50 protein-coding genes (2 of these 50 running past the window's edge) are annotated in these 57,671 nt (G+C 40.5%); 18 read left to right on the top strand and 32 right to left on the bottom strand.

The window, feature by feature from the left end:
• The 5 genes in view from LV85_RS11030 to LV85_RS11010 are tightly spaced (at most 51 nt apart) and all read left to right on the top strand, a layout consistent with a single transcriptional unit that may run on beyond the window.
• Positions 1–1,117 carry the 3' portion of a glycosyltransferase gene (locus LV85_RS11030; RefSeq protein ID WP_111319310.1) on the top strand. Its footprint begins 56 nt before the window's first position, so the window shows 1,117 of its 1,173 coding nt (coding positions 57–1,173); its start codon lies beyond the left edge, outside the window; its stop codon occupies positions 1,115–1,117.
• Complete coding sequence (locus LV85_RS11025; protein ID WP_111319308.1) at positions 1,114–2,322, top strand: glycosyltransferase; 1,209 nt, start codon at positions 1,114–1,116, stop codon at positions 2,320–2,322. The genes LV85_RS11030 and LV85_RS11025 overlap by 4 nt, the downstream gene beginning before the upstream one ends.
• 16 nt (positions 2,323–2,338) lie before the next feature.
• Positions 2,339–2,920, top strand: a complete 582-nt coding sequence (locus tag LV85_RS22395) for a DapH/DapD/GlmU-related protein (protein WP_111319306.1) — start codon at positions 2,339–2,341, stop codon at positions 2,918–2,920.
• Positions 2,921–2,932: 12 nt separating this feature from the next.
• Positions 2,933–3,766: a glycosyltransferase family 2 protein gene (locus LV85_RS11015; protein ID WP_111319304.1), complete on the top strand. Its 834-nt coding sequence runs from the start codon at positions 2,933–2,935 to the stop codon at positions 3,764–3,766.
• Between the two features lie 51 nt (positions 3,767–3,817).
• Positions 3,818–4,507 carry a sugar transferase gene (locus tag LV85_RS11010; RefSeq protein WP_111319302.1) on the top strand — a complete coding sequence of 230 codons (690 nt, stop codon included), beginning with the start codon at positions 3,818–3,820 and terminating at the stop codon, positions 4,505–4,507.
• A 344-nt stretch (positions 4,508–4,851) separates the two neighbouring features.
• Here LV85_RS11010 and LV85_RS11005 read toward each other — a convergent pair whose 3' ends face one another.
• The 5 genes from LV85_RS11005 to LV85_RS10985 form a co-directional block, all read right to left on the bottom strand.
• Positions 4,852–5,349, bottom strand: a complete 498-nt coding sequence (locus LV85_RS11005) for an aminotransferase (RefSeq protein ID WP_111319300.1) — start codon at positions 5,347–5,349, stop codon at positions 4,852–4,854.
• A gap of 76 nt (positions 5,350–5,425) precedes the next feature.
• The gene (locus LV85_RS11000) at positions 5,426–5,722 is read right to left on the bottom strand and encodes a cupin domain-containing protein (RefSeq protein WP_111319299.1); all 297 of its coding nucleotides are present in this window, start codon (positions 5,720–5,722) and stop codon (positions 5,426–5,428) included.
• Positions 5,723–5,828: 106 nt separating this feature from the next.
• On the bottom strand, positions 5,829–7,106 hold the full coding sequence (locus tag LV85_RS10995; protein ID WP_111319297.1) for a chloride channel protein: 1,278 nt from the start codon (positions 7,104–7,106) through the stop codon (positions 5,829–5,831).
• A 57-nt stretch (positions 7,107–7,163) separates the two neighbouring features.
• Positions 7,164–7,547: a SpoIIAA family protein gene (locus LV85_RS10990; protein WP_111319295.1), complete on the bottom strand. Its 384-nt coding sequence runs from the start codon at positions 7,545–7,547 to the stop codon at positions 7,164–7,166.
• An 84-nt stretch (positions 7,548–7,631) separates the two neighbouring features.
• The gene (locus LV85_RS10985; RefSeq protein WP_111319293.1) at positions 7,632–8,513 is read right to left on the bottom strand and encodes a cation diffusion facilitator family transporter; all 882 of its coding nucleotides are present in this window, start codon (positions 8,511–8,513) and stop codon (positions 7,632–7,634) included.
• A 183-nt stretch (positions 8,514–8,696) separates the two neighbouring features.
• On the opposite strand from LV85_RS10985, the gene LV85_RS10980 reads away from it, so the two are divergent.
• Complete coding sequence (locus LV85_RS10980; protein ID WP_111319362.1) at positions 8,697–10,115, top strand: cellulase family glycosylhydrolase; 1,419 nt, start codon at positions 8,697–8,699, stop codon at positions 10,113–10,115.
• Between the two features lie 251 nt (positions 10,116–10,366).
• Here LV85_RS10980 and LV85_RS10975 read toward each other — a convergent pair whose 3' ends face one another.
• From LV85_RS10975 to LV85_RS10960, 4 genes are all read right to left on the bottom strand, one after another.
• Positions 10,367–11,602 (bottom strand): multidrug effflux MFS transporter, encoded by a 1,236-nt coding sequence (locus LV85_RS10975; RefSeq protein WP_317046444.1) that lies wholly within the window; start codon positions 11,600–11,602, stop codon positions 10,367–10,369.
• 172 nt (positions 11,603–11,774) lie between these two features.
• Positions 11,775–11,930, bottom strand: coding sequence for a TMEM175 family protein (locus tag LV85_RS10970; protein WP_111319289.1), 156 nt, complete (start codon positions 11,928–11,930; stop codon positions 11,775–11,777).
• A 32-nt stretch (positions 11,931–11,962) separates the two neighbouring features.
• The gene (locus LV85_RS10965) at positions 11,963–13,723 is read right to left on the bottom strand and encodes an arylsulfatase (RefSeq protein ID WP_111319287.1); all 1,761 of its coding nucleotides are present in this window, start codon (positions 13,721–13,723) and stop codon (positions 11,963–11,965) included.
• Between the two features lie 222 nt (positions 13,724–13,945).
• Positions 13,946–15,079 carry a DEAD/DEAH box helicase gene (locus tag LV85_RS10960; RefSeq protein WP_111319285.1) on the bottom strand — a complete coding sequence of 378 codons (1,134 nt, stop codon included), beginning with the start codon at positions 15,077–15,079 and terminating at the stop codon, positions 13,946–13,948.
• A 226-nt stretch (positions 15,080–15,305) separates the two neighbouring features.
• On the opposite strand from LV85_RS10960, the gene LV85_RS10955 reads away from it, so the two are divergent.
• Genes LV85_RS10955 through LV85_RS10945 form a run of 3 tightly spaced genes read left to right on the top strand, consistent with a single transcriptional unit; the run spans position 15,306 to position 19,809 of the window.
• Entirely contained in the window at positions 15,306–17,852 is a 2,547-nt protein-coding gene (locus LV85_RS10955; RefSeq protein WP_111319283.1) for a DUF7133 domain-containing protein, read from the top strand.
• Between the two features lie 11 nt (positions 17,853–17,863).
• The gene (locus LV85_RS10950) at positions 17,864–18,970 is read left to right on the top strand and encodes a sugar phosphate isomerase/epimerase family protein (protein ID WP_111319281.1); all 1,107 of its coding nucleotides are present in this window, start codon (positions 17,864–17,866) and stop codon (positions 18,968–18,970) included.
• Between the two features lie 56 nt (positions 18,971–19,026).
• Positions 19,027–19,809 carry an SDR family NAD(P)-dependent oxidoreductase gene (locus LV85_RS10945; RefSeq protein ID WP_111319279.1) on the top strand — a complete coding sequence of 261 codons (783 nt, stop codon included), beginning with the start codon at positions 19,027–19,029 and terminating at the stop codon, positions 19,807–19,809.
• A 221-nt stretch (positions 19,810–20,030) separates the two neighbouring features.
• On the opposite strand, the gene LV85_RS10940 is transcribed toward LV85_RS10945, so the two are convergent.
• From LV85_RS10940 to LV85_RS10915, 6 genes are all read right to left on the bottom strand, one after another.
• The gene (locus tag LV85_RS10940; protein WP_111319277.1) at positions 20,031–20,564 is read right to left on the bottom strand and encodes a dihydrofolate reductase family protein; all 534 of its coding nucleotides are present in this window, start codon (positions 20,562–20,564) and stop codon (positions 20,031–20,033) included.
• Positions 20,565–20,627: 63 nt separating this feature from the next.
• Positions 20,628–21,332, bottom strand: coding sequence for a hypothetical protein (locus LV85_RS10935; RefSeq protein WP_111319275.1), 705 nt, complete (start codon positions 21,330–21,332; stop codon positions 20,628–20,630).
• A complete protein-coding gene (locus LV85_RS10930) occupies positions 21,325–21,843 on the bottom strand; it encodes a DUF1648 domain-containing protein (protein ID WP_111319273.1) in 519 nt (172 codons plus the stop codon). Before LV85_RS10930 ends, LV85_RS10935 begins: the two co-directional genes overlap by 8 nt.
• A 53-nt stretch (positions 21,844–21,896) precedes the next feature.
• A complete protein-coding gene (locus LV85_RS10925; RefSeq protein ID WP_111319271.1) occupies positions 21,897–22,427 on the bottom strand; it encodes a hypothetical protein in 531 nt (176 codons plus the stop codon).
• A 23-nt stretch (positions 22,428–22,450) separates the two neighbouring features.
• Positions 22,451–24,133, bottom strand: coding sequence for a DUF2207 domain-containing protein (locus LV85_RS10920; protein ID WP_111319269.1), 1,683 nt, complete (start codon positions 24,131–24,133; stop codon positions 22,451–22,453).
• 58 nt (positions 24,134–24,191) lie between these two features.
• Positions 24,192–24,752: a LemA family protein gene (locus tag LV85_RS10915; RefSeq protein WP_111319267.1), complete on the bottom strand. Its 561-nt coding sequence runs from the start codon at positions 24,750–24,752 to the stop codon at positions 24,192–24,194.
• A gap of 325 nt (positions 24,753–25,077) precedes the next feature.
• On the opposite strand from LV85_RS10915, the gene katG reads away from it, so the two are divergent.
• Positions 25,078–27,342, top strand: a complete 2,265-nt coding sequence (katG, locus tag LV85_RS10910; protein ID WP_111319265.1) for a catalase/peroxidase HPI — start codon at positions 25,078–25,080, stop codon at positions 27,340–27,342.
• A gap of 65 nt (positions 27,343–27,407) precedes the next feature.
• Here the strand turns inward: katG and LV85_RS10905 are convergent, their stop codons facing one another.
• From LV85_RS10905 to LV85_RS10870, 8 genes are all read right to left on the bottom strand, one after another.
• Positions 27,408–27,863: a phage tail protein gene (locus tag LV85_RS10905; RefSeq protein ID WP_111319263.1), complete on the bottom strand. Its 456-nt coding sequence runs from the start codon at positions 27,861–27,863 to the stop codon at positions 27,408–27,410.
• Between the two features lie 124 nt (positions 27,864–27,987).
• Entirely contained in the window at positions 27,988–28,611 is a 624-nt protein-coding gene (locus LV85_RS10900; protein WP_111319261.1) for a 2OG-Fe(II) oxygenase, read from the bottom strand.
• A gap of 191 nt (positions 28,612–28,802) precedes the next feature.
• Positions 28,803–29,591 carry a polysaccharide deacetylase family protein gene (locus LV85_RS10895; RefSeq protein ID WP_111319259.1) on the bottom strand — a complete coding sequence of 263 codons (789 nt, stop codon included), beginning with the start codon at positions 29,589–29,591 and terminating at the stop codon, positions 28,803–28,805.
• A 167-nt stretch (positions 29,592–29,758) separates the two neighbouring features.
• On the bottom strand, positions 29,759–31,285 hold the full coding sequence (locus LV85_RS10890) for a DUF1214 domain-containing protein (RefSeq protein ID WP_111319257.1): 1,527 nt from the start codon (positions 31,283–31,285) through the stop codon (positions 29,759–29,761).
• A gap of 13 nt (positions 31,286–31,298) precedes the next feature.
• Positions 31,299–32,720 carry a DUF1254 domain-containing protein gene (locus LV85_RS10885; protein ID WP_111319255.1) on the bottom strand — a complete coding sequence of 474 codons (1,422 nt, stop codon included), beginning with the start codon at positions 32,718–32,720 and terminating at the stop codon, positions 31,299–31,301.
• A gap of 436 nt (positions 32,721–33,156) precedes the next feature.
• Complete coding sequence (locus LV85_RS10880; protein WP_111319253.1) at positions 33,157–33,582, bottom strand: ACT domain-containing protein; 426 nt, start codon at positions 33,580–33,582, stop codon at positions 33,157–33,159.
• A gap of 9 nt (positions 33,583–33,591) precedes the next feature.
• A complete protein-coding gene (locus LV85_RS10875) occupies positions 33,592–34,203 on the bottom strand; it encodes a hypothetical protein (protein ID WP_146260466.1) in 612 nt (203 codons plus the stop codon).
• Positions 34,204–34,383: 180 nt separating this feature from the next.
• Positions 34,384–35,715: a GntP family permease gene (locus tag LV85_RS10870; RefSeq protein WP_111319249.1), complete on the bottom strand. Its 1,332-nt coding sequence runs from the start codon at positions 35,713–35,715 to the stop codon at positions 34,384–34,386.
• A gap of 201 nt (positions 35,716–35,916) precedes the next feature.
• Between LV85_RS10870 and LV85_RS10865 the strand changes: the two genes are divergently transcribed.
• Positions 35,917–37,995, top strand: coding sequence for a family 20 glycosylhydrolase (locus LV85_RS10865; RefSeq protein WP_111319247.1), 2,079 nt, complete (start codon positions 35,917–35,919; stop codon positions 37,993–37,995).
• Positions 37,996–38,328: 333 nt separating this feature from the next.
• Here the strand turns inward: LV85_RS10865 and LV85_RS10860 are convergent, their stop codons facing one another.
• The 6 genes from LV85_RS10860 to LV85_RS10830 all read right to left on the bottom strand — a co-directional run bounded on the left by LV85_RS10860 (position 38,329) and on the right by LV85_RS10830 (position 49,822).
• Positions 38,329–38,805: an acyl-CoA thioesterase gene (locus LV85_RS10860; protein ID WP_111319245.1), complete on the bottom strand. Its 477-nt coding sequence runs from the start codon at positions 38,803–38,805 to the stop codon at positions 38,329–38,331.
• Between the two features lie 135 nt (positions 38,806–38,940).
• A complete protein-coding gene (locus tag LV85_RS10855; RefSeq protein WP_111319243.1) occupies positions 38,941–41,238 on the bottom strand; it encodes a hypothetical protein in 2,298 nt (765 codons plus the stop codon).
• 781 nt (positions 41,239–42,019) lie between these two features.
• Complete coding sequence (locus LV85_RS10845) at positions 42,020–42,853, bottom strand: hypothetical protein (RefSeq protein ID WP_111319239.1); 834 nt, start codon at positions 42,851–42,853, stop codon at positions 42,020–42,022.
• 3 nt (positions 42,854–42,856) lie between these two features.
• Positions 42,857–43,807, bottom strand: coding sequence for a Smr/MutS family protein (locus tag LV85_RS10840; RefSeq protein WP_111319237.1), 951 nt, complete (start codon positions 43,805–43,807; stop codon positions 42,857–42,859).
• Positions 43,804–45,102 (bottom strand): cryptochrome/photolyase family protein, encoded by a 1,299-nt coding sequence (locus LV85_RS10835; protein WP_111319235.1) that lies wholly within the window; start codon positions 45,100–45,102, stop codon positions 43,804–43,806. Before LV85_RS10835 ends, LV85_RS10840 begins: the two co-directional genes overlap by 4 nt.
• Before the next feature lie 202 nt (positions 45,103–45,304).
• Positions 45,305–49,822: a translocation/assembly module TamB domain-containing protein gene (locus LV85_RS10830; RefSeq protein ID WP_245942261.1), complete on the bottom strand. Its 4,518-nt coding sequence runs from the start codon at positions 49,820–49,822 to the stop codon at positions 45,305–45,307.
• A gap of 89 nt (positions 49,823–49,911) precedes the next feature.
• Here LV85_RS10830 and tsaD point away from each other — a divergent pair, with 89 nt between their 5' ends.
• From tsaD to LV85_RS10795, 7 genes are all read left to right on the top strand, one after another.
• Entirely contained in the window at positions 49,912–50,925 is a 1,014-nt protein-coding gene (gene tsaD / locus LV85_RS10825) for a tRNA (adenosine(37)-N6)-threonylcarbamoyltransferase complex transferase subunit TsaD (RefSeq protein ID WP_111319233.1), read from the top strand.
• Positions 50,926–50,928: 3 nt separating this feature from the next.
• A complete protein-coding gene (smpB, locus tag LV85_RS10820) occupies positions 50,929–51,396 on the top strand; it encodes an SsrA-binding protein SmpB (RefSeq protein ID WP_111319231.1) in 468 nt (155 codons plus the stop codon).
• Positions 51,359–52,156 (top strand): hypothetical protein, encoded by a 798-nt coding sequence (locus tag LV85_RS10815; RefSeq protein WP_111319229.1) that lies wholly within the window; start codon positions 51,359–51,361, stop codon positions 52,154–52,156. Before smpB ends, LV85_RS10815 begins: the two co-directional genes overlap by 38 nt.
• A 3-nt stretch (positions 52,157–52,159) precedes the next feature.
• A complete protein-coding gene (locus tag LV85_RS10810; protein WP_111319227.1) occupies positions 52,160–52,669 on the top strand; it encodes an HNH endonuclease in 510 nt (169 codons plus the stop codon).
• A gap of 61 nt (positions 52,670–52,730) precedes the next feature.
• A complete protein-coding gene (locus LV85_RS10805) occupies positions 52,731–53,165 on the top strand; it encodes a hypothetical protein (RefSeq protein WP_111319225.1) in 435 nt (144 codons plus the stop codon).
• Between the two features lie 259 nt (positions 53,166–53,424).
• On the top strand, positions 53,425–53,589 hold the full coding sequence (locus LV85_RS10800) for a DUF1328 domain-containing protein (protein WP_111319223.1): 165 nt from the start codon (positions 53,425–53,427) through the stop codon (positions 53,587–53,589).
• Positions 53,590–53,692: 103 nt separating this feature from the next.
• Positions 53,693–54,406 (top strand): DUF502 domain-containing protein, encoded by a 714-nt coding sequence (locus LV85_RS10795; protein ID WP_158531169.1) that lies wholly within the window; start codon positions 53,693–53,695, stop codon positions 54,404–54,406.
• Between the two features lie 14 nt (positions 54,407–54,420).
• Here LV85_RS10795 and LV85_RS10790 read toward each other — a convergent pair whose 3' ends face one another.
• The 3 genes in view from LV85_RS10790 to LV85_RS10780 are tightly spaced (at most 38 nt apart) and all read right to left on the bottom strand, a layout consistent with a single transcriptional unit that may run on beyond the window.
• A complete protein-coding gene (locus LV85_RS10790; RefSeq protein ID WP_111319219.1) occupies positions 54,421–54,750 on the bottom strand; it encodes a DMT family transporter in 330 nt (109 codons plus the stop codon).
• A gap of 38 nt (positions 54,751–54,788) precedes the next feature.
• Positions 54,789–55,391, bottom strand: coding sequence for a ribonuclease HII (locus LV85_RS10785; RefSeq protein WP_211318401.1), 603 nt, complete (start codon positions 55,389–55,391; stop codon positions 54,789–54,791).
• Positions 55,363–57,671, bottom strand: the 3' portion of a protein-coding gene (locus LV85_RS10780) for an MGH1-like glycoside hydrolase domain-containing protein (RefSeq protein WP_111319217.1). 367 nt of this gene lie beyond the right edge of the window; the window shows 2,309 of its 2,676 coding nt (coding positions 368–2,676); its start codon lies off the right edge, out of view; it ends in the stop codon at positions 55,363–55,365. The genes LV85_RS10785 and LV85_RS10780 overlap by 29 nt, the downstream gene beginning before the upstream one ends.

Below are 57,671 nucleotides of genomic sequence, written 5' to 3'. Positions count from 1 at the left end.
GTTCGTTGAAATGCTCAATAATGGCTTAAATGGTAGAGGACATGTGGTGAAATTTTGGAAGCCAAAACCATATTTTTCCAAAATCAATCTTCCTAATAGTTTTAAGAAGTGGATGGGTTATATAGATTCCTTTTTAGTATTTCCGGTATGGGTACGATTTCAGCTTATTTTTAATAGGGAAGAAGCTTTATATGTATTTGCTGATCAAGCATTGGGGCCTTGGGTTCCATTGGTCAATAAATTCCCACATGTCATTCATTGCCATGATTTCTTAGCTCAAAAGTCCGCTTTAAACTTGATCCCAAATCAAAGAATTTCATTTTCAGGAAAATTGTATCAAAAATTAATAAGGAACGGGTTTAAGTCAGGAAAAAATTTTATTAGTGTTTCTAAGCTTACGCAAAATGATCTCAATTCCTTTATTAATGATAAAGATCTCTTCAGTAAGGTGATATACAATGGAGTAAATACATTGTTTTCTCCAGGAGATTCTAAAGAGTCTAGAGATGTTTTGAGTCATTTTTTGGGGCTTGAATTGAATAATGGATACCTGCTTCATGTGGGAGGAAATCAGTGGTATAAAAATAGAATTGGGATAGTTGGGCTATACACTACTTGGAGAGAGATTAGTGATAAATCCCTTCCATTAATTCTTATAGGTACTAAGCCATCTCCAGAGTTACAGGTGGTTATTGATTCTTCTAAATTTAGTCAAGACATTATCTCTATAGAAAATGCAGATGATTCGCTTGTTAAAAATGCTTATAGAGGTGCCGAATTATTTTTGTTTCCTTCTCTTGCGGAAGGATTTGGGTGGCCCATTGCTGAAGCAATGGCTAGTGGGACTTTAGTCATGACTACAGGCGAAAATCCAATGACCGAAGTTGGAGGAAGTGTTGCTTTCTATCATGAGAAGATGCCAGATTCCATAAATGAAATAATTAATTGGAAAGTAAAAGGGGCAGAATTGTTAGAATCAATAGTGTCCTTACCGATAGATACTAAAACTCAAATCATTAATACCGGAATAAGCTGGGTCAAGAAATTTGATCAAAATGAATGCATTGATAAAATAGAAATGGTATATCAAGAGATTATAAGCCGTAAATCTGCATGAGAATTCTTAATGTAATCTCCAGTATGAATCCATTAGCTGGTGGTACAAGTGAAGCAGTTCGCAACACGATTGTTCATTTAAATACTCTTGGTATAGAAAGTGAAGTTGTTTCATTAGATGATCCTACATGCCAATTTCTAAGCGAGGAGAAGTTTGTTGTCTATGCTCTTGGTCCGAGCAAAACATCATGGAACTACTCTGATAAGTTGAGACCGTGGCTAGAGAGAAACTTGCAGTTCTACGATAGAGTAGTTATTCATGGATTATGGCAATACTGTGGATTCGCAGTCCACAATGCATTTAAACAGATCTCAAAAGAGGCAAGTGGAAAAAGTCAGGCATTAAGATATTATATAATGCCTCATGGTATGCTTGATCCATATTTCCAGGAAGTCAGTTCTAGAAAATTTAAGGCAATCAGGAATAATATATATTGGTTTTTGATTGAGAATAAAGTCATCAAGAATGCACAAGGGCTGTTGTTTACATGTGAGGAAGAGAAGCTCTTAGCTAGAAAGCCTTTTCAACCTTATGAACCCAATAAAGAAGATTCAATTGGCTTCGGCATTATAGAACCACCTGCTTTCAGTGCTGATATGGCTGATGCATTTAGCTTGGTGAATAATGGACTAAATGAAGTGCCATATTTTTTGTTTTTGAGTAGAATTCATGATAAAAAGGGAGTTGATTTACTTTTAAGGGCCTATGAGGCAATTGCATTAGAAAAGCAGCAACTTTTTCAATTAGATCATTTACCTAAGTTGGTAATAGCAGGTCCTGGCCTGGAAACTGAATATGGTGTAAAAGTCAAGAGAATTGTTGATCAATCAGAATTATTGCGTGACAGGGTCATTTTTGTAGGGATGTTACAAGGGGACGCTAAATGGGGTGCATTCTATGGATGTGAGGCATTTATTTTACCAAGTCATCAAGAAAATTTCGGGATTGCTGTAGTAGAGGCTCTTGCTTGTTCTAAACCGGTTTTAATATCAAATAAGGTAAATATCTGGAGAGAGATAGAAAATTCTAATGCAGGTATTGTAGCTAATGATGATTTAGAAGGGACTATTACAATCATTAGAAGTTGGTTATCTGCAGATGCTAAGACCAAAAATTCTATGAACCGAGATTCTCGTCTATGTTACGAATGTAATTTTTCTATTGGTCCGTCTGCAGAAAATATGCTGAAGGTAATTTCCCAATAATACAGTTTCACTAACTATGTCAACTACACAGAAATTTACTAAGATAGACCTTTTGACAGCTAGAAATAGCTTAAATGGCCCATCCTTCTCATTCAAAAACAGAGTAGGAAGACTAATATGGTGGCTGGTTTGCTTATTGTTTTTCAGGTATACGCCTAAAAATTTCCATGTCTGGAGGAGAGCTATACTTAGGCTTTTTGGGGCACAAATTGGGAGAAAATGCCATATCTATCCTAAAGCAAGAATTTGGGCTCCTTGGAATTTGAAAATGGAAGATGAGTCAAGTATCGCCGATGGAAGTATAATTTATTCCCAAGACCTTATTCATATAGGATTTCGCACTATAATTTCTCAGGGTGTACACATTTGTGCGGGAACTCATGACCATCGATATAGAGGCTTCCCACTCATTACTAAGCCTATATATATAGGGGATTGGGTTTGGATCGCTGCAGAAGCTTTTATCCATCCAGGAGTTAGCATTGGAGATGGTTGTGTTATTGGTGCGAGGTCTGTGGTGACCAAAAATATGCCTAAATGGATGGTTTGTTCAGGGTTTCCTTGTGAACCTCTAAAGCCCAGAATATTTCTAGATTGACCTGCGATTTTAATGAAAGATAAATTAGATCTACTTATAGCTATTCCAGTAAAGAATGAGGCGAAAAATCTCCCAAATTGTTTAAAGTGCATAGGATCTAATTTCGCCGCTAAAGTGGTAGTTATTGATTCAGGAAGTACTGATAATACTAAAGAAATAGCAGCGAATTTTGGAGTAGAAGTTGTTGATTTTAAATGGAATGGAGAGTTTCCTAAGAAAAGAAACTGGTTCCTTCGGAATTATAATTTTGATTATAGTTGGGTTCTATTTCTAGATGCAGATGAGTTTCTCACTCAGGAGTTTAAAGATGAAGTCTCAAGTAAGATTGTAGAGCCTCAAATTGATGGCTATTGGTTGAACTACACAAATTTTTTCATGGGAAAAAGACTAAAGGGTGGTTATCCCCTTAAGAAGTTAGCCCTTTTTAAAGTTGGTTTTGCCGAGTACGAATGTTTAGCAGAGGATAATTGGTCGAATTTAGATATGGAAGTGCATGAGCACCCGATTTTACAAGGAAAGTCAGGCTCGATTAGAAGTAGGATTGTACATCAAGATTTCAAAAATCTTGACCACTACTTGGCTAAGCATATGGAGTATTCTAGTTGGGAGGCTAAAAGGTATTATAGCTTTTTAGACTTGAATAAAGGAGACTTTACGTTGATGCAGAAAATTAAGTATGGTCTTTTGAAAACTCCATTTGTTGGTCCTCTATATTTTCTTGGTAGTTATATAATGTATGGTGGGTTTTTAGATGGAATTATTGGTTTTCATTTTTCCATTTTAAAAATGTCGTACTTCACTCAAATTTCTCTAAAAATTATTGAGTTGAAGGGAGTAGATGAATAGTGATTTACTATTAATTTGTGTGTTTTTTTTTAAATATTTAATTAATTGGTTATGAAAAGCGAAAGTATAGATTTTCATGAAATATTTGAACCTTATTTAGGACAAGATTTTTATTCTAAAGAATGTTCATCTAATCATTTTAATATTTTACAAGTTAGCGCCAAAAAGGTGTTTGATATATCATTTAGCTTGTTGTTCTTTCTGACAATTGGTTGGTGGTTGTTTTTACTGATAATTATTGCGATTAGAATTGAGACTCCTGGTCCTCCAATTTTTAAGCAACTAAGACATGGCAGAAATAATAAGCCATTTTTTTGCTATAAGTTCAGGTCAATGAAATATGATCCAGCGAGGAATTTCCAACAAGCTCATAGGCGTGACCCGAGAATAACAAAAGTTGGATGCTTTTTAAGAACAACTAGCTTGGATGAGTTACCTCAATTTATAAATGTGTTACTTGGGGACATGTCTGTAGTTGGACCTAGGCCTCATGCGATAGCCATGAATAGGGCTTATTCGCATGAAATTCAAAAATTCATGAATAGGCATTATGTTAAGCCTGGCATTACTGGATTGGCTCAATGTAAAGGATTTCGCGGAGAAATTAGAAATAATTATGACATTCGATGCCGAATTAAGTATGATCTGTTTTATATTAAGAAATGGAAGTTCGTTATAGATATACTGATTATATGGGAAACAGTTAAATGTATATTATTCGATAATAAAAATGCGTATTAAGTGTGTAAGTATTATAGATAATTTGCTTTATCGTGAATGATTTTTCAAGATGTTTAAAGCAAGTATGGCCAGTTTCAACTGGCCATTTTTTTTGAGTTAATTTCATCTAATTTGATTCTGGATTTATAATTCAGTTTTCTTTAGGAGTATTTTATACAAGATGATTACACAATTGTTTGTTAGAAGTTTAAACCGCCCCGATTTGCTTATTCCCGGAGTTTTAGTGGGGAGTTTGGGGAATGCGCTGGGGATCTACGCTGGATTTTTTATTGCGGGGATGTTGGGATGAATTCTATTTAAGACCAGCAAGAAGTTTGTCTATTGTTACTTAACGTTGACTACTTTTACCCAGCTGAAACGTAGGCGTAATACAACTTGCAGGCATAAGCGGAGTAGATCATCAATTCTTCCGCATGTAAGTTCTTATCAAGTACCTGCACATCGAAATTTAGTTTTTTCCAGGTGTTGGTTGGAGTTAGAATCATTAGTTTTTCTCCGGACTCAGAACTGAGTTCAAATTTGATTTTCCAATTCCCTGTGTTTTTCAGGATATAAATTTTTTCAATTCTATCCTCATTTTCTAGGCTGATGTTTAGATGAAGTTTAGAGTTATGTGAGATTTCACCAATCCTTTTGCTGTTTTTGAAAATATCTATTTTTCCTGACCACCAATTCTTTGGTTTGAGTTGAATTTTCTCTCGATCCAGATAAGTTTCTGCAACCCCTGAATACCAGTTTTTGTACTTGAGTTCCAGTATTTTTCTTCCCTTTTCAGTCAATTTGAAATCACCTTTCAAGGAAGTGTTTTCAATTTTAAAATCTGTTTTTTCTAAGGTTTGCATACTGATTGTACTTCGGAAAGTAAAAAAAGGTTCTAATTATTTTGGTTGTCGTCTCAAAATATAGAAGTCTCTTATTTTACTTTTCCTGTACTATCGTAAAGATGTTTTTGTCCTTCACACCTTTTACCTCATGCTCCACCATCACAGGAATATCATAGGTGTCGAATTCTTTCAGGTGAATAGTTTCTCCATTTATGAAAAATTCTATTTCTCCCTTTACGACAGTCAAAAGGGAAGGAACGTTTGCAGTATGCTTTTTTAAAATTTGTTCATGAAGCAGTCCAATGGCGAAATAATTTGTCTTGTCAGTTCGCTGGATAGGGCAAACGGAAGGGCGTTCTGAAGCAAAGGCTAAATTTTCAAGGATATTCATGAGTACATGGGTTTATTGAAAAAAGTAATGAATTATAAAATAGGGATTCTTTTGCGAAAAGCCTTTCCAACAGCTACGAAAAGTGTCTAAAATACACATTCTTTACTCAATAATCGCTCTTTGTTTCCATTTGAGATCCTATAAATGGGATCCTAGGAGCAAGGAAATATCCCATCAAACTTGCAAAAAGAATGGGGATAAAGTAGGTGAAACCAGTAAGTGTCGCCAGTAAAATGGTTGTGCTCATCGGTGTTCTGGTGACACATGCATTGATACCTGCCATGCAACTCACAATGGCAAGGGTAAGATTAGTATCTGGGAAAACTTGATGAATAATCAAGCCTAGAGTCGCTCCAACGAAAAACAAGGGAATGATAAACCCGCCTCTCCATCCTGAGGTGACAGTGATAGAGATCGCCAGGATTTTGAAAATTAGGATGGCGATCAAGGCTTTAAGCGCGAAATCTTCAGCTAATAACTCGTTGATTTCCTCATGTCCAAAATAGCGCGTAATCGGGAAGTAATAGGAAATCAAACCTAAAAGTACACCTCCAATGAGTGTTTTGACATAGATAGGGAGCTGCTTTTTATTGAACAAACTCTTGAAGAATTTGGTACAGAAAATATATCCCCAACCAATAGCGGTGGCGGCAATTGCGAATAAAACTGCATAGGCAAAATCGAATACTCCTGTGTATTCGTAGGCCGCTACATTCCAAGTCGCTCCAAGTCCAAGTTGGATAATTAGTGCAAAAATCAAGTAGCTAAAACAACTCGCTACTAAGGCTGGAATTATTGCCTTGTAATATTCCACTGCATGCTTGTGATGTAGGATTTCTAGAGAAAAAAGGCTGCCTCCAAGTGGAGCTCCAAAAAGTGCTGTAAAGCCTGAAGCCATACCAGCAATGCTCATTGAGCGTAAATCTTCACCCTTCAAACGAAATACTTTTCCAAGCCATGTGCCGGTAGAACCTGTCACCTGCACGAGTGGAGCCTCGGGACCAAGACTTCCTCCTGATGCTACACACAAAAGGGATGAGATGACCATGGAGGGATTGTTTTTTGGGTCAAGCTTCCCTTTATTGAAGCGAATGTTGTTGACGATCAGGTGTATTTCGCCAGGATCTCCTATCCAATGAATAACTAGGCCCGCAAGAAGGCCACAAATAGCCATTACAGGAATGACTTCCCAGCCTTCAAAAATTGCAATTTTTTGAGTCAGGAATTCAAGAATAATCCAGTATACACCAGCTATAGCTCCTCCGATCAAGCCAAGTAAAGCCCACAGCAAAAAACTGCGACTAAACAGAAAAGGGTTGAATCGGATCGGCTGATCAAGAATGTCTAGTGCTTTGACTAAATTTCTTCTTCTCTTTAATTTCAACTGATGAATTGAATTAGGTTAAAGGAAATTATTTTCGCAAATGCGAAGTAACCTTGCCTAGTTCGGATTTACAAATTCAAATGCCTCATCAAGCTGTGAAACATCAAAGTAACGTTCGTGGCGACCTTTGCTAGCTCTTTGGAAAAACAAGTTGTCAATAGGAATAAGCGCTTTTAGAATTTTGGAATGTGCTACCACAGCGATGTGTCCCATTTTCTTGTAATTGCGAAGAATATAAAGAGAATCTTCGAAAAAAGCTTTGGTACTGGATCCTGAGATTTTCATTTCATCGATTTTGACAAGAATATTTACCTGATCAAAACCCTGATCTAGTTTTTCTTGCATCCACTTTTGACAGATATTCTCGTCATTTTCAGTGAAGCTATCGATTACAGTAATTGCTAATACATTTTTGTCGAAAGTTTTGATTTGGTCTACCATGGCTGTATTATTTATGTGGTTAAATGGGATAGCCCTTTGCTATTTTTATTACCCCTATTAGTCTTTAAACAACACATAGTGCTCTTAGTTCACATTTCCTTCATATGGTTCAATATGAATCAAAACATTCCCAAGTTCAGGGATCACTTTGCATAGTTTGTCCTTCAGCTGATGCGAAATATCATGACCTTTAGTTACTGTTAGTTCGCCGTCTACTAGTGCATGCAAATCGACATGATATTCCATCCCAGCTTTTCGGATAAAACATTTTTCAGTTCCTTTTACACCTGGTACTGTCAGTGATATTTGTCGGATTTGGGCTGTCATCTCCTCGTAATTATTCTCATCCATTACTTCACTTAGTGCTGGCCTGAATATTTTGTAACAATTAAAAAGTATGAAGACTACCGCTAAAAGGGCAGCATAATCATCTGCTACCTCAAAACCTTCTCCGCCAAAAATGGCTATGGTGATCCCTATAAAAGCTGCGATAGAAGTTATAGCATCGCTTCTATGATGCCAGGCTTCCGCTTTTAATGAGCTGCTTTTTAGCTTTTTACTTCGCGCCATGACCACCTGAAATGAGATTTCCTTCCAGATAATGATAACAGCCAAAACGACCAGTGTAAAAGGTTTGGGTAGTTTGTGTGGCGTGACAATATGCTGATAAGCCTGCCAAGCAATGGTACCAGCCGAAACAACTAGAAATACTACTACCAAAAAAGTCACCAAAGGCTCTGCTTTACCATGGCCGTAAGGATGATTCTCATCTGCTGGCCTTGCAGAATATTTCAATCCAAGGAGTACAAGTACAGAAGCGAAAACGTCGACGACTGACTCTATACCATCTGCAATCAGCGCGTAAGAATTTCCAAATATGCCAGCCAGAAATTTAATTGTCGCCAAAGCCACATTGCCCAGCATGCTGAAAATGACTGTACGGACTGCAAGATTTGAGTTGCTCATGGCTGTGACTTATGAGAGATTTTCAAAAGTAGGGATTAATCTTTTTGGGATGGGTTTGCTGATTAGAACGAATACTTTCTCGTTTTGCTATGCCAAGTAACAAATGAATCCCTTTTGTCTAACATTTACACCCCTTTTGATAGGAACGGATTGAATACTTTTAGAGCTGCAAAACAAAGCCCTATGAATGAGCCTTTTCGATTACTGGCAATCCTGCTATTTCTTTCTCTGAGTTTTTTCTCCTGCGGAAATGATGAAGATCCAGCAACCTTAGTTACTTCTCCTAGTTCGCTTCAATTTGGGGCTGAGGAAGAAACTCAAATTTTGACAATCACTAGTAATCAAAGCTGGACTATTGATACCGGTGCTCCTTGGGTGAAAATTAGTCCTACATCAGGGTCTGGAAATGCTCAAATTTCTATAACGCTAAATCCAAATGATTCTGAGGAGGTTCGGACCGCACAATTAAATGTCAGATACATCACGATTGTCCAGCCAATTGCCATCACCCAAGAAGCTAAAACTTTTTCTTTTCCTTCCTACTATATTCCTGCTGATAAGACTGGAATGCGTGAAATACCAAATCTGGAATTGGCTCAGGAAATGGGCAAAGGCTGGAATTTGGGAAATACGCTTGAGGCTATCGGTAGCGAAACTGCCTGGGGAAATCCAGAGACCAGTAAACTTCTGATTGATCAGGTGAAAGCTGCTGGTTTCAATGCGGTAAGGATTCCAGTGGCTTGGAGTAAGTTTTCAAACGCTGATAAATTCACGATTGATGCCGCTTGGATGGCTAGGGTCCAGGAGGTCGTAGACTATGTGATAGACAATGATATGTATGCGGTGATGAATATTCACTGGGATGAAGGATGGATGCAGCCAACCTATGCACAGCAAGACTATGTGAATGATAGACTGGAGAAAATGTGGATTCAAATCGCACTTAATTTCCGTGATTACGATGACCACCTTCTATTTGCTGGGACGAATGAAGTGATGGTAGACGGTGATTATAGTGCTCCTAAACCTGAATACTATCAGGTTCAGAATTCATTTAATCAGACCTTTGTGGATGCTGTGAGATCTACTGGTGGTAGGAATACGTATAGAAATCTTGCCGTTCAGACATTTAATACCAACATCGATTATGGTCTAAGCTTCTTCGAAATGCCTTCGGATCAAACCGAGGGACGACTGATGGTGGAGGTTCATTATTATGATCCGTATGAGTTTGCATTGAGAGAAGATGAGACCATCACTCAGTGGGGTAAGGATGCTACTGATGCTTCCAAAACGGCCTCTTATGGCAGAGAATCATTTGCTGATGGACAGTTTCAAAAGATGAAAACCAAATTTATTGATGAAGGTACCCCTGTTTTAATGGGGGAATATGGGGCGATAGATAAGAAGGCTAGTGACAATGATGTCTATCGTGAATATTACCTGCACTACATTACCAAAAGTGCTACAGATCATGGACTAGTGCCGTTTTATTGGGATAATGGTTATGCAGGGGATTATGGTTTTGCACTTTTCAATAGGAGTTCAGGAGCACAGATTTATCCCGATATGATTAAGGCCATCATCAATGCTGGGGAGTAAAACTATCACCGAAGGAATGGTGCCTTTGTAGAGAAAATGTGATTCATAATCCCAAAAACCTCCCTAGGTGCTGTATCTTTATTCACGACTACCAATATTTCCCAACGACATTCTTGTCCCTGAATGGAAGCTTAGGCTACTTTGAAAAATCTCATTTATGGTGCTATCTCTGTGTAAAACTCTGCGCTCACCGCTGTGAAAATAAAAAGCCGGAATTCATAATGAACTCCGGCTTTCGACCTATATATGTTCTAAGAGGCAAATGCCTCGGTTTTTCGTTCACGACTAATGGTTCCAGGTATCTTCTGATCCATTTTCAATATTATAAAACCTCCGAATGCACAAATAGCCATTCCTGCAGCCATTGGAAATGCTGAACTGGCATGGAATAAACTGACTATGGCTGTTACGATTCCGCCAATTGCCATTCGCATACTACCTAACATGGCTGAGGCTGATCCGGCATTTTTAGAAAATGGAGCCATTGCAAGTGCTGTAGTATTTGGACCATTCAATCCATGGGCTGTAAGGAAAATAAACATCGTTCCTATCAGGGTATATAGATTGAAAAAGTTGAAAAACACTCCAAGTACCAAAACGATTCCCGTTACACTTTGGTAGTGTAAAGAGAAGTTTATGATTTGCTGTGAGGTATATTTCTTGAGTAAAATATGATTGAGCTGTGTAGAACCAATCATAGCAAAAGCGAGAATTGCGAAAAGCCAACCAAATTGATGTTCGGTCAAACCATACAGGTTCATAAATACATCTGCTGAACTGGCGATATACGCAAAGGGAGCAGCGCCCGCAATTCCTCCTGCGAGCATGTATACTAGGAATTGACGATTCTCAAGAACCTTAATGTAGCTTTTCCATACCTTCTTTGGCTTTAGTGAGACCTCTCGATCTGGCAGTGCCCCTTCAGGAAGTACCACTACAGTAGCTACCCAAATAATGGCCGTCAAGACGGCAAGAATGATAAAGACCCAGTGCCAATCATAGGCAGAAGTTATAAATCCACCTAAAGTAGGAGCGATCATTGGAGAAACTGCGATTACCAATACAAGCAATGACATGGCCTGCGCAGTCTTTTTAACAGGGAAAATATCTCTAACAATAGCCTGAGCAGAAACCATTCCCCCACATCCTCCAATAGCCTGAAGAAAGCGCATGAAAATCAGGTTTTCTACAGACTGTGACATTGCGCAGCCTATAGATGCAAGGATGTAAATAGCCAAGCCTGCGTAGAGTGGTTTTTTACGGCCATATTTATCTAATAGTGGTCCATAAAATAACTGACCAATGGCAATACCAACCAGATAGGCAGTGAGAGAAAGCTGAATATTAGAAATAGGCGTATTCAGCGTCTCTGCCATCTCCGGGAAACCGGGGAGATACATGTCGATAGAGAAAGGACTGATTGTACACAGAGCACCTAGTACTAGTATAATCTTAAAGTATTCCGTTTTGCTGTATTTCTTTTCCACCCTAAAAATATTTTGATCTTCAACTACTGACTATCTGGGCTAAACAGGCTTGACTGTTAATGAGTTCGTAAATATCAGCTTATTTTTTTATGAATTAATCAGTTCTGATAAGAATGTGTTGAGGAATCGATAATTGCTTGGTTTATTATTCAAAAAATAAACCATCCTAAACCTAAGATTCTGGATGGTTCGGGAATTGCCAAAGAATAGTTGATGGTAAATATTCAGTTCTTTGCTCTCCATGCGGTACTTTGCTCTCAGTTACCATGATCGTAATGACAATTGCCAAAATACAATCTGAGAATGCTTCTCGCCTATTTTTGTTCATGATTTACTGAGTGTAAAAAGGCAAATCATTGATTATTTTTTTGTCAGCTCAATCCAAAAAGGGAAATAACGTTGGCCTTTCACTTCATAGAATGGGACTAATTGTCCTTTGATTTCTTGAAGATTGACACCTTTCATCTCTAAGATATCCACAGGTCCGCTCGATTTATCAAAAGCGATATTTGCATAGTTGGAGGTCTCAATTGTCATTTTTCCCTGAGGGGGTACTGGTTTCACGAATTTCACTCGAATGTCATACAGACCAGGTTCGACGCTGACATTCCAATAGCCAAATATGTCTTCCTGAGCCCACATTCCACGCTCTCCGGAAGCATCATTTCTGTTAAGAATTGTTGGGTTTTCAGCTGGGTTACCGATTTGAATGACTGCTGGAGTTTTTTGATTTTCTTCGTTGATCAAGTCAATGTAGATAGCGTCCATTTCAGATTTCAGTTCTTTTGCCTTCGCGCTGTTTTTGGCCACTATGTTATGTTGCTCATAAGGATCTTCATTCAGATTGAATAAATCGAATTTCTCGATTTCAGAATTGTAATCTGTATTCCCAACCAATTTCCAACCGGACTTTTGGATTGAAATGTTTTGATAAAGTTCAGGGTACTTTCTCGTCCAGTAAGCAAAATAACTACGGTCAGAGGCCTCAGTATTTTCACCTTTTATCAGTGGTAGCATGCTGTGGCCATCTATTTTTCGGTCTGTAGGAACTTCAAAACCAACAATGTCCGCCAGCGTGGGAAGTACATCCAAGTGTGCTGTTAAGGTGGAGATATCTTTGTTTCCTTTAAATCCTTCGGGATAGCGAATGAAAAATGGCGCTCTAATTCCACCCTGGTAGGTGCTGCTTTTCAGACCTTTTAGCCCAGCCAGATATCGCTGCTGCTGAGGGCCATTGTCAGTCATAAATATGACAACCGTGTTATCGTCAATCCCCAACTCCTCTAATTTTCGGAAAAGCTTATTTAGGTTATCATCGATGTTTTCCACCATCGCATAGACTCTTCTTGCATCCTCTTTATCTTTTTCAGACATAGGATAGAATGGCTTGCCATCCTTTCCAAAACCAGCTGTAGGATCAATGTTCTTGTACTTTTGATAATACTCGTCTGGTACCTGCAGTGGCGTATGCGGCGCATTGAAAGATAAGTAGGTGAAGAATGGCTTATCCTTATTTTTCTCTATAAAATTGATTGCCTCGTTTGCAAATATATCCGAGCAGTATCCTGCGTAGCTTTCCTGCTCATTATTGTGCCAAAGTACCGGGTCAAAATAGCTACGATTTCCCTGATAATAGGTAGTGAAATCACCCACTTGCCCCATACCACCAGAAAGGTGTATTACAGATTCATCAAATCCCTGATCACTTGGGCGCATTGGGTAATTATCACCTAGGTGCCATTTGCCAAAAATCCCAGTCGCATAATCTTTTGATTTCAATAATTCAGCAATCGTGATTTCTGACTCTGCCATCATTGCACCACCATTGTAGGTGTCACGTACACCAGTTCGAAGAGAATACCGGCCTGTCATCAAGCTTGCTCTCGTCGGCGCACAAACTGGAGACACATAGAAATTAGTGAACCGCACGCTTTCCGCTGCAAATGCATCGATAGTCGGCGTATTGATATGTGGGTTGCCAGTTGCGCCTAGGTCTCCGTAGCCTTGATCGTCGGTGATGATTAGGATGATATTGGGAGCTTTGGAAGCTTGCTGCGCAAAACTAAAACTGAGAGATAAAAAAAGTATTAGTGTGGATAGGGAACCTTGAATGTGCATCATACTAAAATTAGGTGGGTAATAATAGTCTAAAAATATATGCTTTTGGGAGAATAGCTATACTGTGACTGAATGAGTGTTTTTATTTCCCGCAAATACACGAAGCAATGACACGCAGGTAGACTTGAATTTTTTGAATTATTCATTCAAACTGAAAACGAAATATTTTGCGAAAATCCACGATAGTTATCAGCGATAATCTGCGGGAGACTTTATAGCTTATCTTTAAAACTCAATCTCATCAATACTTCTCAGCTGCACATGCTTTTTCATCTTCTTTTGGATGATTTTGAAGTGATGCAGATCCTCCTCCGCTACCAAGGAAATAGCCTCTCCAGTTGCGCCAGCACGGCCTGTTCTACCGATTCTGTGCACATAGTCCTTTGGAGATCTTGGCAATTCGTAATTGATCACCAGTGGCAAAAACTTGATGTCTATTCCTCTTGCAGCCAAATCCGTTGCAACCAGAATCCTTGTTTTACCAGATTTGAATCGATGTAAAGCTTCCGTTCTAGCACCTTGACTTTTGTCTCCATGAAAAGCCAAGGCGTCAATGCCATTTTTGTTGAGCTTGGTTACGATATTATTTGCCGCGCGGATAGATGAAGCAAAAACTAAAATCTGTGACCAGTCGCCTGAATTGATCAAGTAGCGAAGAAAAGGCCCTTTTTGCTCCATGGGAACTCTATAGGCATACTGCTCGATGAGATCCGGGGAAACAGTATCAGGTTCGGCAGAAATACGAACTGGCTCATGGAGCATCTCGTTGATCAGTCCTTCTACAGATTCTTCACTTGTCGCAGAGAAAAGTATGTTTTGGCGTTTTTTGGGAAGTTTTTCGAGGATCTGATCGACTTCCTCTTTGAAGCCCATATTTAATACTTTATCAGCTTCGTCTAAAACAAGAACTTCCACTTGATTAAGATTCAGCGAGTTTTTGGAAAGCAAATCCAATAAACGACCTGGCGTAGCTACTAGGATATCAGTCCCATAGATTTTCATCATCTGCGGATTGATGGATACTCCACCGAAAACGGCTAGAGCTTTGACAGGTCTATTCAGAAATCGCGCAAAATTCTCTGTTACTTCCGCTACTTGGCTGGCTAATTCCCGAGTAGGAACTAAGACCAAAACTGGTATCATTCTCCCTTTATTTGCATCTTTTTCCTGAAGTCTTTGAAGGATAGGGAGGATATAAGAAGCAGTCTTTCCAGAGCCAGTAGGAGCTATTCCGAGCAGGTCTTTCTTTTGCAAAATAGCTGGGATGGCCTCTATCTGTATAGGATAAGGACTATCGTAATTGGCTTTTTTGATTGCATCAAGTATTTGCTTGGAAAGTCCTAAATCTGAAAAGTTCATGGGCGCTAGTTTTGTGTAAAGTTAAGGCTTGGAAATTATTATCTCAGCTTTTAGCAGATCTTGATCTCATTTGTATGATTTAGTCAAATTTGCCGTTGTTGTAAATCAAGGTTGTGATTCTGCTTAATATGTTTCAAATTGTAACAGACTCAAATTGAACTCCTACTCACTGTAAGTGACATAAAGTAGTGAGCGATTTGTCAAACCCAAAACGCCTGTTTGTAGAATGCTGAATACTCGGATTGTCCATTACTTTTTCATAGTAATGTTACTGGCCTCTTGTGCCAAAGAAAATAAAGATTCCCAAAACCCATCTCCCGCTCAAACTGCCGAAGAAGAAAAGGCAACTTTTCAGTTAGAATCCGGTTTTGAAATCCAACTGGTGGCGTCTGAACCCATGGTGGAGGACCCAGTTTTTATCACGTTTGATGAAGATGCGAGACTTTGGGTGATCGAGATGCGTGGGTTTATGACGGATACACTGGGATCTGAAGAAGATAAGCCCATAGGTAGAATCTCGGTGCTTGAGGATGAAAATGGTGATGGTCTGATGGATAAAAGCACCATTTACATGGATAGTTTGGTTATGCCACGTGCCATTGGGTTTTTCGCAGATGGAGTACTCGTAGCTGAAAACAGTTCGCTTTGGGTCACACAGGATTTAGATGGCGATCTGAAAGCAGATACAAAAGTATTATTGGACTCTACCTATGCTTCCACTGGGAATCCTGAACATTCGGACAATGGATTGCTTCGAAATGTGGACAACTGGTATTACAATGCTAAATCGAAAATCCGCTATAAATATCAGAATGGTGAATGGATCAAAGAACAAACTGAGTTTCGAGGACAGTGGGGAATCAGTCAGGATGATCAAGGTCGATTGTTTTATAATTACAATTGGTCACAGCTCCACGCTGACTTGGTTCCGCCAAATTACCTTTCCAGAAACCCTAATCACAAAACTTCCACTGGAATTGATTTTGGCGTGAGTCAAGATCGGAGAGTATTTCCTATACGTGTCACGCCGGCAGTCAATCGGGGTTACATTCCTGGAGTATTGAATGATGAGCAACGCTTGATGGAATTCACTGCTGCTTGTTCGCCATGGATCTATAGAGCAACACTTTTTGCTGATGAATTTTATGGAAATGCTTTCGTGGCAGAGCCTGCTGGGAATTTGGTGAAGCGAAATGTGATTACCCAAACTGGTAATCTTTTGGAAGGAAAAGACCCGCATCCAGGTACAGAGTTTCTTGCGTCCACCGATGAGCGTTTTAGACCAGTGGATTTTGCTACCGGGCCAGATGGCGCACTTTACATCGCAGATATGTATCGCGGTTTGATTCAGCATGGAGAATACCTTACTCCTTATTTGAGAGAGCAAACGATCGGGCGAGGCCTAGAATTCCCTGTTCATCTGGGTAGAATATGGAGGATAGTGCCTTCTGGAGAAAGCGCTAGGACGATGCCGAAACTTTCTCAAGCTAGCAATGATGAATTGATCGTCTTGCTATCGGATGAAGATGGCTGGTATAGAGATATGTCCCAGCGATTATTGGTGGAGCGCAATGATCCAAGTGTAAAGGATGCCTTAATCAATTTGATTTTGGATAAGCAGGCAAGTGAAATGGGGCAGTTTCATGCACTGTGGACTTTAGAAGGTTTGGGCTTGGTTTCCGATGACTTGCTATTTCAGATTTTGGAAAACTCTTCGGTACTATTAAAAAGCACTGCATTGAGATTAATGGAGCCTTTCGCGGAAACTTCCGCTGCTACAAGTCAAAAGTTAGGACAGTATATGGAAGCAGCTGCAGCCAAAGCTGGTGTGGTTGAAGCTCTTCAGTTGGCATTGAGTAGTAATGTGCTTTCTGCTTCTTCTCAGGGTAAATTATTAGCCACGGTTTTTCAAAATCACGGAGCCGATGCGCTCATTCGTGATGCGATGATGAGTAGTTTGGCAAATAGAGAATATGAACTTTTAACGGAATTGTGGAATAGCTCAAATTGGGAAAATTCAGATCCCAATAGAGAGATTTTCCTAGAAACGCTAGCAAGTGCAATTATTAAAAAGGGAGATGCTAAAGAAATTACGGGATTATTAGGCTTGGCGAATGGCAAGGGCGAATTGAACTGGAAGCAAAACATCCTGATTTCAGGGATATCCATTCAAGCAGCTAATTTGAAGGATCGTAAGCCGATTGCCTTAGCGGCTGAGCCAGCTTTATTTAGACGCACTGACCTTCCTATTGATGAAGGACGTGTGGACATGCTGAAGCGAATGTTTTCTTGGCCAGGTTTCGAGCCTTCGGAAGTGGCTGTTGTGGAAAGTCAACTAGATGAACAAGCATTAATTCAATTTGCCGAAGGCAGACAAAAGTTCCTAGTCACCTGTGCGGGCTGTCATGGTTCAGATGGAGGAGGGGCTACAAGGATGGGGCCTCCATTGGTTGACTCGGACTGGGTGCTGGGAGATGAAAGAAGGCTGTCCATGATACTTTTGCATGGACTGGAAGGTCCGATTGAGGTATCAGGCATAACTTATGATGCACCAGATATTCTTCCTGTGATGCCGGCACATTCTACCATGGATGATGCGAGCATTGCTGCGATTTTGACTTATATTAGAAATGAGTGGGGTAATCAAGCTGCGCCGGTTTCAAGAAGGACGGTTGGGAAGATTCGACTTACTACTCAGGGGAGAGTTTATCCGTGGAAAGCAGAGGAATTAAATGAGCATATGAAAACCATACCAGCTGAAGAAAACCAATAAACCATGACCTCATGTTTACCTTACCATTTCATCCACCTTGTCCAAAGGAAAAAACAGAAAGGAGAGATTTTCTGAAAAAAGCCGGCTTGGGAGCTTTGGCGCTAACATTTCCTTTTCCCGATGTACCGAGTTCACTAGCTGGTGTTTCTATGGGAATAGTCGTGCATTCCTATGCTGCGAGGTGGCATTCGGATACACCTAGTAATAAGTATCCAGGATTTGAAAATGCCTTGAGCTTGATAGCTCATTGCAAGGAAATAGGAGCAGGGGGAGTACAGACAATGGTAAATGGCTGGTCTTCAGATTTTGCAAAACAAGTGCGTGATGCTCGCGAAAAGGCTGGGTTGTATCTGGAAGGAAGCATCGGTCTACCAAAGGAAAAGAATGAGCTTGCAAAATTTGAATCTGAGGTTTTGGCAGCAAAGGAAGCCGGAGCTTCCGTTTTGCGGACTGCTTGTCTAAGCGGAAGACGCTATGTGAATTTCAATACATTGACTGAGTACAAGGAATTTAGAAAAAAAGCGATAGAGTCAATAGAGCTAGCTGAACCAATTGTCGGAAAGCATAAGATGAAATTGGCGGTAGAAAACCATAAAGATTGGGCATCCAAAGAGTTAAGGCATGTTATCCATAAAATTGGAAGTGCCTGGGTAGGGGTGACCCTAGATTTTGGGAACAATGTTTCATTTATGGAAACCCCGAAAGATGTAATCGAAACATTAGCACCAATGGCCTTTTCTACTCATGTGAAAGATATGGGGGTAAAGGATTATGAGGATGGATTTTTGCTTTCTGAGGTTCCCTTGGGCGAAGGCATTGTTGATTTGAAATGGGCCGTTGAGCTTTGCAAGGAACATAATCCACAGATCAACTTTAGTTTGGAAATGATAACCCGCGATCCCTTGGAAATTCCTTGTATGAAGGATAGTTATTGGGCTACCTTCGATCATTTATCAGGATTAGATGTGTATAGAATGGAGAGGCTGATGGAAGAGAATCAATTCAAAGGAGATTTGCCTCAGGTAAAAGGGATGAGCAAGGAGGAACAGTTAGCTTTCGAAGAGAAGAATGTGTTGGCATGTCTGGAATATAGTCGGAGTTCACTGGGATTGGGCTGAGTGTTTTTAGTATATAATGAGTAGTAAGATTTGTATAATTAGTAAACTGATAAATCATGTCTGATAAATTACCTGGAATCAAACTTTTTGACCTAAGTGGAAAAGCAGCTATCATCACGGGTGGCTCCAAAGGACTTGGCTTAGCTATGGCCGAAGGTCTTGCTTCTGCTGGCGCAAATGTGATGCTGGTTAGCCGAACGCTGAAAGAAGGAGAGGAGTCAGCTAATAGAATTGCAGAACTCTATGGCGTGGAAGCCTTTGCCTTTGAAGCAGATGTAGTGAATAAGGAGCAAACAGAAGCCATGGCAAAAGCCGCGTTCGATGCTTTTGGCAGAATAGATATCCTGATCAACTCTGCGGGAATCAATATCCGAGGTGCGATCGATGAATTGCAACTGGAGGAGTTCAGTAAAGTGATGGATATCAATGTAACCGGAACTTGGCTTTGCTGTAAAGCTGTGACTCCTTACATGAAGGAAGCTGGCAAAGGAAGTATTATCAATCTGGCGAGTACACTGGGATTGGTTGGGCTATCGAACAGAACGCCTTATGCTTCCAGTAAAGGTGCGGTTGTTCAGATGACTCGTGCACTTGGATTGGAGTTCGCTCCATTCAATATCACTGTGAATGCGATTTGTCCAGGACCATTTTTGACAGAAATGAATATGCCAATTGCTGATACAGAAGAAGGGAAAAAGTTTGTGGTAGGGGCTACAGCACTTGGCCGATGGGGGAAATTGGAAGAAATCCAGGGAGCTGCGATTTACTTGGCTTCTGATGCTGGAACTTACATGGTGGGTTCTATGCTGACCGTAGATGGGGGCTGGACAGCGAGGTAATGGTACAATGATCTCGCAACGGCGCGACGGCGCAAAGTGTATAGGATCTTAAAAAGTCCCAGGCGATCCTTATAATCAGAGAGTTCAGTTATATAGTGTCGATCAGAATTAAATCTGCTGGATAATAGTAGCTAATAGAAGTTAGTTAGCTAGAAAATGGCAAAAGTTAATCTGGAAATTTATCGATAAATAGAACTGCTAAATATTCTCCCGAGGTATTTTTATCTAGCCCTGATGAAGTGGTTTTGTACGACTTTATCAAGAAAGCGAGTTGATTTGATGCATTCAAAAACCAGTTGCTTAGGTAATTCTGCAAACATTGGAATGCCCGATCCCAATAATACGGGGATTGTCGTAATGATCATTTCGTCAATTAGATCTTCTTTTAGAAAACTCTGAATGGTTTTACCTCCATCGATGTATAGCTTATGAAAACCTTTGCCGTGGATTTCGGCGAGCACTTCTAAGATACTTCCTTTGACCAGAAAAGTCTTGTCTTTAAGTTTTTCGGGGATCTCCGCCAATGAATTACTCCAGACAAACACAGGCTTTTTGTAAAACCACTCTCCTTCAAAAGCAGCAACTACTTCAAAGGTGTTTCTTCCCATGAGAAGCGCGTCGATGCCAGCAGTGAACTCATTGAACCCAGTGTCGATATGATCAATTTCCGGGAAGGTAGAAAGCCAGTCCAGTTCATGGTTTTTTCCAGCAATAAAACCGTCTAGGCTGGTGGCTATAAATACGCTGTTTTTCATTTTGGAGAGATTTATGAAAGTGCTAAGTGGTTATATTGGTCTAGCACAAGCCTCTTGAATGTACTATTTGCTTTTCAATCTATCCAAAGAATTGCTAGCATAATTTCTAAACCATCCAATTTCACAAGATTTAGTATAATTCTCATAGGCTAAAATGTTATCAGTCAAACTGGACTCTGCTGATTTCAATTCCATTTCCCCTAGTTTCCTCGCCCAATACTGGTAACTCTTTCTCATTGATCGAATAGTGGTAATCGGATCTTCCAATTTCTCAGGAAAGCCATATTCATCAATTATTGATTGTATCAAGGGCATGTGTTTGTTCTCAAAAACTTTCCCTGACTCAGTGAGTAAATCAGCGTAATCATTTAGGTTAATCAAGTTTTCAGCAGGATTGAAAATCCCTGAACTTTCAAATGCAAGTGCAACCCATTTTTCTGCAGCTTTATAATTCGATAAGATGCGATTACCTCTAATCAATAAATTAAGTGCGAGGAAATACAGAGATGGATAGTCTTCAACCTCCATACTTTCTACTACTATTTCGAAATGATGAATCGATTGCTCGTGCTGCTCTGATATCCAGTATATGTGGGCTATTTGGTTTTGCTGCTTTATTAGAAGCACATCCTCATCATAGACACCGTGAACTTTCTCTATGTATTCATTGACCATCCTTATTTTGGATTCAACATCAGGGATATCTCTGAAGAGTTGGAGCATTAACTCTGCTGGGAAAATATCTTTTTTGAGTTGCTCTTTATTCATCGACTTGTGATTTCTTACTGATTCTAAATGAATTTGAGATAAAATAAATCAAAGGAACAAACATCAATAAAAGTGAGACAGGTATAAACCAAATCCCCATTTCGCTTTTAAGTTCGGTGGCAATTTGAATCTTATTGAAAACGATAAGGCCAAAAATGACAACCAGAATCATCTTTAGATATCTCATCATTCGTGTTGAATTTAAATACTGAGCGGAAGCATTAGCCGCTGTGATGTCCGTTGGGTAGTTGAAGATTTCAGGAAACATATTTAGGAATGTTAATCCTAGAAAGGTAAGCGTACCCATGATTGGTAAAACAAATAGCGTGGCTTTTCCTCCAAAACTATCTGGTTGTCCAGCAGCATTGAAATGGGTTGGAATGGAATCAGGTAAGCTCGAATATTTAGCGATAACCAATCCCCATATAGCTAGGATTGCCAACCAGCCGAGTATTTCAAGGACTATATCTATGATGCCGAGCTTTAATTTGATCCTTGGTCTTTCTTCCATCTATGGGTAAAATCAGCTGGCTGAATAGTGTTGAGCTGCAGATTTCTAAAATTTTATTTCTTCGGCAAATACTGCTTTGGAATTGGGTTTTCTGGAGATTCTTGCATCCAATAAATACTAATGATCCACCATCTTTTGCCGTCGTTTAGCAACTGAATACTATTAATTCCGCGCATAAATGGCGTTTCCATAGACTCATTATTATAGGAATTGTAAGTGCTGAATATTTGGGTAATATTTCCAAAGGTGTCAACAGTTCGGTGGCTTTCTACCTCAAAAAAACCGATGTCCATCAACATTTTTCCAGCTCTGGAAATATAATCTTCTGGAGTCATGAAGGTAGCTCCTATTTCTCCAGCTTGGTTTTTGCCCGTAGGGATCAACTTGGCATCTGGATGAAACAAATATTTAAACAACTCCCAATTTCGCTCTTCACCTTTTTTGCCTGAAATCACTCCGTACAATGTCTCAATTGTACTGTCAAGTGTCTGCACCTTGCTGAGGTATTTGTCGCTAGTTTCTTGCGCATGAAGTGTCATCGAAATGGCAAAAAGTGCGATTATTAGGATGCTTGTTTTTTTCATGTCAATCTTGATTTTTAGTTTTCTTACCAGCTTCCGCCGCCACCGCCGCCAAAACCGCCTCCAGATGATCCACCACCACCCGAACTACCCGAACTTGAAGGTGAACTGATCATGGTGGACTGAGTTGACTTGATAGAATTAGTAAAGGATTTGGAGAAATGATTCATAGACATCATTCTGCCGGTGGAAGAATAATACCAAGTTGGTGGTTGCAAATTAAGGCCATCAAATTTCTTTGCCCACTTATCAAACATGCCAAAAGCCAGTGCATAGCTCATTGTGGATTCGAAATAGGAAGGATCTTCTTTGAGTAGCATTTTGAGTTTGTTCTCTTCGGCTACTTTAATGAATTGTTTGAAGCCTTTTAGCTCCGATAAAATTGCTGTTCCCTTCTCATTTTTTTTGATTAAAAACTGACCCATAATGAATAAAAACACAAAAGAGACCGTGATGGCAGCTGCAGCAATAAATCCCCAGTAAAACATAAAGACGAGTACAAGTATGCAAAAAGTAACAGCAAAGCCAATCATTGTATAATTTCTGATTCTGCGGGATTTGTTGATGTAATACTTCTGTGCAGCGTCCCTAAGAGAGCTTTTAGCCTTTCCCATGGTGGTGTAAAACTTGTCTTTCAGGCTGCTCACCAAAACCTCCGATCCGTCACTAAACAGGCCATTGAATACCTGGCGCTGGTATAATGGAGCACCTTGATTGATCTCCTTCAATTTGGTGAGTTTCGTATCATCCTTTGCAAACCATCCTTTTTCATCAATTTCTTCAATGGTCAAATACCCTTTTGATGCCCAAAAGGGAATCAATGCAATGAGGTCATGTGTGTCTCCTGAGTCGTCTATGAGAAAACCGACCATGGCAGGGTCCATACCTTTGGGAGGGTAATAGCTTGTGGTGGTAGTCGCATGATCATCCTTTCCGTGTTTTCTCCAGATCCAATAGAAAACAAAAAAGTAAAGTGCAACAATGATTGTCCAGCCGTAATCTGTCCAAAATGGCCAGAAAGGCTTGATCTCTTTGATACTGCCCAATGGCAATTTCAAGAGAACCGTGACAGCTTCACCGCCAGATGAAACTAGGTCGGGTTTGCTTACTCCAGAGAATTCTCCATTAGCAAATCGAGTTTCAAAATCTTCAGTTGGTGTATCATTACCACGCCTGCCAGCATATACAAAGTGCTCGTCCGAACTTAGCTCAATGCCATCAGGAAGGTGAATTCGAAAGTTGATTTTATGGAATGGAGCATCCCAATCGCTAGGTTTGATGTTCCAGTAGAATTGTATGGCTTCACTTTCATGAAGAAAAGCATTTTCGACACGATAGCTGATCGTATACTGTTGTGGGCCTTCCAGGTAAATAGCGGCATCACCGATTTTGATTTGAAGGTTGTTGGACATTTTCTGCCCAAATGCAGAAGGAGCTTCAAAATTATATCCCGGAACCTTAATGTTACTGAGTTTGATCTTTCGTGTTTCTTGCTCCCCAGCTTCATTCAGCATTTCGTAGGAAGTCTGAATATTCCGATAAATCCCATGCTTTGGGATTTTGAAATTCAGATCGTATTTCTCCACCACATCAAAGTAGCCCTCCTTGTGAATAGTGATATCCACATCATAAGAGCTAACACTGAAATCTTGAGCGAAGATTTGATGCTGCCCAAAAACTAGGAGGATAAGAAATACTATTTTTTTCATAATAACACTCATGTATTGGCAGAAGTCTAGATGATTCTTAACTGGTTTTAAACTTCAATCAAGAGAAACTAACTTTCACATTTTCACGACTTTCTGGCTCAGCTTCGAAATAGTCAAAATGCTGATAATTGAACATTCCAGCGACAAGTACTCCAGGGAAGCTTTCTCCGTAAGTATTGTTTTCGCGGACAGTGCCATTGTAGTAGCGTCTTGCCCGCTCTAGGTTTTCTTCTATCTCATTCAGTTTATCTTGTAGCTGAAGGAAGTTGGTGTTTGCCTTCAGGTCTGGATAAGCCTCACTCAAAGCAAAGATGCTTCTTAGGGTTTTTTGAAGTTGATTCTCCGCTTGAATCTGCTTGTTGATATCATCAGAGGGAACTGCCATCGCTGCATTTCTCGCTTGGATTACAGCTTCCAAGGTGTCTTTTTCGTGACTGGCATAACCTTTTACAGTTTCTACTAGATTTGGAATTAGATCATAGCGTCGCTTAAGGGCCACGTCTATATTACTCCAACCATCCTTGACTGTGTTTTTGTTTTTTACAAATCGGTTGAATATGCCAACTAGGATGACTCCCAGTAGCACAATTATTCCAATAATAATAAGGAGTACTGCCATAGTGATTTGGATTTTAGTTGAGGGATGAAATAACTATCATAAAAAAACTTTCAATTTTCAATAAATTACATTTTCAAAGTACCAACTTTTATTGAAAACTCAAGAAAATGAGGAGCATTGAAATGCTGGTGAGGGGGAAAGAAACATTCCTAGTGAATGGGATCCCCAATTCCTGATAAGTCAGAAATCCTAATTTCAATAGCTAGCTGTTGTTATCATCGCAAACACAAAAGAGTCATAGTTTTTATCAATTGAATTTACAATTACATAAGCGTTCATTTTATTAACTTAGCTTTTGTCAAAAATTAAACAAAACCCTAACAATATGGATAACAAGAAAAATGGAAAGGATTACACCGACCCGGTATGGGATGTGAATAACTCTGAGGCAAAATGCCCATTTACGTCAGGAGCAATTCATCAAACAGCTGGTGGCGGGACGAAGAATCGAGACTGGTGGCCAAATATGTTGAATTTGAATATTCTACGTCAGAATTCTTCGAAGTCCAATCCTTTGGGCCCAGACTTCAATTATGCAGAGGAGTTCAAGAAATTGGATCTTGCTGCGGTGAAAAAAGACTTGGCTGATCTGATGACAGATTCTCAGGATTGGTGGCCAGCAGATTTTGGTCATTATGGGCCATTTTTTATCAGAATGGCTTGGCACTCGGCAGGGACTTATCGTATCGCTGACGGAAGAGGCGGTGGAGGATCAGGATCTCAGCGCTTTGCACCGCTCAATAGCTGGCCAGATAATGCCAACTTGGATAAGGCCAGATATTTACTTTGGCCGATCAAGCAAAAGTATGGAAATAAGCTTTCTTGGGCAGATCTATTGATTCTAGCTGGGAATGTTTCATTGGAAACGATGGGATTAGAAACTTTCGGTTTCGCCGGAGGTCGTGTGGACGTTTGGGAGCCCGAAGAAGATATCTACTGGGGTTCTGAAGGAGAATGGCTAGGTGATCAAGAAAGATATGCAGGAAGTAGCGATGGCGAGAGGGATTTGGAGAATCCACTAGGAGCTTCTCATATGGGATTGATATATGTGAATCCAGAAGGTCCCAAAGGTCAACCAGATCCTGTAGCAGCTGCTCATGATATTCGTGAGACCTTTGGTCGAATGGCTATGAATGATGAGGAAACTGTCGCGTTGATTGCGGGTGGACATACATTTGGAAAAACGCACGGCGCTGCTGACCCAGGAGAATTCGTAGGTCATGAGCCTGAAGGAGCAAGTATTGAAGAAATGGGATTAGGTTGGAAGAACAGCTTCGGCAAAGGTCATTCAGGAGATACGATTACTTCAGGCTTGGAGGTGACTTGGACATCTACTCCAACTAAATGGAGCAATGGCTTTTTCGAAAATCTTTTCGGTTTCGAGTGGGAATTGACAAAGAGCCCTGCAGGTGCACATCAGTGGACTCCAAAAAATGGTGGGGGAGCAGGAACTGTTCCTGATGCGCATGATCCTTCCAAAAAACATGCGCCAGCAATGTTGACGACTGATTTGTCTTTGAAATTGGATCCAGCATATGAGAAAATTTCCCGACGCTTCTTCGAAAACCCACAGGAATTTGCAGATGCTTTCTCTAGAGCGTGGTTTAAGTTGACACACCGTGATATGGGTCCAATTCAGCGCTATTTAGGACCAGAAGTTCCTACTGAAGAACTGATATGGCAAGATCCGATTCCAGCTTCCAACCATGAATTGGTAAATGATGCTGATGTCGCATCTTTGAAAGCGAAGGTGTTGGATTCAGGACTTTCTGTTTCTGAATTAGTTTCTACCGCATGGGCATCGGCTTCTACTTTCCGTGGATCAGATATGCGTGGAGGAGCCAATGGTGCGAGAATTAGGCTTTCGCCTCAGAACAATTGGGAGGTAAATAATCCTTCTCAGCTTGGAAAAGTGCTTGATAAATTGGAGGCAATCCAAAAGGAATTTAATACAGCTCAAGCTGGTGGAAAGCAGATTTCACTCGCCGATATGATTGTATTGGCTGGTGGTGCTGGAGTAGAAAAAGCAGCGAAAAATGCTGGTAAGGACATAACAGTACCTTTCACTCCAGGAAGGGGAGATGCTTCTCAGGCTCAGACTGATGTAGCATCTTTTGCTGCTATGGAGCCTGCAGCTGATGGTTTCCGGAATTATTATAGACCAACCCACAAGGCTTCAGCCGAGGAGATGCTTGTAGATCGCGCACAGCTTCTTAAGCTTTCACCACCAGAAATGACAGTGCTACTTGGAGGTTTGCGAGTGATTGGTACCAATTATGACAATTCTAATTATGGTGTATTCACTTCCACTCCAGGAGCCTTGACCAATGATTTCTTTGTGAATATCCTTGATATGGGTATTTCTTGGAAAGCTGCGGACAAGGGACAGCATGCATTCTTGGGATCTGATCGTAAGACTGGTGCTGTGAAATGGACTGGAACAAGGGCTGATTTGATCTTCGGTTCTAACTCAGAACTTCGGGCTTTGGCCGAAGTTTATGGTAGCTCAGATTCATCCGATAAATTCCTGAAGGACTTCGTCGCAGCATGGGACAAGGTGATGATGCTGGATCGCTACGATTTAGCTTAATTATAGGAAAATTGTTAATACAAAAAGGTGATCTGGAGACGGATCACTTTTTTTGTGATTTTTGACTAAGCCTCAGAAATGCTCAATCCCTCATAAGCCAATTCTAGCGTTTCTATTGCTATTTCACTTCCCTCAGAATTCAGGTCAGTTCCAGTGATTTTGGTTGGCCAAGCATTGGAAAGTGTCCAGGTCATGGTTGTGCTTCCAGATTCATCCAATAATTTGATTACTATAGTTTCTCTTTTAACTATATTCATTTTCAGAGCATTGTACCAGTTCCAAAATGCGTTGTCGTTTCTGAATACTCCCTTTTTAAGTATGATATTTCCTGTCTTGACAATTCCAGGCATATTGATCGTTGAAAATTGGGGGTTGTTGCCTTTTCTATATTCTAGCGTTTGTGGTTCGGTGTCCAAGCCAGATACTTCTTGAAATGAAATGGCTGAGTTTAAAGATTCAAATGAAATTGAAAAGTAAAATTTTGGTAAGGGCCAGGGCTGGTTTTGAGATTCTGATGTCATATTATTGAAAATTCTGATTAGAGGAGCTTTTCAATTATTTGTTTAACTGATCATTAATTGACTTTCTGAATCTAAATTAGAGAAATAAGGCAGATGGGCTTAGTTTTCGGTCATTATTTTATGATCAATCCTTAAGCCATCCTGCTATACTTCTTCTCTCTCGTGTAAAAGAAGGATGTACTTCATGTTCCATTTCATCGCTTTGAAAAAATACCATTTTTCCAGCAATAGGTGAAATGTCTTGTTGAGAACCTCCTTCTGGATATAGGGAAAGCAATCCTCCATCTTCAGTTTGCCAATCCTGATTTAGGAAAAGGACGATAGAATACTTCCTTCCCTTTTCATTTTTGAATTGATCTAAGTGTCTTTTATAAAAGCTCTTTTGTTCATAATCTGCATAATGACTTTCAAAACTCTTGATAGCAGTAAAGCAGGTTTTATTCAAGTGGGAAATGAAATTGCAGACCTTCTGGTTGTAGATCTTTTCAAATTGATCGATACTTTTATCATCAATCCATTTTATTTTATCTCCTCTGATTGAGGCATTTTGCTGATAATCATTCTTGTTGCCCGTCCCGGAAACCTGAAGATTCCCCGACTGTTTTTCTCGCTGGATATTGTCGAGTAAGCCGTTAATCGTATTGATATCTATGAAATGATTGCTGCAACCATACTTATTGTCAATCAGGCCTTGAATCATTTCTTCGAATTGATCATGCTCCTCTTTCTGCTCCTGATCCTTGTCCATTTTGGTAGTTAGTACCTAGTTGTATTGGTTTACAATCAGGGTTTTACACAAGAAGATCATTCTTTGGTTCATTCTTTCATTTTCTTTTTGAAGAGGTAGAATAATTGGCAAGGAAAGTATGGTCTTCGAGAGCTTGAATGGGAAATGGACAGATATGGAGCTGCGATATGATGATTAGATTATCCTAACCATTAATTTGAAAATTTCTTATCCAAATCTGGCTGAATGATTTTTTTCGCTGCTTCCGCATCAATATACTCTTCTAGATCTTTCATGGAAATCACGGTGAAATCATTCGCAGATAGGAACTCTAAGTATTCTTTAAAAAGTTCTGATGGTGTATTCACCCAAGGATGCTCTATATCAGGAACTCCATGAATAGTTAAGATCACTATTTCCCCATCTTTGGCTTCATCAAAGGCTTTGATGATCTCAGCTTTATTGTCGGCATCGGTAGCCCAACTTGGAATCAGATACGGGTGATCGCTAAGGGGGTCATAGGCTCTACTGCCTCCTGCACGAGCGAATACATAATCTTTTTCTTGTAAATAAGTTAAAGCTTGAGCATTCAATCCATATCCGGGATAGGCGAAGTTGCTAGGCTTGGCGATTCCTAATGAGTCACATTTATCTTCTATATAAGCCAATTGCTTATTGAAATCTGCTTGATTCAATTTGCTGACATTAGCATGAGTATGTGTATGATTGGCGATTTCAAAACCCATCTGGTCCAAGGCTTGGATCTGCCGCCAGTTCATATACAAAGTGCTATCAGCATAATTGGGTTGAAACTCACAGACAAAAAAAGTCCCTCCAAACCCAAATTCTTTGAGTAGGGGAGCTACCACCGAATACTGGCTTGCCGGAGCATCATCGAAGGTCAAAACAACCAGCTTATCTGGAATTGGTTTTTTTAGGATTTGAGCAGATGAATACGAAATAAAAGCGGTGAAAATAAGTAATGTTAGAAGTGATTTCATGAGGACAATATGGATAAGGATTGGGAATCTGTTGCCGATTTGCAGTCATAAAATTCTAACCAATCCCCAAATATATCTATTCATTATTATAGGAAAGCTTCATTGAACCTTAACGAAGAAGAGCCTGCCGTAGCAAGCTCTTCATTTATTTACCAGTTAGGAGTGGATTATTTTATCAGTTCTATATCACCAAGCTGCCATGTTTTTTTAAAGAATGCCTCCTTGGTACCATATGTTCTGAATACTGGAAACCAACCTTCGCCTTCATTGGTTTGAACCCAGTTGCTTTCCTTTCCTTCAGGTGCTACATGGCCGATGTACAAGTCAACACTGCCATCAGCATTAATTTTCAGATCTTTGTTTCTGGAGTCAATGCTGGTAGCTCTCAGTTTATCCGGCGCATTTTCGTTGTCAATAAAACAACGCGTGTTTTCGCTGTATAGCGTAAATGCCCAGAAATTTGAAGCAGGCATGTCTGCTGGGATATTGATTTTGTAGGTATTCGATCCCATTAAGAAATTACCGTCTTTGTCTTTTTTGGTGGTTAAATAACTAGTCGTTCCAGGACCTGGACTGTCTGACTTCATACCCGCAGTTACCGTTACAGCTTCGAAATAATATTCATTGCTTTCGTCTAAAAAGTAATCTGTATCGCTTGTTTTGGTCAGTGGGAAATTGCCCATCAATCGGTACCAACTGGTATTCTCATAATAGGGCTCGTCGGCTCTTGGTTCTATTTGGTTGGCTCTAGATATCAATTCACCTAAATTGGCCCCTTCAGTCAAGGTGGTTTTCAATTCAGCTGATGGATTTAAGGCTTGACCATTTTCAATACCGAAATACTTCATATAAGTATAGAAGATTTTATCTTCTTGTTTTATAGGCTCATCTTGAATAAACTGATGTACCAGTTTAAAATACTCATACCCACTTGGCATTACACCCGAAAAGCGTTTGTTGGTATTGGCAATGAATTTTGCCGGCTTCAGCGTTTCTCCATACTTTCCAATCAAAAAGTTCTCTTTCATTTTATCTACTTCCGCTTGATCAGTTGATAAAAATCGAGTGCCGATCATAATTTTATTGGTCGTAGCGTGGATCACATAGTACCCTTTGGTATCAAGTTTAGAAATATCATAACCATTGGGAACGATGAGGTATTTGCCACCTTTGCCTTTGTCTTGACCAGCCAATCCTAGGTCGCCTAAGGAAAGTTGGAAAAAATCTAACACTCCACCAGCAGAAGGCCCTGCAGGGTAACTAATAACTACAGGTCCGGATTTGGCAAGGTTTGCCCATCCTATGACGTATGGCGTGGTTGCATTTGCTGTGAGAATACCTACTTTTTCTTCAAACGACCTTGATTCTACGAAATCTAGATCCTTGGCTCCATATACCTCAGAATTGGCGTTGTACCATTTTTGAAAAGATACCACTGGCAAAGACCATTCATAGATGGAAACAGCACGCTGCAGTAGTAATTGCTTGTTTAGTTTTTCTATGGATTCTTTACTGATATAGCTTTGAGTCAATTGAATGTCGCCAAAATCGGTCTTGATCAATTCATCTCCTTGTAAGCTTGCTTTGGAAAGTTCAATGGCCTTGTCTGTATTTGTATTAGACTGAGCTTGACTATAACTGAAAGAGGCTAGGCATACTGCTATAAGCAATATTGGTTTGAATGTGTTTTTCATCGTTAATTCTACCTTAGTTATTGACCTTATTTAATGCTGGACGCTTCCAACTACCATCTAGAGCAGCTTCTTTTGGCCAATATAAACGCATGATTGTTACGAATGGCCCTTTAGGAGCAGGCAACCAATTGGCTTCTTTATCCTTTCCTGGAGATTCATTTTGAAGATATAGGGTAATAGACCCATCCTTTCCCTTTGCAAAACTTGGTAGCATGGGAGAATTCAACAAATACCGATTGATAGGGTTTTCAACTAATAAGCTTTCTGGTAATTTGTACATAGTCAAAGACCAAAATGCATTCACAGGGGGTAATTCGCCTTCGGCAAAATGTAAGGTGTATTTGTTGGTCGTAGCATCTAATTTATTGCCATCAGAATCTACTGCATAAAACGGATACATGGCCTCTTCCTTAGAGTTGCCATAGATACCTAGGACAGCTGCGGCCATTCTTTTTAAGTAGTCATTCTTCAAAAATTCACGGGTTCCAAATACATCGCCTGAGGTGATTTTTCCTTCATCCATTTTTTTCTTTATGCTTGCAAAATCAACCGTCCAAGCTTCCTGTATTCCTTTTTTCATGGCTTCCTGAACTTCAGGAGCTAGTTTTTGGACATCAAATACTTTTCCAGCACCAACTCCGATTTTAGCGAAACGAGCCATTAATTCTGTTTCTGAGGAGTTTGTTGGCGCAAATTGCAAGGCAAAATTCATGATTGTAAAAAATTCCAATGAGGATTTCTGTTCTTCAGGAGTTAAGGGTTTAATAAAATCGATCTTAGAGGTTGCTACAGCATCTTCAGTATTTAAGAAGCTTGATAAAGGCTCCATTTTATAGGCAGCCTGAATTTTCTTCACCTTTTCGAGATCCCCTGGGTTGAAAAGTTGGGTTCTGTAAACAGCTGAGATCAAGTTTGTTTCAGATTTCACTACCCTGCTTATTCCCTCTGGGATATCTCCATGCCAATTAGGTCCAGCAACCAAATAGCTTCCTGCTTTATTGCCTGAAGTACGGGTGCCTAAATAATCGAAATTGAAGGTGTATGCATCAATAAACTGAATGCTATAGTAGCGATTGGCCTCTACCTCTGGCACGGTGAGGACAATAGGCTCAGCCCGCAGATCTAAACCAGACCAAGAATAGGGAGTATCTGAATTTGGGGTTTGTACTGCAATATCTTTTGGAGTAAAAACCCGGGCGATATTTCCAAGATGATTCCAAGGGGCCTTAAATTCTGAACTGGTATTGTCTTCATAATAATCGTATTGAATACGATAATTATCTACCATAGGAAAACCGTAAATATAGGCCTCCTTCGTTATGGCAGTGATAGAGTCTAAGGGTATCTCTGATGAGATGTCTGTGGTTGTGTTATTGTTTTGAGAGCAAGAGAATGCAATTAACAGGATCAATACTATGGGAAAAACTTTGTTCATGGCCTACTGGTTTATACTATAAAAATACACTTGTGAAGCCCTAGCTTTATTTTGCCTAGATCTGCATAAGCTAAAAGTTCAGAGGGAATCCTTCTTACAAAGTAGTCATTTTTAAGGAGTTATTTTCATCTGATTTTCTCAAAGCTACAATTAGTAAAAATGCTGATAGCAATCGATGTTCATGCTAAAAGAATGAAAAGCTATGCTCAGAGCTTGAAACATTAAGCAAAATGACTGGAGGTACATTTTAGGGGCATGAAGCAGAAAAAGAGGGGAAATGGTTTGACTTTTTTTGTTCAAACATCGCCACGGCGAACAGGCACATTAGACTTGGTTTTTTTACATCATTACCCTGCTTGTACACTGGTTTTACGAACAGAGATAGACCTTGGACGACTGCGAAGTTGGTCGAACTTTTATGATATTTTGGTCTCATCTAATTGTATTCTCTCGCTAGTTGAGTTAACACTTCCATTGCTTTTGTAGCATCCTTACTATCGACAAATATGTGATCGTGATAATATCCTGCGACGACATTACAACTTATGTTGTTTTTAGCCAATACAGTGGAAAAAAGCGCTGTTAAACCAACGGCCTCAAGTGAGGAATGAATCATCAAAGTAATCCAGGAAGCTAGGTATTGATAAGATAGCTTTAGCTCATCGGCTTTTTTTCTTGTGATGATTATAGTTGTTCCTTCACTTTCTTTGAATTCGCAAATGGTATCCTTTCGATCAATCACATCTATATTCTCAACGGTAACAAAGACGTATTCCCCCTCATTCAGTTTTGGGCGCATGCCTTTGATTAACTTGTCTATTTCGGTTTCTCCAGAGCCTTGCCTGTTAGTGTTAGCTGTCATGCGAATTTATTAATGTGTTTTAGGCATTCTTTTCAGCCCAAAAATATATGTATAGCCCATAAATCCAATTATTAGGAGTACGCCAAATACGGATGGTAAATATTGGCTATGTGGTTGGTATTCTACGAGTACCGTCCCAGTAAATGCAGATAGCAGTGCAGCAAAAGCACTTGTCATTTTGTAAATATGTTCGTAAACCCAAATTCGGTGCTTACTATACTTATGGGCAGGGATTAAATATCTCAGAAAATCATATATAATTACGAATACCAAAGCACCTACAGTACTATAAATGACTATAGGGGACCAAATCATTCCAATAGATTTGAAATAATATAGAAAATAAGTTAAAACGAAAAGACTTGTTGTTGCAACTATAATGTCCACCTTTTTCGGGACATTCGATTTGGATTTCAGTACTCTATATCCCGAGAAAGATACGTATCCACTTAAAACCGTAATTACTAGCAAAAAAGTATTTCGTCTAAAGATGAATACTGCAATTAGTCCAGTCAAAATTACGATTGAAATAAAACCCAAAAAATACCTTCCGCTTTGATTATGAATTTTACCTCCTTTGGTGCTTAATAAGGCGACAAGTCCAAGGATCAGAGCGATCATCCCTGACAAAATATGGATTGCGATATTTATAGTATGTAATACTTCCATTTATGAGCACATCAGTACTATACGCAAGTTCAAAACCTGATTTTTTGGAATTGTATTCTGATCTCTTTTTTATGTTTTCGTCATATCGTTTAGCTGATTTGGCAGTTCTTTCTGCTTCCAAACCTTTTTCTATTACGCCACAACAAGCGAAATCATATAAATCACGCTGATTGCAGTCAAAGACATAATCAACGTACCGAGACTATGTGTCTGATTACCCTGTTTGATAGAAAGACCAGAGAGTTGCGTCACTGCCCAGAAGAAGCTATCGTTGGCATGTGAGATCGCCATGGCACCAGCGCCTGTAGCTAGGACAGCGAACACGCGCATGATTTCTGAGTCGAGTCCAAGCGAACCTAGCAAAGGCGCGATGATAGATGCTGTGGTGATCATCGCTACTGTGGAGGATCCTTGGGCGGTTTTCAGCGCAAATGCAATCAGGAATGGAAGAAAAATCCCCCAGCTTGCACCACTCATGCTGGTACTAACTAGATCACCTATGCCTGAGTTTTGTAGCATTTTCCCAAAGACTCCACCTGCTCCTGTAATCAAAATAACTGGAGCGGCGATTAATATCGCTTCACCTATCCAGCCGGAGGAAGAAAGTAACTTGGCATCGAATTTCTTTGGCAAGGTAAAGGCCATAAATGAACCTAGTAGCAATGCGATTACAGGGCTTCCTGCGAATTGTATGAAGGTATAGAAAGTGCCTTCTCCCAAAGGTTTGGTTGGGTATTTCGCTATGGAAGCGGCTATGATTAAGATCAATGGAACGATAATCGGTAGAAAAGAAGCAAATGCAGAAGGCCTTTCCTGCTTGTCAATTTCTTCTGTTTTGGCTGCCATTTTGGGCATCAGAGGAATTTTATATGCTACTTTTTTGACAAAAATGTAACTCGGTATAAGGGTGGATAAACTCACAATAAGTCCATAGAAAATAATCATTCCCAGGTCAGCTTCATAGATGCCTGCTGTGGCAATAGGCCCGGGAGTAGGAGGTACCAATGAGTGTGAAGCGGTAGCCCCAAGAGCCAATGCAATCGTAGTGGCAGCATACGGAACTTTGCCTTTCAACGAGAGAGACTTGCTGATAGGGTTCATCATGATAAAAGTACTGTCTCCAAAGACTGGAATCGAGAGGATATATCCTGAAATCATCATGGCAAGGGTCACTGATTTCTCTCCAATCCAAGACAGGATTTTCTCAGCAATGACGATAGCTCCGCCGGTTTTTTCCAGAAAAGTCCCCATCATCACACCCAGCAAAATCAGCAGGCCAATACTTCCAAGCACACCTCCAAATCCTTCGGAAATGGATTTCAGGATTAATTCACCGGGCATTCCAGATAAGAGCCCATATAGAATGGCACCGCAGAAAAGAGCAAGAAAAGGATGGATGTCGAATTTGACGATGGCAAGAAGAATCAATGCCAAGGCAAAAAGGATAATCAAAAGAGTGAGCATTTTGGGTTAGGTTGGGTTTGAAAAAAGAGCTAGAAACAGGTAGTGTTACCAGCCTTCAAGCTAAAAATTAGGGAAAAATTGGGAATAATAAAGCCTGAAGCTGTAATAGCTTTTTAATTGTTTGTTGAGTGGCGGCTTAAGGATTGAATATTTGGTATTTTAGCCAATTCAAAAATTCTTTGCACCCGATAACCTCTTTACATGCGTTTATTTAAAACTTCTTATCTGCTGATCATCCTAGTGATTTTAGCTTCCTGCACTACTACTCCCAAAAAAGAAGGGGACTTTATGATTTTGCCAAGCCCATCTTCTATGGAGATTTCAGGCATTTCAGATTTGTCCGCTTCCGAAATTGAGAAATCAGTGGATCGGGCAAAAGCAGATTTTATTTCAGGGAAACCACTTGAAGTAGGTAAGTATAACTCAGTGATTTTCAGTTTGGATGAGCAATCAGGTTTGAAACCTGAAGCCTACCAATTGGATATAAGTGCAGATGAAGTTAGTATAACAGCATCTTCTAAAGAAGGACTTTGGTACGCCGCGATTACACTGGGACAATTGGTACAAGATGCGCTGGATCAAGATGCGGCCTTGCCTCTGATATCGGTTAAGGATGAGCCTGCGCTGATGTATCGTTCAGTGCATCTTGATGTGAAACATCATTTGGAAAAGAAGGACTATTACTATGAGATGATGGATCGCTTGGCAGATTTGAAGATCAATGGAATTATCCTAGAGATAGAAGATAAACTTGCCTTCGAAAAACAACCATTAGTGGGTTCTTCGGACGCTTGGTCTATCGCAGAATGGAAAAAGCTGAGCGATTATGCCATGGCTAGAAATATCAGAATTTCTCCTTTGGTTCAAGGACTTGGACATGCATCTTTTATTCTCAAGCATGAGGAATACAAAGATCTTCGTGATGATCCAGCAAGTGATTGGGCTTTTAATCCACTGAATGATCGCACTTACGAAGTTCAATTTGATCTTTACTCAGATGCACTTGCAGCATTTCCGCACGCGCAATACCTGCATGTGGGCGGTGATGAAGTTCATACCACAGGAAGAGGAAGTGATATGACAGCTTTGGAATTGCAATTGACCTGGCTAAATAAGGTGAGTGCCTATGCTGAGGAGCAGGGTATGGTTCCTATTTTCTGGGATGATATGCCTTTGCAAAATGCAGGCGTATATGGAACCATGTTCAACAGGAATCTCACAGAAGCGCAGGTGGATAGTATCTGGACAGAGAATGAGCCAAAGTTGAATAAGTATGTCGATATGTTCCCGAAGAATTGTGTGTATATGCGTTGGAACTACAGCATGCCTGAGACGCCAGGTAATAATCGTGCGATGAAGTGGTTTACTGACCATGGTTTCCAAGTGATGGGAGCTACTGCTGGTCAAACGCGATGGAATCTGATGCCATTGGAGGAAAGCAATACTGCGAATATTCGTGATTTTGCCTTGATCTCCATTGATAATAAAGCTGATGGTTTGCTGCTGACGCTTTGGGATGATGATTCACCACATTTTGAGTTGTACAATCGTGGTATTGCGATTTTTGCAGAATATACCTGGGCTGGTCAAAAGAGAACTTCAGAGGAATTGCATGCTGCTTTTCGACAGAGATGGTATGGGGCAGATTTGGCTACAACAGACTATGAGTTTATCAATGAGCTGGAAGGATCAGTGTCTTTTTGGAAAAATGCCTTGTTGAACAACAAAGATCGTAATCGACTACGAAGCATGGATAATCCAATGCAGGAAGCAGTTTTAGAATTGCCAGAGGCAAATGCTCCTGGAGAATGGACTGAAAAGAATAAGGAAAAGCTAGATAAAGCTCGGGCAAGTCAGCAGGTAGTTGACTCAGTTTTGGATAAAATTGAAGCCTCTAAAAAAGCAGCACTTAGAAATAGTCACACACTTGAAGTCTATGAGCAAGTAGCCAAAGTCACTCAGTTTTCCAATAAGTCTCTACTGCTTTTAGCAGAATGGGATTTGGCTAAAACCACTGAAGAAAGAGAAGCTGCAAAGGAAAAATTGCTGAATCTAGAAGGCGAGTGGAAGGACCAATTGGTGGAGTTAGAGAAGGTTTATGGTGAAACTAGGGAACTGAATAAGCCAGATGATTATATTTTGGATCAGGATCATCATGTGCATCTTGCCAATCAGGCGATCAAGTTTGCAGACTGGCAATTCTATGTGGAAGATTTATTTCTTCAAAAAATCAAAGAAGGCAATAGCCTAGAGATGACCGGTGATTTAGAGAATAAATAGGCTTCAATTTACCCTAGAGAAAATGGTGGTTGGATAGGCTATGTGGCTATAGATTAGAGTCTTACTAAAATAGAATGGTTGCCGTTCGTGTGGACACGAACGGCGGCACAGGGATCTGAAATAGAATTGATGCCTTTTGTGCGGACACGAACGGCTGCGTAGTATCATGTAATAATAGTACTGCTATTCGTGTGGACACGAACAGCGGCATTGGTAGTATAGGAGTCTTGAAATAGTAGTGTTGCTATTTGTGTGGACTGGAATGCCGGCATAAATTGACTGAGGCTGATCTCTGAGACTGAATACTATCAGCCTTCACTTTCAACCCCAAGGCTACTCATTGAAGAAAGGCTTCATTTCATTGTGAATATTTTCTCGGAGGGATTTTAGCCTAGTAGCGTACTCCTCTAGTTTTTTCTCCTGATCAGTTTGCGCAACCCAAGGCTTAACTTTTTGAGGATTACCATTTTCATCGACCGACACGAAAATGATGATACAGTGGGTCTTCTTTTCAAACTCCTTCTGAGAGAAATCTCTGGAATAAACTTCCACCATGATGTGAATGCTAGAACTGCCTGTATAAATCACAGTTGAATCGACCTTGATTACCTCACCAATATTGATGGGTTTGTAGAAGCGGATACCACCTACATAGACTGTCACACAGTAAGACTCAGACCAGGTTCTGGCGCAAGTATAAGCTGCCTGATCTATCCATTTCATCACCACTCCTCCATGGACTTTGCCACCGAAATTGATGTCGGATGGTTCGCTGATAAACTGAAAAGAGGTTTTGTGTGAGGTGTCCATAGGTTTGTGTGGTTTAATAGCTCTGCTAAGCTAAGGGATATTTTGGGGTTTTGCTGGATTCATGCAGGTCTATTCAACTTGTGGAATTTTGTGTCGCAAATGATTTCTGCCGTTTGTTTAACTGTTATTTATCTACTACTCTTCAGTTCCGGTCAGAGCGTAGGTCTTATTTGGTTGTCCAATGATTAACTCTTGTAGAAGCCAAGTATTCTGTTTTTCCCCCGTTACCAATCTCCAATTTTTTTCAGGATCAGCTAATAGACTTTTTACACTTCGGGGGAAAGCATCGGCGGCTCGTGCATCTTCCCAAGTTCTTATTGTTTTGAAAATAGCATCTTTCTCAGGGCAGCTTTCCACGTCTCTCTGGTTCAGAATCAAACTATAGGTAGTCCCAAGTCCTACAGAAATAGCCTGTATATGCTCATGCTGTTCGACAGTTGAATTTGCGTTGATCGGGAAGTTGCCTCCCATGCCTACTGGGAAAAAATTGGCGTATGTAACATCGCGTAAGTCTTTGCCTTGGCTCGTAGTACTTCCCCATTCCCTCGTCTCTACATCATATAGGTTTTTGCCTCCACCTACATTCCAGATGCTTTGATAGTGCCATGATCCTTCTGATAAGGTTGCACCTGTAAAACGAATAGGAGGAATCCCTAGGGCTTCAGCTCTTTCAAACATTTTTCGGAAAAATCGCTTCGCAGAATAATAACCATGTCCATTATTGAATAAAAATTCCTGACCATCAAAATCATAGTAGCCTAAGCCGTTAATAAAACAGACATCAGCATAGTATGCGGCAATTTTGTCCTGGAGCTGCATATTTGGAATCAAGCCATCATAGCCATAGTTCAGCGTCACTTGCAGCTTGTAAATAGTGTCATTGGACTGATGTTCGGTTGCTGTAGTTTCCCAATATCCACGTTTCACATTCAGAAGTCGATAAGGCTCTTCTTGAGAAACTCCCAGATAATAGATCAGCTCAGAGCCGATTTTTATCATGTTTAGGTTCTCGGCATGCCCTTCCCAACTGGCGATCTCCTCGAGGTGGGTTGGATCATCCACTATAAGTATGGTATCGCTTTGACTGATGTTATTCACCAACAAACGTTTCTGCTGATAACACAAGCTGTCACTAGGTAAGGGACTTGCATCTTTTGTCCCGGGAGCTAGTGCATTTGTTATCGGTGTTCTTCCTATCCTAATCCCATGTTTTGCAGCCATTTCTGAAAATTCTTTATGGGATTTGTTTCCAGAAGTCATTTTAATTGGCTTATTCTCAAATTGTTTTCCGTCAATGTAGCCTTCATTTCCCCTATCTGGCTTTATAAATCCTTGGTCATACAAACTGATAGCCTTAAAGCCCAATCTTGAAGTATAAGAAATGATGCTGTCATTCAAATTTCCATTGCTCATAGCATCAGGCACAAAAGCGCTTGGATCTTTCACCCATTTGCCATCAATTGTAGGGTAGGGCAAATCCTCTTTCAAAACAATGTCCTGAATCACGTCCAGCAATGCGGAACTATCTGGGCTGCCCCATAAGGCAATAGAAGATCCTATGAAATCTACACCTGCCAAGGGCTGAACTTCCAGATGGTTTGGTGTATTGGCTGGCATGTTGGGTATTAATGAATAATACACTTCTCTTTCAAATGTCCTGTCTCTGGAATGGTAATTAATTGAAATCTGGCCTATTTCGTCGACTAAGGCAGAGTTGCCATACATTATTCTGTAGTAAGGTTCTTTATGTGCGTAAAAGGCTACGTCACTAATACCATCTCCACCAAGGGTGAAAATTTGACCTTCATGCAAGGAATCGGGTAGAGGATAATATTCTGGGTCAGGTGAATGAATAATGTATTGAAAAGGAGCTGCATCAGCTATTGTTTCAGAAGTGCCACCTATCGTATTATCGTCAAGCGCAAGCATACCAATGGCATAATTAACTACTGCACTTGTATCTCTTGCAACTCCTATTATTTCTCCAAACAGATTCGTGATATTCGTATGGTATGGACCCCATTGGATTCCATCAATACCATTGCGTGGACTTAGAGATTCCAGTGTGAATTTTAGGTATTTCTCTTGCGGAGACAAGAGGATTTTTGCCACTGAACCGTTTGAATAGCTTAATGAAATAGATTGATCTGCTTGATTAAACTCCGCATCAATCGGTTGATAATATTTTTTCTTTTTACCATCATAGAGTTGAAGTAGGGGGGATGGTTTTTCAGGAGGGCTAAATTCCATAAATGGCTTTTTGGAGATATTTACCATACTGGTGATAAATCCCTTGGGATTGATTTCTATTTTAAAATAGTCAGTAGAAAAACTGCTTTTATCGTCGTTTGAGCAGTTGAAAAGTAAAATTGCTAAAAGTAGTAATAGTGAGTTTAGCGCTACTTTTTTGGATGGTAAATTATTGATAGTCATTGTGTTGCGAGAGGGGTATTCGGTGGTGTTTTAAATGCCCTTATAAGTGTGAAATCAGGATATAAAATTACAGTAAAGTATCATGAACACTTTGAAAAAGGTAGATGGACTATGTAAAGTAACCAATTTGTAACTAAAAAGAAGGAGTCTCTCCAAAGGAAGACTTCATTGGAGACGGTTGCTGAGTTAATACCGAACGTGCCTTTGGCACTCTGGATTAGCTTGTGCTTTCTATGACCCCCAATTTCGCTGCGCTGTATTCGGGGTTGGGACTTGGAATGCCGTTGGCATTTATGGGATTTGATTTCTGATTTTGCAAATTTATGGTCGGTTGAAAGCGATGTTTTTGTCAGTTTAATACCGATCGTGCCTTTGGCACTCTGGGATAGGTTCTGCTTTCTATGGCCCCGAATTTCGCTGCGCTGTATTCGGGGTTGGGACTTGGAATGCCGTTGGAATTCATGGGATTTGATTTCTGATTTTGCAATTTTATGGTCGGTTGATAGCGATGTTTTTGACAGTTTAATACCGAACGTGCCTTTGGCACTCTGGGATAGGTTCTGCTTTCTATGCCCCGAATTTCGCTTCGCTGTATTCGGGGTTGGGACTTGGAATGCCGTTGGCATTCATGGGATTCACTTAGCTACCAAATTCACTTTGTGTTTATGGATTAATCTTGCCAACGGCAAGACCAATAATTGTCCAGAATGCAATTCTGGGTTGATTAGGTATTATATTTATTAGAGTACCAAGGGCAGGATCGGTAAGAATCAATCATCATTCACCCCAAAATCTTATCAAACAACTGATGTGCTTGTTTCTCGGCTTGGGAAGAAAGAATCTTCTTTTCTGCTTTGAGTTCCTTTACCCAGTCTAGGTATTTCTTAGAAACTTCCTGTTTGGTGCCTAGGAAATGTGTCAGAGACTGTAGCGACAGGTGATTGGAGTACCATGGCTTGAGGTTGTTCTTCAGAATTCCGATTTCCTCATGTATTCCTGTGATGAAGATAGAGTTGAATCCCATTTGGATAAGGGTGTTTTCCAACATGATGATGGTACGCAAGCCTTCAAAAGTATCCTTCAAGGCCTTACTATCCATAGCGCCCTTGTGGTCAAGATTGAAAAATTCCAGTTCTTCTTGAATGATCTGATTCACAGCGGTATTGATTGCCAGAGGCTTTATGCCTCGGCTGGCGGTCATAGCTTTATGATGAAATTCATCCCAGCTTTTCAAGGTACTGCCGACGATTAGATCAAAAGCATCCGTATAAAGCTTCTTCTTATATTTATCTAGATGAATACGATATCCCCCGTATTTGAACCCTAACTCTTCTTCGCGATCATTTAGGCTCTTTTCCGCCAATTTGAAATGATGAATTTTCCGCAGGCTTCTCTTCATTTCTTTGAAATCCGAGAAAATATTGAAATTCAAACCTTCAATATCAAAATGAACCTTTGCCATCAAGTCGGCATAGAGTTCCAAGAACTCCATTTTCCCAAGAAGTTCTATTGCTTTCTTGGACTTGATTTGCTTTCCTAAAGCCAAAAAAAGAGCTTTGGCCTCATGGTGTTGTGTTTCGAAAAGCTGAAAGACAGGAGATACTTTTGCCGGCATAGATTAGGAGATTCTGACCAAGGTAGCACCGTAGCCCCACTGATCTTTTTGCGTATCCTGAAAGTACTTAATATTTTGGAGTTGACTTAGGCGCTTGTGAATTTCTTTGCGAAGCACGCCGTTTCCGATGCCGTGAATAAATGTGATTTCATCCATTCCTGAAGCCATAGCTTGATCTAGATTTCGGTCAAAACACTCCAGCTGCACACGCAGCATCTCCGAATTGCTCATGCCCTTGGGATCTGTAGCTAGCTTTTCTATATGCAAGTCAATAGCTCTAGCAGGTTTAGGCGTTTTTGAAGTTTCTACCTTTGGCCTGATTTCGTCCAGTTCCTGATTCAGCGCGCGTATATCAAGTTCTTTGGTGGTTTGCTCAAGGGGGAAAATGTAAGCCGTTTTATCCAAGCGAGGTGCCTTGCCCAGGTGCTTGAAAAACTGAGTTGGTTTCATCTTCAGCTGACGCTCAAAAGCTGGAATTGCCCTTTCCAATGTATTATGAATTGGGATAAAGCGAAGCAAAAATGCTGGCCACTCATCCATTTCCTTCAGCAATCTATCATCAAATTTCTTTGCCTCACCAGGATTCAGCGTAGCTGCAAGTAATGTGCGCTGATTTGTTCCAAACACCTCTGATGCATGCGCCAAATAAGCTTGACGACTATCATTAATCAGATAAAGACTGAGACTTTGATCGTTGATAGGAACAAAAGCGAGGTAAAGGCCCTGATCATTTAGGCCAGAAATAGGGGTAGGGGTATCGATTTCTTGCTCTTCCACAGGTTTGTCACCGAAATGTTGCTTTTCAGTTTCGTGGATCAAAACCAGTTCATTTCTCAAAGCAGGAATGATAAACCCGTCCTCGATTTCTACCTGCATTCTTCCACTAGAGGAAATTTTGCGGATAATTCCTTCTTCGTTTCCGTGAAGTAATCTTACTCGGTCTCCGATATTCATTGGTTCAGGGCTGATTTGTAGGTGTCGATTGCACGTTGCCTTGCAAATTTATGATCTACTATCGGTTTTGGGTACTTATCTGAGTTTATTTCAGGAATCCATTTTTTGATGTACTTCCAATTCTTGTCAAACTTCTCTTGCTGAGAGGTCGGATTGAATACCCGAAAGTAAGGTTGAGCGTCTGTGCCAGTGCCAGCTGCCCATTGCCAACCGCCATTGTTCGATGCCAATTCGTAGTCGAGTAATTTCTCTGCGAAGTAGGTTTCTCCCCAGCGCCAATCTATCAATAAATGTTTGGTGAGGAAAGAGGCCACGATCATGCGAACCCGATTGTGCATATAGCCCGTAGAATTGAGCTCTCTCATTCCGGCATCCACGATAGGATAACCAGTTTTTCCTTCGCACCATGCAGCAAATTCTTCTTCTTTATTTCTCCAAGGGATTCGATCGTAAGCTGGTTTGAATGCCTGATCAACCACTTGTGGGTTGTATGCCAAAATCATCATATAGAACTCCCGCCAGATCAATTCATTCAGATAAGTAGCATTGAGTTCGGATGCTTTTAGGGCAAGCTTTCGGATGGAAATAGTGCCAAAGCGTAAATGAATCCCAAGCCTTGAAGTACCTTTCTTGGCGGGGAAATCTCGGGTTTGATTGTAATGTGCGATGATGTCCTCATCTGCGGTTTTGGATGGAATGGAAATATCGCTTTTGGTAAAACTAATTTCCTGCAAGGAGGGAAGTTCCAAAGCTGAAGTCTGTAGCAGGTTTTTCCAGTGCATAGGTTTGAACTCTTCAGGTTTGGCAGAATGGAATTTACTCAGCCAAACTTTGCTGAAAGGAGTGAAGACCTTGTAGAATTCCCCAGAGCCATTTAAGATCTCTCCTGGCTCGAAGATCACCTGGTCTTTATATCGATGCAATTGAATATGGTTCTTATTAAGCAGGCGTGTCACCTTTTCATCACGGGTAGTAGCATAAGGCTCGTAATCCCGATTGGTGTACACTGCCGTTATAGAATACTCATTAAGTAGCTCTTTAAAAATGACTTCCGGATCACCATATTTGACTAAGATTGAGGATCCTTTTTTCGCGAGTTCCTGATGAATTTTCCCGATTTGATCATGGATAAAATCCACTCTGGCATCTGCTTTATTATCCAGCTTGTCGAGTATGTTTTTGTCAAAAATGAAAAGGGGTAGGACGTTCTCATTTTCCTTCAAAGCTTGGTATAAGCCATGATTATCTTCTAATCGGAGGTCTCTTCGAAACCAAAAAATACTGACTTTCTTCATGTGATTTTATGGAAGTAAGTGGGAAATGAGCGGGATTGTTTAGAATTTATTGTGTGTTGTGATGGTTTCTTGCGGATTTTAGGAAATGATTTCCCGTAGATTATCGCAGAAAAGGAACGCAGATAATCGCAGATTTTATATGCCAATTTAAATAAAGGAGTCAGCGCACATCTGCGGGATTAATCCTTTGCGTGATTAATCCTTAAAACTGCCCTTCTTCCAACATTCTAATCTTTCTTTCCCGATTCAACGAGTCTAGTCTTTCTTCAATATTATCCAATTGGATTGGTTTCCACTCTTCCTTATTTTCAAACTGATAACGTAAGAAATCATCTTGGTCATTGATGATGAGTTTCTCATTTTTCTTCTTGGTTATTTTCTTGAAAAGCTCTGAGAATGAATTGAAAGAGACGCTTTGAGATACGGCCACGCCGTAGGTGGATACATTGTCGGAAAGCGATAAGGAGGTGAAGGTATTGTAGTTATTTCTGTTGAAGATCCGGATTCTATACACTCCATCTTCTGTGAGCATGTATTCGGCCTGCCAGTCTCCGATGATCGAGGAAGCACTTGCATTTCCCTGATTGTTGGTGAATCCTCCATCTCTGGATACGCGAAGGCGACCATCGAGGAAGGTGTATGCCACACTCAACTGGAAAGTTTCCAGCGTGTTTTGATCCAAACTGGCGACATCAAGATCTACTTCAAGATTTTTATCGACTTGCCCTAGAAAACTATTCAATTGAGAAGAAAGTAACTGTCCCAAACTAGAAGAGATATTGGACACTCCAGAGAATTGCCCTTCAGGGGAGAATGATCTAGTCATAATCACAGAGAAAACCTGACGATTCATCTCCTGTTCATCGTTTGCAATTTTATTTTGGAATGAAGAAATCGTAGTCTGTGCATCTCCACTGGTAGGGAATTCGGTGAAGTCAAATCCAAAACTAATATCGGGGGCAAGCAACTCGCCATCCAGATTCAACAATACTTTTACTGGGTATCTGCGGCTAGTGGTTGTGTTTTGAGTTGCTGTGCTACTTGTGTTCACCATTAGCGGTTGTAAAGAAACAGATTCTGTATATTCTGCGGAGATGTCCATTATTCCTGTATAAGGGTCTCCGTACCAAGCGATTCGCCCCCCAGGTTTGATGTTGAATTGCTTTTTCACCACATTATATAATGAGAAATTATACTTGCCTTCGGTGATTTCATAAGTGCCATTCAATGTGAAATTTCCTTGGGTGTCCACATTCATAGTCAATACGCCACGTCCTCGGCCAGAGATTCCTTCCTCCGTTCTCGGGTCAATGATAATTTCTGCATAGGCATCAGGAGTGATATCTAGCACAAAATTCATTCGTACATTTTCTATTTCCAGTCTATTTACCTCTTCGGCGATTTGCTTGATTCGCACGGTGTCCTGGATGTTGATCATGTGAATAAAATCCTCCTGAGACTGTGAGTTGCTACTGCTCAATGGGATATAGATCTCCGTATTAGGCTGACTGGTTGCCCGTGCGTTGATGTCCAGATTTTTGGTGGTACCTACTACCTCAGCGGTTCCGGTGACGAAGGCCGTTCCATAAAACGTCTCATTGTCTTTATCTGTGGTATTCATCACCTGCAAATTGTTAAGATTGGCTTTGATGTCCAGACGGATATTATCAAAGCCTTGATGGTTTATTCCACCACTTAGCGTCGCACCATTCCCAAATAAATCCTTGAGTTCTACCTGTTGAAGACTGATTTGTGTAGGTTTGAAAAGAACATCTCCATTGAGGAGGTAAGTGGTTTTGAGGTAGTTTACCGTCAGTTTAGCCTCATTCAATGTTCCTGTGCCATCAATAGCGGGGTTTGCCATTGTTCCTCCAAGATCCATTGTACCAGAAATTGTCCCTCCCATATCGGATAGATAGTTGGATAAAAATGGCTCAAGAATCACCAGGCTTGCATCATTGAAAGTGGCTAGCATATCCAGTTCTTGATTTTCCACTAGCATATTGCCGGCAAGATTAATGGTTTCTTTGCCTTGATTTACATTAGTAAGTAAGACCTGCAAGCGCTCCAAGTCTAGATTGGCTTTTGCACTCATGTCACCGATGGGAAATTGATTGATAGCGACATCATCAAGTGTGAATTCCCCTTGCATCATTACTTTTTCAAAAAGGTTTTCAAAAGAGATTAGGCCGTTGGCTGTACCATCAAAATTTTGAGGGAAAAGAGTGTTGAGTAGGTCAATATTTACATTGTTCACCGCTAGATTTAGCTTGTCCTCAGGTTGGTTACTCGCCTTTCCTTGAAGTGATATATATTGATTTTCATTGAAAAGCTTGAGGCTATCAACCGTCACTATTCCTGGTGTGATGGTGATGAGATTTTTCGCATCAAATTTCCATTCCCGATCTAGCAATTTCAAAGATGAAGGCTCAAAGGCAAGTTGTGTGTTTAGTGATGAAAAACGAGCTATAGCATTGACTCGGGCAGAACTTTGGGTAGAGTCCTGATCTAAGGTAAAGTCAATATCCATTTGATCTTTGTCCCAGATTGCCTCAAATCCAAAGTTGGTAAACTGCAGGGACTTGCCCATTTCTTGCGTTTTAGAGTACACATAGAAAGAAGCTAGAATGTCTGGGCTATTGATAAGTTTGGAGGTATTGAAGTCAATGTTGATATGCTGAGCAGAGTTGTTTTTAAACTTCAGCGTGTCTATGCTGGTGAAAAAATTGAAGACAGTATTCTCCTGTGTTTGATAGAAAGCACCTTCAAGCACCGTGTTTTGCGAAAAGCTAAGATCTGGCTCAAAGAGTTGTACGATGGGGTTAATATTGATCATCCGAAGGTTGAGATCGAGATTGTAGATCTCTGAAAAATCTCGCTCCAGATCTGCAATGGGTTGTTCTTCATTTAGGACAATGGCGATGTACTGCTTAATCAGAATATCCAAATCTCTCCCCATTTGCTCTAGATTGAATTGCCCTGAGGCAGCTGCCACGAGGTAATCAGAATTGATGGACATGGTACGGGTACCTCCCGCAAAAAGAGATTGGAAGTTGAAACTACCCAGATCTAGAAATCGATCCTCATAGCCAACCTCAATGTTTCGGAATCTTGCTATGCCCTGAATATCATCCAACTCGATGCCCTTGACATCTATATCCAGGTTACCTGAGATAAAGGTCGCTTTTTCAGTGAAATTCAACTGGTCAAGGAATGCCGTGTCTATTTGCAGAGTCAGCTGTATTGAGTCAGTTGATTCCCGCAGATTGACTAGGCCATTGGCACGGATTTTTAAGTTAGGATCGGTGATGCTAAGGTTTCCTTTGAATAGATCCAGTCCGTATGTTGCATCAGTTTTTATGTTGGTGTATTGGTAGTTTTTGAAGCCAAAAGCCATCACATCAGCATCCACATCGATTAATAGGTTGTCTATAGAATTGCCCTGTGTATTGACATGTCCTTTCAAGCTCAGCTGCTGCAATAATTCTGTGTTTTCTGCCAGAATGCCCAAGTCAAGATTTTGTGTTGTGATGTTAGAAACCGTAACAGGCATGCCATCCACCATGTCGAAATTCACCCTTCCGGTAATATCTCCGATCGAGGTTTTGAAATCTCCATTGGTGTCAAATCTGTGTAAATAGCCCGCGAAATCTGCTGTTAGGCGGACGGTGTTGAATTTGTTGATCTGTTTGGAAATATTGCTCGGAAGATATGGGTCAAGATCTTTGGCAAAAATGGTGGAGTTCTTGAGCGAGAGATTGATGTAGGTATCATTGATGTCTGGTAAACCATCTAGTCTAAATGCTCCAAAAATTGCAGTCTTTTCACCTATCCTTAATAGTAGTTCCTCTGAGCGAAGGTCCGAAACAGGTCCAGCTACTTTTCCAGAGAGGTAGATTTCATCATCAATATCCGGTAAAGATGGAGCGAATAGCTTCAGATCACCCAGGTGCAATTTGGTTTCATCCAAATTGGTGATGATGACCACCTCTTCCACGAAATTGGCAAAAGCTGCAGGGGTAGCGTATTCAAATCGTAGAAAGTTCTTGATATGGCTATTGTCGGATTTCAAACTTAGTTTGTCAAACTGCATGAATTCTCGTGAATAGATCATATCGGTTTTTAGCTCTTTGATCTCAAAACCTGAAGTCAGCTCTGTACCTGTCAACACCTTTACATCCGCTCCAATTTCTGAGCCTTCTAGATAAAAGTTTTCAGCATTTAGGGTAATGTCTGAAAAGCGAAGTTTGTTGTAATCAAGTCCGCTGGTTATCGCGTCTGTGATTTCATTGACGATGAATATTTCTGATTTCCGGAGTTCTACTGAGTTTATTTTAAACTGTGTAGGTCCGCTACTTTTACTGCTCGTACTGAACATGCTTGCTAATTCTTCCACCCAGATATTGATATTCATGGCAGAATCTCCATCATGTGTGAGCAGATGTAATTTGGCATTCTCCATCCGTACGGCATTGATCGTAGTGATTCCAGGTGGAATTAAGGAGAGAAGTTCAAAATCAGCATTGACTTTTTTGGCACCGATCATCAGACTATCTCGATGGTCCCGGATTACTACATCATCCAATTCTAGTGCATCCCACCAGGTAAGTCGTATCTTTCCGATCTCGGTATGAAAAGTGGAGTTTTTGTTGAGAACATTTGTGACTGTGTCAATTACCTTGTTTTGAACCCAAGTAATCTGAAGAGCGAGAGCCAGCATGATCAAGAACATGACCAATGAGAAGACGATCCATAGTAGTATCCGAAACGCTTTGTGCAAAAAATCCGTAACTTTCGCGTTCTTTTCCAATGGGTACCAACGATATCTTTATTCTAGCAATTGAATCCTCGTGTGACGAGACCTCTGCCTCTGTAATAGCTGACGGCAAAGTACTTAATAATATTGTCGCCACACAATCTGTTCACGAAAAATATGGGGGTGTAGTTCCTGAGCTTGCATCGCGTGCTCATCAGGAAAATCTTATCCCAGTGGTTCAAGAGGCTATTTTGACCGCAGGAATTTCCAAGTCTCAGCTATCAGCCATTGCATTCACTCGGGGGCCAGGATTGATGGGCTCACTACTTGTCGGAGTGAGTTTTGCCAAGGCATTTGCTTTTTCTCTAGATATTCCGCTGATCGAGGTGAATCATATGAATGCGCATATTTTGGCTCATTTCATAGAGGATCCTAAGCCAAATTTCCCCTTTATTTGTCTGACAGTGAGTGGTGGACATACGCAGCTGGTCTTGGTGAGAGATCATCTGGATATGGAAGTGATTGGGGAGACTCAGGATGATGCGGTAGGAGAGGCTTTTGATAAGACTGCCAAACTGCTAGGTTTACCATACCCAGGTGGTCCGCTTATTGATAAATATGCGAAGGAAGGAAATCCTAAAGCGTACAAATTTCCAATCACCCGGATGCCTGAATTGAATTATTCCTTTTCGGGGATAAAGACGGCAGTACTTTATTTTCTTCGCGATCAATTGAAAGAGAACCCGAAGTTCATCGAAGAAAACTTGGCTGATCTTTGTGCCAGCGTGCAATATTCTCTTGTAGAAATGCTGCTGATCAAATTGAAGGCCGCGGTGAAGGAATATGGCGTGAAGGAAGTGGCAATAGCAGGGGGAGTATCCGCCAACTCTGGCTTGAGAGATACCTTGACTAAGCTGGCTGTGGAAAAAGGATGGAACTTGTACATTCCAAAATTCGAATACTGTACAGATAATGCCGCTATGATTGCCATGGCAGCACATTACAAATACCTGAAAGGAGAATTTTCATCTATGGATGTCACTCCTCTCGCAAAAATGAAAATTTAAGCAATGGCTAAGGATAATAAGTTTGACAAAGTCATCAATATAAAGAATAGGAAAGCAAGTTTTCAATTTGAATTTGTGGACACTTATGTGGCTGGTATGGTACTGAAAGGTACAGAGATCAAGTCGATTCGGGAAGCTAAGGTTTCCCTGACTGAGGCGTTCTGCATTTTTCTGGATGGAGAATTATACGTGCGTCAGATGCACATCTCACCGTATTCGATGGCGGCAAGTTATAATCACGTGGCGATTCGGGATAGAAAGTTGCTGCTCAGCAAAAAGGAACTTGAGAAACTTGAAACTAAGTCACAAGAAAAGGGGCTGACTATCATTCCTGTTCGTATATTTATCAATGACAGAGGGATGGCCAAAATGGAAATTGCGCTGGGTCGAGGTAAGAAAACACACGACAAAAGACAGGATTTGAAGGAAAAAGATGCGAAAAGAGAAATCAAGCGAATGGCCTTTGATTGATGCTTATGGGATCTGTAGGCAAACGATTTTACCTCTTTACCGCAGACCCACTTTTGATTCAGCCATGCTGACACAGTTACTTTTTGGGGAATGCTATCAGACGATAGCGATGACCTCGGATCAGCAATGGTTCAAAATACTACACGAGGACACAGGAATTCAGGGCTGGATTGCCACTCATGCTCTCAAAGAAATTCCCGGAGCTGACTATTATAAATTTCTCAATACAGACTTTCAGGTGGTCACAAGTCCCATCGCAGCTATAGAATATCTAGGAACCAATCTTTATTTGTTGCCGGGGAGTAGACTCCATTTCTCAGATTTGGAGCTTTTCAATTGGCAGGATCATATAGGTTTCACAGGTTCTGTACGTAGCCATGCTTTGAAAGCCAGTAGGACAGAGTTGATTGATATTGCGATCAAATATGTGAATGCGCCCTATCAGGCTGGAGGTAGGAGTATTTTTGGTTTGGATGAGCGACAAGGCTTTGAATTGATTTTTGGCATCGCAGGCTATTCTTGGAAATCAGGACAAATTCCAGGTAGAAAAATTGATCCTGAGCTCGTATTGCCAGGTGATTTATTTATTTTCAAGGACTTAGAAACAGCCCATGTCAAGTATGCCTTGTATCTTGGGGCAGAAGAGGTGTTTTGGATGGACAATAAAATAAAGGTTTCTGATTTGACTGAATGGGAGACCTTTTTGCGATCTAGTAAGGATAAACAGGTGGAGATAGAGACTCGATCGATTTTAAGTTAAACTATGGAAAAGCGGGTATTGGTATTGAATTTGGATCATTCTCCCGTGGCGGTAGTGTCGCCACAAAAAGCCATTGTTCTGCTTCTTTTGGAGAAAGCAAATTGTCTTTCGGTGTATGATTTACTCAAGATCCGCACGGTTTCCCGTAGTTATGAATACCCAGCCGTGATTTGTTTGAATCACTACAAAAACATCCCTTACCGTGGCGTTTTACTGAACCGAGTCAATCTTTTTCGAAGAGATCGGGGGGAGTGCCAATATTGTGGAAGTAGGCGACAGTTGACCATAGACCATGTAGTGCCAAGGTCCAAAGGAGGAAAGTCCAACTGGACCAACTTGACTACAGCCTGTCATAGATGCAATGTTTTAAAAGGCGATAAAAGCCCCGAACAAGCTGGACTCAGTATTCAATCAGTGCCCTTCAAGCCATCATTAGCCTTTTTCTTGTCTGAGTATGCCGAAAGACAAGCTGAGGAATGGCTGCCTTTTTTAAATTCTAGGTTAGTCCAGTAGTAAATGACATTCAATTTCAAGTCTATTACCTTTGTGGCAAAATAATTGCCTCTTTCAGCACATGTATCTTTCGATTATCCCTACACTTTTATTGGCGTTTGTACTTCAAACTACCCAGATCAATTTTCAGCAACTTGTCGGTACTTGGCAACTGGTACACTTTGATGCGATGGATCAATTGAGGAATTCTTCGCAATATCAGAATGCTAATGCAGCAATGCGCGCTGGTTTGGAATACAAAATTCAAAATCGACTTGAAAATACGGTCTATGAATTTGTACCTGGGGACAGTTTGAAATACACGGATTATGTGAAACAGGAAGTGGTACAAAAAAAGGCGACCATTAAAATCAGTTCTGAAAATGTGATGACTATTCAAACTGGGGCCGAGACTAAGCAAGCGAAGATACTATCTATAGAGAGCGATCGAATGGTGCTCGAACCTATCAGTAAAAACCCTAGCTCTGGTAAGTTGATATTTGAAAGAATTAAGTAGGTGTTTTTTAAATACAGAGCTACTCCCTTCTAATCCAAATTTTTACATCTTCTTGACTCAAAATAGTCGATCCTAGATATTGAATAGCAAGATTTTTTATTACTATTTCTTATAGTATGAAATTGCTGATCTTGGGGCTATTATTCCCCGAACTTTTACTCAATTTTCTTTAGAATGTGCTAAATCTGGCTATAGAGTGGGTTATAGCTCTTGGTATAATTTTGATTATATTTAGTTCGAACCATCAACCCCATACATTATGTTACGCTGGATATTAATTTTCTTAGTAATCGCTTTGATTGCAGCCGTTTTAGGATTTGGAGGAGTAGCCGCTGGTGCTGCTTCTATAGCACAAATCATCTTTTATGTATTCTTGGTATTGCTTGTGATCTCCGTGATCATGCATTTGGTAAGAAAAGCCTGATACAGAGCCAAGACTTAACAGAAAACCAAGAATCATAAACTAACAAATGTCGCAGGATTCTCCGCTGAGGGTCCTGCGGTTTTGGATAAACCCAAATTCCTCCATGAACACAGACCTACAAGCACCAGAATCTAAGGAAGATAAAAATGGTAGAGGATTTATATTAGATAGTTTGTTGCAGGGATTTTTGATCCTGCTTCCATTCACTATTATTCTAATCCTCCTGTCAATTATTTTCAACTTTATTTTTGGAATTGTAGCTCCTCTAAGTGCTGCATTGGATCCAGGATCGGATGAGCCACATTGGTTTATCAATGTTTTGTCCTTAGGGATATTTGTTGCTTTTGTGTTTTTGATAGGAATTGTTGTTAGAAACAGGTTTGGAAAGGTTCATTTCAAAAAGTTTGAAAAAAAGTACCTTACCAAAATACCTCTTTATAGCCTTATTCATCAGACTGTTTACCAGTTTGTTGGCTTGAAAAAATTGCCTTTTACCGAGGTAGTATTATTAGATCCCTTTAGATCAGGCACGATGATGACTGGTTTTGTCACAGATCAGGTACACGAAAATCTCTATACTGTCTTTGTCCCAACTGCCCCAAATCCCACCAATGGCAATATTTACCATGTGCCAAAGGAGTTGATTACTTTTCTAAGCGCAAGTACTCAAGATGCCATGCGTACGATCATGGGGATGGGTACAGGTACCGCTGATATGCTGGCAGGTATGGATCTGTCTCAAATACTTCCTAAGGGAAGTGCGCAGGAAATTAAAAAAAGTGATGTTAACGATACCTTAGATCCTTTACCTTCCTAGGTATATAGTGCAGTTTAATGTGAGGACACGAATTTCAATCCGATAATAGATCCTATTAGCGTAAGTAGGAAGAAAACTCTCCAGAATTCCGCTGATTCCTTGAATACAAAAATCCCTACCAATACAGTTCCTACAGCACCAATTCCAGTCCAGACGGCATAAGCAGTTCCAATCGGGAGTGTTTGGGTGGCTTTGATGAGTAAGAGCATACTTATCGCCAGACATACTACAAAGCCCGCGTACCAGCCATAGACTGCATTGCCCGTAGCTTCTTTTGCTTTTCCAAGACAGGAGGCAAACCCCACTTCAAATAGGCCACCGATTATGAGTAATATCCAGTTCATTTATGATTTGTTTAAAAAAACAGTGAAAGATCGTAAGGCTAAAATTCTAATATTATCTGATCTTTCAACAACTTAAAGCTCTTTCTGTGCCAGATGCATGCTCCGTGAATTTCGATCCCGCTTCGATGGGCTTTGGTAGGATATCCAGCATTTCGTTCCCAAGCGTAATGAGGGAACTTCAGTGCTAATTTCTCCATCAGCTCATCTCGATACACTTTGGCTAGAATAGATGCTGCGGCAATACTTGCATATTTGCCATCACCCTTGATCACGCAAGTATGTGGGATGGTCAATTGGGACTTCCAGCGATTGCCATCGATCAGTAGATGTTCGGGTAAAAGGGCTAGTCCTTGCACTGCCCTGCTCATTGCCAGGAAAGATGCATTCAGAATATTGATTTGATCTATCTCTTCGACATTAGCTTCGGCGATTTGCCAAGCTAATGCCTGCTCTTTGATTTCTGCTATCAGATTTTCCCTTTGCTTTTTTCCTAGCTTCTTAGAGTCATTGATCCATGGATTGGAATAGTCGGCAGGAAGTATTACCGCTGCAGCCACCACAGGGCCAGCTAGACAGCCTCGACCTACTTCATCACATCCTGCTTCAATTCTATTAGCTTCTAAAAAGGGTTTTAGAATCATGGTCTTTGTCCTCTCTAATTTTGTAAAACTTGTGAATCATCTCTGCCACTAGGCCTGTCCAGCCCGTCTGGTGAGAGGCTCCTAAGCCCGCTCCACTATCTCCATGGAAATACTCATAGAAGAGAATGTAATCTTTGAAATGAGGGTCTTCCTGATACTTTTTGTGGCTGGCATTATAAACTGGTCGGTTTCCATTTTCATCCTTCATGAAAATCCGCATACAGCGTAGGGAAAGTTCCTTGGCAATGATATCCATAGTCATGTATTTACCAGAACCTGTCGGATATTCGATCGAGAAATCTCCACCATAATAGAAATCAAATTTCCTCAGTGATTCGATCAGGAGGAAATTGATCGGAAACCAAATCGGACCTCTCCAGTTGGAATTCCCCCCAAACATGACTGTTTCGGATTCACCAGGAGTGTATTTTACAGAAAGCGTTTCTCCTCCTATTTGCATGGAATACGGATTTTTCTCATGGTATTTGGAGAGAGATCTGATGCCGTAGTCACTTAGAAATTCGTCAGAATCCAACATTTTCTGCAATACGCTTTTCATTCTATGTCCTCTCAATAGCGAAAATAGTCGTCGCTTATCATAGCCAGGCTGAACCCAACTAGATACTAGTGCAGCCAATTTTGGTTTTTCTCGAAGGAAGAAGTTCAGTCGCTTTTTAAATTCTGGAAGTTTTTCGAACAAATCTTCTCGAATCGGCTCTACAGCGAAAAGTGGAATCAGGCCTACGATGGAGCGCACTTTCATTTTGCGCGGCTCTTTTCCCGGAAGGTGGAAAACATCGTAGAAGAAATTGTCCTCATCATCCCACAGAGAAATATGTTCTTCTGAAATATTACTCATCGCTCCGGCAATGTACAGGAAGTGCTCCAGAAACTTGGTTGCGGTGAATTGATAGACCGTATTGTACTCGCAGAGATCCAGAGAAATACGGAGTAGGTTCAAAGAAAACATCGCCATCCAGGATGTGGCATCAGCTTGTTCTAGTTTACCGTGATATTTCTGAGCGTGACTTCTGTCAAAAACCGAAATATTATCCAAGCCAAGGAAGCCTCCTTCGAAGATGTTTTTGCCATCACTATCCTTCTGGTTGACCCACCAGGTGAAGTTGAGCATCAACTTATGTAGTGCTCGCTCCAGGAATTCCTGATCGCCAACGCCATTATTCATTTTTTTGTCAATCTGAAAAACGCGTTGTACAGCCCAAGCGAGTACAGGCGGGTTTACATCAGAGAAATTCCACTCATAGGCAGGTATCTGTCCATTCGGGTGCATATACCACTCATTGAGAAGGAGTAGGAGTTGGCACTTGGCAAATTCCGGATCCAATCTTGCCAGAGGAATAGTATGAAAAGCTAGATCCCATGCCGCATACCAAGGGTATTCCCACTTGTCAGGCATGGAGATGATATCGTAGTTTTGCAGATGACGCCAATCACTATTTCTACCTTTTTTTCGCACAACTGGCGGTGTGAACCGACCAGGGTCACCTTCCAGCCATCGCTCTACATCATAGTAATAAAACTGCTTGGACCACATCATACCCCCATAAGCCTGACGCTGGATATTTACTAAATCTGGGTCAGTGACTCTTTCCTGTAGCGTTTCATAGAATTCATCCGCTTCTTTTTTACGCTGATCTAGACAAGTATCGCAGATTTCCAACGGGTTTTCTTCTACTTGATGTTGCATGCGAAGTTTTACTTGCCTGCTTTCACCCGCAGGAATCGTGATCTCGTAGATCGCAGCGGCTTTAGTGCCCTTATTTGCAGGATTTAAGTGTTTGGAATCTCCATTTACTACAAAGTCATTGATTGCGTCTTTCAGGTATTTCTTCTCGTTCCCGATGTTATAGATTCGTTCCCGATTGGTTTCGTTATCACAAAATTTCAGATCTGGATTCCCATCAAATGCGATGGAATAATTACCTGATTTTGGATTATAGGCCTTGATGGTGTTGTCTCCAGTTTTGGTGAGTTTGGGCATAAAAGGCTCATGTCCCGTAAACCAGGTTTTGCGAAACCATAGGGTAGGCATTACCCAGATTTTTGCTTCCTCAGCCCCTCGATTATGAATGGTAGCTACCGCAATAATGTCATCTACGTCTTGCTTGGCGTATTCGATAAAGATGTCAAAGTACTTGTCTTCATCAAAAATCCCTGTGTCTAGGAGTTCATATTCAGCGTCTAATTTGCTTCGTTTACTATTTTCTTCGAGCAGTTGCTGATAAGGGAATTCGGCTTGAGGATACTTATAAAGCATCT

This window comes from Algoriphagus chordae (genome assembly GCF_003254055.1).
Classification (GTDB): domain Bacteria; phylum Bacteroidota; class Bacteroidia; order Cytophagales; family Cyclobacteriaceae; genus Algoriphagus; species Algoriphagus chordae.
The sequence above is the reverse complement of the archived record's forward strand: the minus strand, read 5'-3'. Positions and strand labels throughout refer to the sequence as shown.

What these genes read in the sequence shown, in the direction of transcription:
- LV85_RS11005 (WP_111319300.1), bottom strand. Translation starts at nt 5,349, where the DNA reads ATGCAAACCTTAGAAAAAACAGATTTTAAAATTGAAAACACTTCCTTG.
- LV85_RS22395 (WP_111319306.1), top strand. Translation starts at nt 2,339, where the DNA reads ATGTCAACTACACAGAAATTTACTAAGATAGACCTTTTGACAGCTAGA.
- LV85_RS10955 (WP_111319283.1), top strand. Translation starts at nt 15,306, where the DNA reads ATGCTGAATACTCGGATTGTCCATTACTTTTTCATAGTAATGTTACTG.
- LV85_RS11025 (WP_111319308.1), top strand. Translation starts at nt 1,114, where the DNA reads ATGAGAATTCTTAATGTAATCTCCAGTATGAATCCATTAGCTGGTGGT.
- LV85_RS10880 (WP_111319253.1), bottom strand. Translation starts at nt 33,582, where the DNA reads ATGACAGCTAACACTAACAGGCAAGGCTCTGGAGAAACCGAAATAGAC.
- tsaD (WP_111319233.1), top strand. Translation starts at nt 49,912, where the DNA reads ATGGGTACCAACGATATCTTTATTCTAGCAATTGAATCCTCGTGTGAC.
- LV85_RS10925 (WP_111319271.1), bottom strand. Translation starts at nt 22,427, where the DNA reads ATGAAAAAAACAAGCATCCTAATAATCGCACTTTTTGCCATTTCGATG.
- LV85_RS10855 (WP_111319243.1), bottom strand. Translation starts at nt 41,238, where the DNA reads ATGACTATCAATAATTTACCATCCAAAAAAGTAGCGCTAAACTCACTA.
- LV85_RS10840 (WP_111319237.1), bottom strand. Translation starts at nt 43,807, where the DNA reads ATGAATATCGGAGACCGAGTAAGATTACTTCACGGAAACGAAGAAGGA.
- LV85_RS10970 (WP_111319289.1), bottom strand. Translation starts at nt 11,930, where the DNA reads ATGAACAAAAATAGGCGAGAAGCATTCTCAGATTGTATTTTGGCAATT.
- LV85_RS10930 (WP_111319273.1), bottom strand. Translation starts at nt 21,843, where the DNA reads ATGGAAGAAAGACCAAGGATCAAATTAAAGCTCGGCATCATAGATATA.
- katG (WP_111319265.1), top strand. Translation starts at nt 25,078, where the DNA reads ATGGATAACAAGAAAAATGGAAAGGATTACACCGACCCGGTATGGGAT.
- LV85_RS10860 (WP_111319245.1), bottom strand. Translation starts at nt 38,805, where the DNA reads ATGGACACCTCACACAAAACCTCTTTTCAGTTTATCAGCGAACCATCC.
- LV85_RS10920 (WP_111319269.1), bottom strand. Translation starts at nt 24,133, where the DNA reads ATGAAAAAAATAGTATTTCTTATCCTCCTAGTTTTTGGGCAGCATCAA.
- LV85_RS10905 (WP_111319263.1), bottom strand. Translation starts at nt 27,863, where the DNA reads ATGACATCAGAATCTCAAAACCAGCCCTGGCCCTTACCAAAATTTTAC.
- LV85_RS10915 (WP_111319267.1), bottom strand. Translation starts at nt 24,752, where the DNA reads ATGGCAGTACTCCTTATTATTATTGGAATAATTGTGCTACTGGGAGTC.
- LV85_RS10900 (WP_111319261.1), bottom strand. Translation starts at nt 28,611, where the DNA reads ATGGACAAGGATCAGGAGCAGAAAGAGGAGCATGATCAATTCGAAGAA.
- LV85_RS10980 (WP_111319362.1), top strand. Translation starts at nt 8,697, where the DNA reads ATGAATGAGCCTTTTCGATTACTGGCAATCCTGCTATTTCTTTCTCTG.
- LV85_RS11010 (WP_111319302.1), top strand. Translation starts at nt 3,818, where the DNA reads ATGAAAAGCGAAAGTATAGATTTTCATGAAATATTTGAACCTTATTTA.
- LV85_RS10950 (WP_111319281.1), top strand. Translation starts at nt 17,864, where the DNA reads ATGTTTACCTTACCATTTCATCCACCTTGTCCAAAGGAAAAAACAGAA.
- LV85_RS10965 (WP_111319287.1), bottom strand. Translation starts at nt 13,723, where the DNA reads ATGATGCACATTCAAGGTTCCCTATCCACACTAATACTTTTTTTATCT.
- LV85_RS10800 (WP_111319223.1), top strand. Translation starts at nt 53,425, where the DNA reads ATGTTACGCTGGATATTAATTTTCTTAGTAATCGCTTTGATTGCAGCC.
- LV85_RS11000 (WP_111319299.1), bottom strand. Translation starts at nt 5,722, where the DNA reads ATGAATATCCTTGAAAATTTAGCCTTTGCTTCAGAACGCCCTTCCGTT.
- LV85_RS10895 (WP_111319259.1), bottom strand. Translation starts at nt 29,591, where the DNA reads ATGAAATCACTTCTAACATTACTTATTTTCACCGCTTTTATTTCGTAT.
- LV85_RS10835 (WP_111319235.1), bottom strand. Translation starts at nt 45,102, where the DNA reads ATGAAGAAAGTCAGTATTTTTTGGTTTCGAAGAGACCTCCGATTAGAA.
- LV85_RS10940 (WP_111319277.1), bottom strand. Translation starts at nt 20,564, where the DNA reads ATGAAAAACAGCGTATTTATAGCCACCAGCCTAGACGGTTTTATTGCT.
- LV85_RS10830 (WP_245942261.1), bottom strand. Translation starts at nt 49,822, where the DNA reads ATGCTGGCTCTCGCTCTTCAGATTACTTGGGTTCAAAACAAGGTAATT.
- LV85_RS10815 (WP_111319229.1), top strand. Translation starts at nt 51,359, where the DNA reads ATGCGAAAAGAGAAATCAAGCGAATGGCCTTTGATTGATGCTTATGGG.
- LV85_RS10790 (WP_111319219.1), bottom strand. Translation starts at nt 54,750, where the DNA reads ATGAACTGGATATTACTCATAATCGGTGGCCTATTTGAAGTGGGGTTT.
- LV85_RS10870 (WP_111319249.1), bottom strand. Translation starts at nt 35,715, where the DNA reads ATGCTCACTCTTTTGATTATCCTTTTTGCCTTGGCATTGATTCTTCTT.
- smpB (WP_111319231.1), top strand. Translation starts at nt 50,929, where the DNA reads ATGGCTAAGGATAATAAGTTTGACAAAGTCATCAATATAAAGAATAGG.
- LV85_RS11015 (WP_111319304.1), top strand. Translation starts at nt 2,933, where the DNA reads ATGAAAGATAAATTAGATCTACTTATAGCTATTCCAGTAAAGAATGAG.
- LV85_RS10845 (WP_111319239.1), bottom strand. Translation starts at nt 42,853, where the DNA reads ATGCCGGCAAAAGTATCTCCTGTCTTTCAGCTTTTCGAAACACAACAC.
- LV85_RS10785 (WP_211318401.1), bottom strand. Translation starts at nt 55,391, where the DNA reads ATGATTCTAAAACCCTTTTTAGAAGCTAATAGAATTGAAGCAGGATGT.
- LV85_RS10990 (WP_111319295.1), bottom strand. Translation starts at nt 7,547, where the DNA reads ATGGTAGACCAAATCAAAACTTTCGACAAAAATGTATTAGCAATTACT.
- LV85_RS10885 (WP_111319255.1), bottom strand. Translation starts at nt 32,720, where the DNA reads ATGAACAAAGTTTTTCCCATAGTATTGATCCTGTTAATTGCATTCTCT.
- LV85_RS10985 (WP_111319293.1), bottom strand. Translation starts at nt 8,513, where the DNA reads ATGAGCAACTCAAATCTTGCAGTCCGTACAGTCATTTTCAGCATGCTG.
- LV85_RS10810 (WP_111319227.1), top strand. Translation starts at nt 52,160, where the DNA reads ATGGAAAAGCGGGTATTGGTATTGAATTTGGATCATTCTCCCGTGGCG.
- LV85_RS10875 (WP_146260466.1), bottom strand. Translation starts at nt 34,203, where the DNA reads ATGATCGCTCTGATCCTTGGACTTGTCGCCTTATTAAGCACCAAAGGA.
- LV85_RS10865 (WP_111319247.1), top strand. Translation starts at nt 35,917, where the DNA reads ATGCGTTTATTTAAAACTTCTTATCTGCTGATCATCCTAGTGATTTTA.
- LV85_RS10795 (WP_158531169.1), top strand. Translation starts at nt 53,693, where the DNA reads ATGAACACAGACCTACAAGCACCAGAATCTAAGGAAGATAAAAATGGT.
- LV85_RS10960 (WP_111319285.1), bottom strand. Translation starts at nt 15,079, where the DNA reads ATGAACTTTTCAGATTTAGGACTTTCCAAGCAAATACTTGATGCAATC.
- LV85_RS10805 (WP_111319225.1), top strand. Translation starts at nt 52,731, where the DNA reads ATGTATCTTTCGATTATCCCTACACTTTTATTGGCGTTTGTACTTCAA.
- LV85_RS10945 (WP_111319279.1), top strand. Translation starts at nt 19,027, where the DNA reads ATGTCTGATAAATTACCTGGAATCAAACTTTTTGACCTAAGTGGAAAA.
- LV85_RS10935 (WP_111319275.1), bottom strand. Translation starts at nt 21,332, where the DNA reads ATGAATAAAGAGCAACTCAAAAAAGATATTTTCCCAGCAGAGTTAATG.
- LV85_RS10890 (WP_111319257.1), bottom strand. Translation starts at nt 31,285, where the DNA reads ATGAAAAACACATTCAAACCAATATTGCTTATAGCAGTATGCCTAGCC.